Below are 56,233 nucleotides of genomic sequence, written 5' to 3' on the forward strand. Positions count from 1 at the left end.
TAGATATCGCATGACCGGGACCACCGCGAACCGGCTGGGCTGGCCGCCCGCCGACCGGTGAACACCCGGGCAGCGTACGGAGTGAAGCGAGGGCGCCATGGATCTGCGGCTGTCCCCGGTGCAGGTTCGCAACCGACTGATCCTGGCGGCTCGGCGGATCGTCACCGATCACACTCCCGATGCCGAGGGCATCTGCCCGGTCTGCGGCGTACTGCACTGCGAGGCGCTCGCCGTGGCCTTCGGCTACCTGGCCCGGGTGGACCGGCCGGAGCCACCGGCGGCCGTCGAGATCCACCGTCGCGCCGCCGTACCGCCGCCGGGGATCACGGCCGCCGAGCTGCGGATCGCCGCCGACTTGGCGCCGCACGGAATGGGACGGTGGGACGTCGGGATCCGTAACCGCGACGGGTGGCGGGCGGACGACGACGAGTGCGCGGACTCCGATCACCAGAGCCGGCAACCCTGACCCGACGGGGGAGTCCGGCGGCCGGGGCGGGGTACTCCGGGTGGGGTGAGGTCCCGGGGGTGGCGACGCGCGGAGCGGGTAGAAAGGGCACGGCGGCTTCCACTGCGACGCCAGCCCACCTGTTGCGCTGAAAGGATCTCTTGATGGCTCTTGACCGACCGATCCCACCCGACCCGTACGAGGTGCTGCCGGCCGTACCGTCGTTCACGCTGACCAGCAACGACGTCCAGAACGGCGAGCCGCTGGCCACCGAGTTCGCGCACCCGAGCGTGGGTGGCGGGAACCAGTCGCCGCACCTCGCCTGGACGGGCTTCCCCGCGGAGACCCGGAGCTTCACGGTGACCTGCTACGACCCGGACGCGCCCACCGGCAGCGGATTCTGGCACTGGGTACTGGTCAACGTTCCGGCCGAGGTGACCGAGCTGCCCCGGGGCGCCGGCGGTACACCGTCGGCCGGGGCCTCGGGCGCGTTCAGCGTCCGCAACGACTACGGCGAGCAGTCGTACGGGGGTGCCGCGCCGCCGGCCGGTGACCGTCCACACCGGTACGTCTTCGCCGTACACGCCCTCGACGTGGAGCAGTTGGAGCTGACCCCGGAGGCCAGTCCGGCGTACGTCGGCTTCAACCTGACGTTCCACACCCTGGCCCGGGCGGTGGTCCGGCCGACGTACCAGGTCAAGGACTGACGACGGAGTCCGGGCCGGCATCGGGGTACGCCCGTCGGGCGCCGGTGCCGGCCCGTGGCCCGGAAAGCGTCAGGCGGGCACCCGGGCCACGGCGAAGACGGACTGGCCGAACGGCGGCCGTACGACCCGCTCGGCGGCCTTGGTCACCGGCAGTACGAGGGTGTCGTACACCTTGACCATCGGCCCTTCCTTCGGCATCAGCCGGAACACGTTGGTGGCCATGTAGTAGCCGATCAGGCCCAGCGCGTTCGCGTAGTGCAGGGTCTCCACCTGCAGACCGGCCTCGTCCAGCGCGGCCCGCATGGTCTTCTTGGTGTAGCGGCGTACGTGGCCGGTGGCGATGTCCGCCGGGCCCATCGCGAACTCGAACGCCGGCACGATGAGCACGATCGCCCCGCCCGGGCGTACCAGCCCGCGCATGCTGCGCAGCGCGCCGACGTGGTCCTCGATGTGCTCCAGCACGTTGTACGAGACGGCGGCGCTGTAGTCGCCCTGCTCGTTGGTCGGCAGCAACATCTGCCGTACCTCGATCGAGGGCTCGTCCGAGAGCCGTTCCTTGAGGGCGATCAGCCGGTCCGGGTCCGCCTCGGTGGCGGTGAACCGATCCAGGAACGGCGCCCACTCGATGGCGTAGTCGCCCAGGCCGCTGCCGATCTCGATCGGGTTGTCGCCGAGGTACGGCAGGGCCAGCTCGACGAACCAGCGCCGGTGGTTGACGGCGGTGGCGAGGCCCTCGAGCACCTCTTCCTGAACCCGCTGATCTCCAGTTATTTCTGCCATGCGTCGATTCCTCACGCTCTGACTCGACCTGCACTGGACCGACAGAGTGAACCATCTACGACGACCGTAGGGAAATTGGGGCACTCATGCGAGCCGAACTCATGCATCGCACATCGGTTGTGACCAGTTCGGGGGTGTTTTGTTACATAGCACCCGAAGATTATCTTGATCACATTCGCCAGGCGTGTCGACTCGATAACAGTCGGGTGTCAACCCGGTGGAGGCCCCCGCCGACCGTCCCGCCGGGGCTGCCGTGGAACGCCTCAGGGCCACGCTCAGGGGGTGCGGATGCAGCAGCCCGCGCAGACCTTGGGCTGCGGCAGGGTGAAGGCCAGGCAGCACGTCTTGCGCTGCACGGTCAGCTCGCCCGACGGGCCGGGCACCAGGTCGACCAGGTCCGCCACGCCGAGGGCGTCGAGCAACGCGCCGATCGTCTCGGCGGACCCACCGGGCAGCGAGTCGGCGGCGCGCAGTACGCCGTGCGCGACCCCCGAGGCGACCGAGCCGAGCAGTGTACGGGCGCCGACCCGGACCTGTGCGTGCAGCGAGTCCAGCATCGGGGTCAGGTGTGCGTCGAGCAGGGACGCGCGCAACACGTCGAGGAGTTCGGCCTCGCCCAGCACGATCCGGACCTCGGGCAGCCCGGACAGGGCCAGTGGGTCCGACGGGAGCACCGCGATCGTGGTGGAGCGGCGGAGGCCGAGCTTGACCAGCGGCCGGTGCTCCTCCAGTTGCACCAGTACGTCCGAGGGGTGCAGCAGCGGCACCCGCCGGGCGGAGGCCCAGCCCAGCACCACCGGCAGCGCCAGCCAGTAGGTGTAGGCCTTCCAGGCAAGTGCGGCGGCGGCGTGCGGCTGGGCGCCCCAACGCTGCCGGGTGGCGTCGAGGAGCTCGGGCAGTCGGGTGCCGTCCACCAGTTCGGTGGCGGGGATCCAGCCCGTCTCGTCGGTGACCAGTAGGCCGGTGGCGAGGCCGGGCAGCTCGTCGGTGCCGAAGGTGGCCCGCAGCGTCGCGGTCACCGGGGCGAGAGGTGCGGCGGCCCGGTCACCGATCAGGACGGTCACGCTCGGTCGCCGATCCGCGGCGTTCCGGCGCGCCGGCAGTCGCCCGGTACGGTCGTCGTAACCGTACTGGTCTGCTTCGATGCCAGCAGTGCCACCAGGATCTACCCCCCACTTTGCGCCAACCGAACGTCACCCTAGCCTACTAAGGCAAGGCTAACCAGAGTCGGCGATCACGGGGTCCCTTCGACAATGTTTCCCCCGACACGTCGTCCAATTGACATGACCGGGGAGATCCGGCCGGGAAGGATCGACCAGGGTGGCCGGAATGTCAAGCCATTGTCGTTAACGCGCCAGTTCTGTCAGACTGGCCGGCTCGGCCAGCAAACTGAGATTCCCGGCCAGAGGAACCTGATGACCACCTCGCCTATCGAGCGGGCTGCCGACTCGTTCGCGGCCGAGCTTTCCCGTCGGCGGGTCGAGCGGGGAATGACGAAGAAGCAGCTCGCGGCCCGGATGGGGTTCGACCCCTCCTACGTCAGTCACGTGGAGGGTCGACGACACCGTCCGACGGAGGACTTCGCGCGCCGCGCCGAGGCCGTACTGGGCGCGGCCGGAGCGATCTGGCAGCGTTTCCAGGAGTACGACGAACTCCGGCAGGCCCGCTCCGCCATCGTCGCGCACCGCGATCCGCCCGTACCGGAGCAGTGGATGCCGCCCGGCACCGGGCTGATCGTGGAGCAGGAGACGGCCACCCTCGCCTACCACGACGACGCCTACCGCTGTGTGATCCGCCGGGCCCTCTACAACGCCGGCACCGAGCCGGTGACCCGTTACCTGGTCCGGGTGGCGGTCGACCGCTACCCCAACGATCCGGGGCGGTCCAACCGGCACCACCGGGAGAACCCGCTGACCTTCGCGGAACTGGACCTCCAGGCGTTCTGTGACGACCAGGGCACCCGCGAGCCGATGGAGTGGCGCAAGAAGCACGACCGGGACGCCTTCAAGGAGGTGTGGCTGCTCTTCGAGAACTCCGACGGACGATTCCCGCTCTATCCCGGGGAACGGGTCACCACCGAGTACTCGTACCGGGTGAACCAGGACAAGTGGGGCCAGTGGTTCCAGCGCGCGGTACGGCTGCCCACCCGCCGGCTCGCGCTCCGGCTCGACCTGCCGCTCGACCTGGACCCACAGGTCTGGGGGGTGGAGACGTCGCTGTCGGCGGAGGAGGGGCCGCTGCGTACCCCGCTGGTCCGGCACGACGAGGACGGCCGGGCCTTCTTCGAGTGGTCGACCGACGATCCGCCGCTGAACGCCCGGTACCGCCTGGAGTGGCGCTACCGCGCCGCGCCCATCGCGCCGGCCGCCCCACCGCCCGAGTCGGAGACCCGGGCCAGCGACCGGATGCGCGCCGCCGGCATCGTCCAACTCGGCGCGGACCTGCTCCGGCAGCCGGCCCGGCAGTTCGACCTGCCCCGGGACGAGGCCAACGCCCGCGACGTGGTGACCCGGCTACGGGCCGCGCTGGAACGACTCGACGAGCTGCACCCGTTCAGCAAGGGGGTCGGCCTCGCCGCGCCGCAGATCGGGCTGCCCTGGGCCGCCGCCGTGGTCCGGCCACCGGACCGGGACGCCGAGCCGGTCGTGCTGCTCAACCCCAGGGTCGTCGACGCGGCCCTGGAGACCGACGAACAGTACGAGGGCTGCCTCTCCCTGTTCGACCTGCGGGGACTGGTGGCCCGGCCGCTCCGGCTCGACATCGAACACGCCCGCTGGGACGGCGGACGCGTGATCACCTCGTTCGAACTCGCCATGGCCCGGCTGGTGGCCCACGAGGTCGATCACCTGGAGGGCCGGCTGTACGTCGACCGAATGGACCCGGACGTGCCGCTGGTCCCGATCGAGGAGTACCGGGACACCGGCAACCCCTGGCGCTACTGAGCGCGACCGCGGCCGATCCAGGGGTACGACCCTCGCCCTGCCGAGCGCGCCGTCCTCGCCCACCCGAACGGGAGCCGGGTCTCGTGCCCTGCGGGACAGGACACGAGACCCGGCTTGGGGGGAGTGGGGGTCTAGATTTCGCCGAACGCGTCGTACCGGATGTTCTCCGGCGGTACGTCGTCGGCGGCGAGCGTCCGCAGCGCGGAGCGGACCAGGGAGGCTGATCCGGAGACGTAACAGTCGTGCGTGGTCCACGGGCCGTACCTGGCGAAGACGTCGGCGATCTCGCCCCGTTCACCGGTGAAGCCGGGATCGGCGCTGCACGCCGGGATGATCGACAACCAGGGGTGCCCGGCGGCGAGTTGGTACAGCTCGGTCAGCCCGTACAGGTCGTCGCGGGACGTCGCGCCCACGAAGACGTGCATCCACCGGGTGCGGTTGTGGACCGCCAGTTCCTCGGCAAGTGCCTTGATCGGGGCGAGCCCGACGCCGCCGGCCACGCAGAGGACGTCCCGGGTGGATCCCGGGTTCAACGTCATGGAACCCATCGGCGCGGCCACCCGCAGCAGGTCGCCGACCCTGACCCGGCGGACCAGGGCACTGGAGACCCAGCCGGCGCCGACCGCCCGGACGTGGAACTCCAGGACGTTGTCCTCCCTCGGGGCGTTGGCGATCGAGTACGTCCGCCAGAGCCGGGGCTGGTAGCGCGGCGCCTCGACGCTGACGTACTGACCCGCCCGGTACGGCAGCGGATGCTGGAGGGGCCGGCAGGTCAGTACGGCGACGTCGGGACCCCGGCGCTCGTGGCTGAGCACCTCGGCGTGCCAGAACGGCGGGTTCGGATCGCCGGCCGCTCCGGCCTGCATCCGCTCCCCGATCGCCTGGTACGCGTCCCGCCACGCCTGGTCGTACTCGACGGTCCACTGCTCGCCGGCGGTCCGCCGCAACGCCTCCGTCAGCGCGTCGCCCATAGTGTCGTAGTGCTCGGCCCGTACGTGGTACTTGCGGTGGTCGCGACCGAGCGAGCGGAGATAGTCGTCGAAGTTCTCCGGATCGTCCATGGTCTGGACGGAGGTGACGATCGCCTCCAGCAGCCGGTCCCGCTGCCCGTCCATCTGGACCGGGAACAGCGTGCGCAGCGCGGGGTCGGTCAGGAACATCCGGGCGTAGAAGTATCCCGCGACCTTGTCCCGCTGCTCTTCGACCAGGGTCCAACTCTCCTTCAAGAGCTGCGCCAGGTTGTCCATTGACACCCTTCTCGGTCGGGGCTACTGCGTGAGTAAGAATGAATACCGAGAGTCGATGTTGGTCGCACAGATTGTGCGATTGGGCCCGAACATCGCCTGCCAGGGGTACTGCACCGGCGGCGACCCGGTGCGGGAGACCACGGCGGCCCGTCGGATCGGGCACAGTTGTCGGGTGACGGTTGATCTCGCCCGACCACTTGCCCGCCGGGTGCTGGGCATCGAGGTGCTGTTGGTCCTCGGGCTGTCCCTCGGCCAGTCCGCGGTCTACTCGGCGGTGACGATCATCGCCCGGTTGACCGCCGACCAGCCGCTGTCCCAGCAGACCGCCACGCTGAACGCCTCCCAGTCGACACGTCACTGGCTCGACCTCACCTACCAGCTCCTGGGCATCTTCTTCGCCCTCGTGCCGGTGCTGCTCGCCGTACACCTGCTCAACCGGGACCGGTCGCTCGACCGGGACGGGCTGCTGCGCCGGGACGGAGTGCTCGACCAGGGCCGGGGCGGTGCGCGGTGGGTACTCGGGCTGGACGGGCGGCGGCCCGGCCGGGATCTCGCCTGGGGGGCGGCCCTCGCCGCCTCGATCGGGCTACCCGGCCTCGGCCTGTTCTGGATCGCCGCACACCTGGGCGTCAACGCCACCGTGGTCCCGGCGAACCTGCCCGATCTCTGGTGGGCGGTGCCGGTGCTCGTCCTCTCCGCCGCGCAGAACGCCATCCTCGAAGAGGTCGTGGTGGTCGGCTACCTGATGACACGGCTGCGGGAGCTGAACTGGCGGATCGGCGCCGTGATCGCGACCAGTGCCCTGCTGCGCGGCTCGTACCACCTCTACCAGGGCTTCGGCGCGTTCCTCGGCAACGCGGTGATGGGGGTCGTCTTCGCGCTGTTCTTCCTGCGTACCAAGCGGGTGCTTCCGTTGGTGGTGGCGCACACCCTGCTGGACGTGGTCGCCTTCGTCGGTTACGCGCTGCTGCCGCCCAGCTGGTTCGACTGGTTGTAGGGCAGCGCTGGCGGACCGGCCGTACCCGCACCAGCGGCGGGCGGATCGGCGGAGCGCGGACCGGTGGCGGTGGTTCGGTAGTGCGCCGTGGCCCGGGCGGCGACCCGCTCGGTGGCGGCCGAACTCGCCAGCGCGGTGACCAGCGTCGTCGCCCCCGGCAGTCGCCGTACGGCCAGCCGTAGCGCCAGCCAGTTCACGCTCCGGGCGACGATCGGCGCACCGAGCCGCCAGCCGGCCTCCGCCAACCGCGGCGACGACCCGTCCGGCCCGCCGCGCAGTGCCGCAGCGGCCGCGTCCAGGGCAGCTCGGGCGCTTTCCCCGTCCGGATGGACCCGAGTCAGCACCAGCAGCTCGGCGGCCCGGTCCGGAGCGGTCGGATCATGACCGTGCGCGGCGGCCAGGTGCAGCACCAGGCCGGCCTGTGCCCAGGTGACGACCGCCAGCTCCGCGAACGGGGCGAGCAGCCCGGTCGCCATCGACAGGGCGCCGCCGGCGGCGGCGAGTCGGACGTACCGCTGGGTGGCCAGCCGGGCGAGACCGTCGGGGGTGGCGCTCGGATAGGCCGTCCGGACCCGCGCCGCCCAGGACAGGGCCGCCGGCCCCAACTCGCGTACGGCGGCCAGGGCGAGCAACTCCGGCGCGTACCCGGGGTGGTCGAGAACGTGCCGCACCGTCGAGCGCGGCGACCCTGACGAAGGGGTACGGCCGCCAGCCGCTCGATCCGGCAGCTCGGCGTCCACCCGAAGGACGTCAACCTCGTCGGGTACACGGGTGCCGTCGACCGCACCGGTCGGCTCGTCGACGACCTCGGTCTCGACCGCCTCGCGGGCGGTGGTGTGGACGGGGGGCGTGGAGTCGGCTGCCGGCGTACCCGATGATTCGCTTGTCGGGAAGTCGGCGTTGGCGGGTCCGGGCGAGGTTTCGGCCGGAGGGGTGGCAGGGCCGCCGACCGACTCTGCCGGCCCCGGCGTCGGATCGTCCGGTGAAGTCGTCGGCGCCGCCGACGGTGCCGGTGGCGGCGCCGCGACCCTGGTCGTTGCGGAGGTGGTCGTGGCCTTCCTCACAGCGGGCGCCTTGGCGGCGGTCTTCTTCGCGGCGGTGGTCTTCTCGGCGGTGGTGGCCTTCTTCGCGACCGCGGTCCTGGCTGCGGTGGCCTTCTTGGCGGTGGTCTTCTTCTCGGCGCCGGCCCTCTGGGCGGGCTTGGCCGCCTTCTTGGCGGCGGTCGTCTTCCGGGGAGCCGGTGCCGTTGCCTGGCTGGAAGGGGTCGGCTCGTCCTGGCCACTCGGAGTGGAGTCCTCAGCCTGCGAAGATTCCGGCGCTGGCGTGGTCGGCTGATCGCCCCGTTCGGCACCGGGCTCCGGCGAGTTCTCCCCGGTGAAGCCCGACCCGAGCGGGGGGAACACGGGCGGCCGAACGGTGGAACCGGTGGACGGCGGCGGCAGTTCGGGCTCGGTCGGCGGCTGGAAGAGCACCGCCGGCGGTGTCTGCCGGGTACGCGGCCGGGGCGGCTTGGGCGGCTCGCCCGTTGACTCCGGGTCCGGCTCCGGCGGGGACGTGAAGGCGGCCCTGGTCCGGCCGGAGCCACGCGTCGACTTCGGTTCCGGGCGGCGGCGTGGGGGTTCGGTGGACGGCTGCTCCTCCATATCACGCGAGCCTAGTCGTGTCCGTGGATCGGCACCGAACAGAAATCGGCCGAGGTTGCGGCCGGGATGATCAGGGCGGCGGGTGCCGTCGCGGGCCCGACGGGGAAGTCGTTTTGCCCCTCCGGGTGGCTGCCCTGTATCCTCGACCGACGTGGTCTGCTGACCACGCAGGGAGACTTCGCCTAGTCTGGTCTATGGCGCCGCACTGCTAATGCGGTTGGGGTCTTAAAGCCCCTCCCGGGTTCGAATCCCGGAGTCTCCGCGCTATGGCCGGTGTGTAGACTGGCCCGGCACCTGCGCCCGTAGCTCAACGGATAGAGCATCTGACTACGGATCAGAAGGTTAGGGGTTCGAATCCCTTCGGGCGCGCCTTCTTGAACAGGGAAGATAGCCGACCAGCTATCTTCCCTGAGGCCATGTGAGTCACGTCTGCGACCCACGCGCAAGGCTCCGTTTGGCCCCGCTGAGCTGGTCGATCGCGCCAGCGCGCAGCGGTTCGAAGAGGGTGCGTGCGAAGAGCCCGATTCCCTAGCTTTTGGTCGTAGTTAGATGCATGTCTATCTTGTTGGGGATAGATTTTGCAGCTTGACTATGGAATCAGGAACTATGAGCGCAATGTTCGATTCTGGGACCGGGTTGTAGAAGACCGATCAACCCGAGGGGCCGGGGACGCCTCTTTTCGTGCACGCGAATGGCCGCCCGGTTAGCCCGGACTGGCTGACCCGCCGGTTCGCGAAGCTGGTCAAGCAACTGGGCTGCCACCGGTGCGGTTGCATGACCTGCGGCACGCCGCTGCGGGACTGGCCTCGGCGGCTGGGGTGGACCTGAAGATGATCCAGCACGACATGGGGCACGCCAGCCCGGCGACCACAGCGGAAACCTACATCTACATATTCAAGAAGATGGCTAAGGAGGCGGTGCGCGCCAGCGCCGCGTTGCTGCTGTCCCACGCGAGGGTCCGTATGTCGCTGGAGGGCACCTCTCAGGCGTGACTCGGCTGGCTAGCAGCCTTCAGCGTCCCCCAATGGGCGCTCTGTCAGCTGAGGTTGAGAAGGGCGCTCTGGTCGACGACGATGGCGTGCGCGACGTCGGTGAGCTTTTTGTTGTTGCCTCGGGCGTAGGTGCGGATGCGGGTGAACGCCTCATCGACGCTGATTTGGTGGGCTTGGGCGACGGCACCTTTGGCTTGTTCGATCACGATCCGGCTGTTCAGGGCGCCCTGTAGTTGCTCGGTCAGGACTTCGCTGCGGTGGATGGCGCGTTCCTGCAGCAACGCGATCGCGGCGATGTCCGCGAGGGACTGCACGATTGGCACGTCCGCACCGTCGAAGTCACCGCCTTCAGTGTCGCCAAACACGTTCAACGCCCCGATGGTCTGGCTGCGTAGCCGCATCGGGAAGGCGTGTACGGATTGGAATCCGGTGGCGGTGGCGCGGGGGGCGAAGCGGGGCCACCGGGGGGCGGCTTCGCCGAGGTTCACGTTGATGACAGGCTGCCCGGTGCGGAACGCTTCCAGGCAGGGCCCCTCGCGGGTTTGCAGTTGGAACAGTTCGAGGAGTTTGACGTTCTCGTTGGAGCCTGCCATGAACTCGAGGCGGCCGTCCTTGTCGGCCAGGACCAGTCCGACGGCGGCGGCGCCGACCAGGTCGGCGGTCCGGTCGGTGAGCATGTGCAGGAACTCCAGCAGGTCGAACTCGTCGACCAGGGTGTCGGCGACCTCGACGAAGATCGTCGCGAGCCGTTCGGCGGAAACGGTGGTCATGCCTGCCTCCCGGCATCGATGCGTGGATACCACACGGTCATCGGTGGTCTCGGTCGAACTGCAACCTGCGGGCTACCACGTCATGGGCGACATCACCCAGGCCACGACTCTCGGCGTACGCGTAGGCCCGCATCCTTGCCATGGCCTCACTGAGTGTCCCTCCGATCTGCACCATGACCATGCCTTGGGCCTGGAACAGTTCCGCCCGGTAGCCGACCGCGTCGGCCACACCATCGTCGGTGTCGACGTCGCTGGTGGCTTCGTGCTGGTCGAGCAGGGCCTCCAGAGTGAGGTCGGCGAAGGTCATCGCGTCGCTGAGCTGGGCACCCGACAGTGCCCCGGGGTGTTCGCGGAAGACGTCCAGGACACCCAGACGGGCGGCGCCCATCTGGAGCGGGAACGCGAACACGGCTCGGACGCCGCTGTCGTGAGCGGCGGGACCGTACATCGGCCAGCGGGCGGCCGCGTCGTGGGCGAGGTCTGGGATCAGGACCGGGCGGCGGGAGTCGAAAGCATCGATGCAGGGACCTTCACCGAGGACGAACTGAAGTTCCTCGATCCGCTCGCTGTGTGGGTCGGAGGCCGCACATACCCCGCGTACACCGTTGTCGGTCAACACGCTGATCCCGGTCCCGGACGCCGACAACGTTCGGGCGGCGGTCTGACACACCCGCTGGAGGTAGTCGTTGGTGCTGTGGGACTGGCCCGGCTGCGCCGCGATGAGGTTCCTGATCGCGGTGACCCGGTCAGCCACCACGTACACCGGAGCAGAACAGCGGCTCGGTTCGGCGGCACAGCGTCGCCGTGGGAATACCGGAAATGGGAGCTGGCACGGCTACACCTCTGCGGCGGATGAAGTGACCGCCGGGGCTCGGGCAGTAGGACCGGATGGTCCGATCCTGCTGAAATCATACTCGCCCTGACGAATCTTGCAGATGCGTGCACCAGAAGCGTCGGCCGGCTTGCCGGTAATCACACCCCGGGGCATGATGCTTGATGCGGCTCCAGGTGGTGGGCCGTTGCCCCGGACCCGGCATGTCACACGCCACGCAAGGCGGGACCATGCCTCAGAACTCCGACGGCTTCTACCAGGAATCCGATCACGGTCTGACCGTCACCGCTCGCACTCTGCCCGGCGGCGATCGCCGTACCTACCTGTGCCTGGCCGGCGAGATCGACATTGCGTCATCTGCGGTCCTGTCCAAGACCGTCGACTGGCTGACCGCGTTGGCGCCGGTCAGCGTGCTGGTGGACCTCGCCGAGCTCACCTTCGCCTGCTCGACGCTACCCAACTTCGTCGTACGAGTCCGCCAAGCGGTGCCGGACGACGCCGAGCTCATTCTGTGGCGGGCCAGGCCGGCGACCGAATGGATGTTACGGGTCACCGACATGGCAACCATCGCCACTATCCGCGACGAGCCCCACTGATGCCCCACCACGCTCGTCTTGAGTCCATGCCTGCCAAGTACGGAATGAACCCATCCTTTGATATGCGTCGGTGCTCACCGAGCATGCGCGAGCGTCGGTCCGCGGAAGTGATGCCCGCAGTTGATCTTTACCTGACTCTTGGCGGACATCATTAGCTTGATCAGCCCTTTGCTCGCTGTCAGCAGCTCGGCCACGTCGTCGTTCGGCTCGGCGTCGTCGAGCACGCATCTGGCCTACGGCGACGAGAGCGCCTACTGGCAGGTGTTGCGACGGGAGTGGTAGGTGCGTCGTTCTGATATGGACAACAACTGGTGACGCTACTGCCCACTGTTGCGCCACGAGTGAATGACCGGGAGGAAGAATCATGACAACCGTCGGTTCGGTCATCGACCGGCCTGCCAGCGCGGCGCGCGGTAGCGACTACGGGCAGCTTCTGAAACGCGTCAAGGACGCTGGCCTATTGGACAGGAGGGCGGGCTACTACACGTTCAAGATCATGACGACCGTGCTGGCGTTCGCCGGCGCGTGGGTGGCGTTCGTGGTGATCGGTCCGTCCTGGTGGCAACTGGGTACGGCCGCGTTGTTGGCGGTGCTGTACACCCAGGTCGCCTTCATCGGCCACGACGCTGGCCACAAGCAGATCTTCCGGACCCGGCGCGCGAACTACCTGCTCGGCGTGGCAGTGGGCAACCTGGGCGTCGGGCTGAGCTACGGGTGGTGGATCGACAAGCACAACCGACACCATGCCCACCCCAACGAAGTCGGCAGCGATCCCGACATCGAACCAGGTGTGCTGGTCTTCACCGGGTGGCACGCCCCACTCCGCAGCAGGGCGCTCCGGCTCTGGCGGCGGCTACAGGCGTACATGTTCTTCCCGCTGCTGTTGCTCGAAGGACTGAACCTGCACGTCGCCAGCGTGCGGGCACTCGCTGGACCGACGGTCAGATCCCGCGCCTACCGGGCGTTGGAGATCACCCTGTTCGCCGTGCACACCGTGGGCTACCTGACCATGGTGTTCCTGGTGCTCCCACCCTGGCAGGCGATCGCGTTCATCGCAGTCCACCAGGCCCTGTTCGGCCTCTACATGGGCTGCTCGTTCGCACCCAACCACAAGGGCATGCCCGTGCTGACCGCCGACGACGACCTGGACTACCTACGTCGACAGGTGCTCACCTCCCGCAACATCCGAGGCGGCCGGCTGGTGGACTTCCTCCTCGGCGGGCTGAACTACCAGATCGAACACCACCTGTTCCCGAACATGCCGCGGCCCAACCTGCGCCGCTCGCAGCAACTGATCCGACGGTTCTGCGCCGAGCACGACGTCAGCTACACCGAGACCGGCCCGTTCGCCTCGTACCGGCAGGTCCTGCGCCACCTACACCAGGTCGGACGCCCAGACGCCGACCCCACACCCCTCACACAGGACGGCTGACCATGCTTACCGCCACGCCACAGGCCACCATGATCCCGTCGTCACCGCCTCGCAACCTCGACTGGTACTCGCCCCTGTCCGAGCCAGCCGGGCCGTCCTGGACGGTGGATGATGGCCCCGCTCCTGGGACCCGGTGGCCGAACTCCCCGGACTCCTCCTAATCCGGTCCAGCCGCTACGGACGGATCCGGAACGTGATACTCAACAACAGCGCCTGGGACAGCGCTTCCGCCGACTCGCAGTCGGCACGCACGTGGTCCGGGTGGCTGGTTCGACTTGCCCGCGACGGGGTGTCGCGCGGCGAGCGGCGCCGGCCGTGTCTTCTGGCGCTCATCTGTCAGCCGCACCGCCGCCGACCGGTGCCCCCGGATCGGGCTTGACGGAGGTCGCGACCGGTGGTGGGTCATCCTGGTCAACGGGGGTCTCGCCTTGTGCGGTCTGCTCGGCCTCGGCCTGCTCGTCGTCGGCGGGTCGGGTGCCGGGCGGTTCGCGGTCGGGGGTGGGCTCGCCCTGCGGATGTGCGCTCAGGTAGCGCACGGCGGTGTTGGCCACAGCCAACACCGGTACGGCCACGAGCGCGCCGACGATGCCGGCGACGACGAGGCCGGTGGCGATCGCGAGGATGACGGCGAGTGGATGCAGGGCCACGGCGCGGCCCATGATGAGCGGCTGCAGCACGTGGCCTTCCAGTTGTTGCACGCCGATGACGACGGCAAGGACGATGAGCGCGGTGACCGGGCCCTGGGTAACCAGCGCGACCAGGATGGCGACCGTGCCGGACAGGGTGGCGCCAATGACCGGGATGAAGGCGCCCAGGAACACCAGCGCGGCCAGCGGCAGCGCGAGGGGGACACGCAGCACGGCAAGCCCGATGCCAATGCCAACGGCGTCGACGATCGCCACCAGCACCGTGGCGCGGACGTACGAGCCCAGGGTGTGCCAGGAGTAGTGACCGGCGCGGGCCACCGGGACGCGGGCCGGGCGCGGCAGCAGGCGGCAGAGGAACCGCCAGATCTGTGCCCCGTCGCGCAGAAAGAAGAACAGGGTGAACAGCACGAGGAAGAACCCGGCGACGACCTCGCCGACCGTCGTGGCCGTGCTCAACGCGCCGGACGTGATCTCGCCCTGGTTCTCGGATACCTGCTGCTGCAGCCGTTCGAACCCCTGGGTGAGTTGCGCCTGCGACAGGTGCAAAGGACCGCGTGTGAGCCATGTCTGTACTTCGTTCACGCCGTCGCGGACCTGGGCCGACAGGTCGTCGAACTGCGAGATGACCGTCCCGACGATCAGCCCGAGGCCGCCGAACACGGCCGCCAGCCCACTGATGAGCACCGCGCCGGCCGCCAGGGAGCGGTTGACTCCCCGGTTGCGCAGCCCTCGGACGGCCGGCTCGAACAGGGCGGCGAGCAGCAGCGCCACCACCACCGGGATGACCACGATGCGCAGGATCGCAATCACTCTGATCAGCAGATAGGCGGCGGCAATAAACAAGATCAGCCGCCACGCCCACGCCCCGGCAATCCGCACGCCACGGGGGATACCATCGTCCACGGTCGGTGCCGGCTCGGCGACCGCCCGCCCGGTGGTAGCGCCTAACGTGCTGTCGATCTGGAAGGGCGGCAGCGAGCCGCCTTGCCGGGCAGTCGTCAACCGGGTACGCGCCCGCTCACGAACCGAACCGAACCACCTCATGGCAGCCCCCTTCCGACCCTCCCGTGAGCAGTACCCAAAACATGGCTGATCGTCACGTCACGGCTCGACCGTCTCAGGCGAGCGCAGCACTTCCCGAAGCGGACGGACGGGTGGCGACCGCAACCACGTGCGACATGGGCGACCGGTGTCACGAAAGGCGGCGAGGTCGCAGAGATGGCCCGGGATCGGCCGCGACTGCTTGGCTGCGGTGTCGGTCAACGGCGGGTGGGCCTGGCTCGCCACCGGCGCCCGCATCGACGTGCCGAGGCCCGCCGCTGCCCGCCCCTCGCCCCAGGCGCTGAAAGACATTCCGATCACAGCTCCAGCGCAGGCTCATCGGCCACACCGTGTGCCATCGCGAAGTAGGTCCAGCTCGGAGAGGCCGAGCCGGCGGAACCGGTCGAGGATCACGCTGACGGCGACGGCGGTGTCGAGCATGTGGTCGTAGTAGGAAAACGTGTTGGACGGCGATGGCGTCCAGCCGGGCGTTACGCGGCGTCTGCCACACCTCGGCCCGCAGACCCGCCGCCGTCTGTCGTTCCCTCGAAGCGTCTGGCGGGCAGTGGCGGGGGGAAGGTTGGGCACGGTGAGGCGCCGGCTTGCGCCCTGACCCTCCGGAGGTGCGGCCGAAGGCGCACACCGGCGGTGTGCGCGGTGTGGGCAGGTCTTCGGACTCGGAGGCGTGTCCATGTACTTGGCGGCGATCGTCGGGCTGAGCGCTATGGTCCGTTGGCGCTGGTTCATCCGGGTTACTTAGGCTCTGTCGAGCTAGGTGGGTTTGCGTCCCTAGGTGCAGGGTATCCATATGCATCGACGTAGCCGTCTACGTGAGCTACATGTGGCTGTTCGCCGCCCAGACTCCTGCGGCGCGCCTGGTACATCGCCACGCCGCAGATCATGCGGTGTGGTCCATGCACGACGCCTATAGGAGTTGCACATGTCCAGTGTCACCGCCGATACCGACCGCCGTGACGCCGTACTCGACGGGCAGCCTCGCCGCCGCTCCGCCGAGACCAAGGCCGCGTTCAAGACGACGGAGTTTGTCGCCTACCTCGTCGCCTTCGTTGGCGTGCTCATCGCCTCCATCATGGTTGATGGCAACGGCAACGGGGACAACGGCGCTGCCGGTGACTACTTCCGTGCCGACCGTGCTTGGTTGTACATCGTGCTGCTGACCATCGGATACATGGTCAGCAGAGGGCTCGCGAAGGCCGGCAGCCGCGATTCTTCTAACGTCTGACCTCTACTCGCCAGATCTCGGCGTGATGTGTTTGTCGGGAGACACCGGGGCACCCACCCGAGCGGCGACGCGTCCATGCGTCGCCGCTCGGGCGTTTCCCTGAACGTATCCGCTGCGCCAGCCGAGCGACCGGCCTTGGCGGGTCGGCCGGTCGACATGACGGCTTCCGCCAGGACCAGTCGCCGAAGCTCTGCGGGACTCACGACCTGCGCTGGCCGACCAGTGCGACTCGTCGCCAGACGCAACGACGGCTCCATCGGCGTTGTGCACTGGATAGCCCTGACGACCGGCGAGCACATCGGGACGGACCTCGAGGCAAACCATCCTGATGCGCTCGGCACGTGCGGACGCTTTTGCCCGTTGTGTCCTACCCTTGCAGGGCACCCTGTGCACCACTCCGGCCCAGATGCGGGCGAGGAGAGTTCGCCCCCCGTCAACAGGGGTGAAAGAGGAACCGGCTTGCCGCGCGGAATTGGCTGCCAGCTCCTGCCCGGCGCGGGAGCGGTCTGGGCATCGGGCCGGGCAACTGAACCGGATTCACTACCAGAACACGCACCGGCCAAGCCTGAACCCGCATGACCGCCGACGCCCGTCAACGCCGAGCCAGCAGTCCGCACTGGACACCATGTCCCAATGAACTCTCTTCGTACACGGAGGCCCCCCATCACCCCTGTCAGCGCTGAGCGCCTTCGCCACAGCCCGCCCGGACGACTGACCGCGGCGGAACGCCGGGCGGCACTCGCGGCACCTGCGCCAGTCGGAGGATTCCTCAGCCGCTGGGTACAGGTAGCCGGCCGGCGGATGCATGTCCGGCAACGGATCACTGCGGACGCCGCCACGCCATGTGTGCTCCTACACGGTCTCGCGGTCTCGCATCGTTACCTGATGCCCACCGCGCTGCGCCTCGGTGGCCGCGCTGTCTACGTTCCCGACCTTCCCGGCTTCGGACTGTCCGACAAACCGCCCGCCGTCCTCGACGTCGGCCAACACGCCGAGGCGATCGCCGCACTCACGGACACCCTCGGCATCGCATCCGCCGCGATACTCGGCAACTCGTTCGGCTGTCAGGTGGCCGTCGAACTCGTGGCGCGCCGCCCGGACCTCGTCGCGGCACTCATCCTCGTCAGTCCTACCACCGATCCGGCAGCAGCCACGATGACCGGACAACTACGCCGGCTGCTGCGCGACCTTCCGCGCGAGGACTGGCGGCAGATGCCGATTCTCGCCAGGGATCTGCGCGACGCGGGACCACGCCGCATCATCGCCACCCTGCGACACGCTGTCGAAGACCACATCGACGCCAAACTCCCCGCGATCAGCGTGCCGACCCTGCTGGTACGTGGCGACCGCGACCCGATCGCACCAGCGCGCTGGGTGGACCACGCCGTCGCTCTCACACCGAATGGCCACACCCTTACCATCGCCGCCGCCCACAACGTCGTCACCACAGCGGGGCCGCAACTTGCCGCAGCCGTCGACACCTTCCTGCACTCCACCGCAGATCTCGGCGGACATCGGGAGTAACGGGCGTCGGCGGAGAGGTCGAGCACCGGCGACTCGCCGACTACGACCGGTTGTTCGGCTTGGATGAGGTGGCGCTGTGATGGCGACCAAGACCAACCGCAACATCGGCTCGAAGGTCGCCTCCCACCCGCGCTCGCGCCTGCCGGGCCACGGCTTACCAGATCACTGAGATCACCAGGATGAAAATCGCGGTGAGCACTAGTGATACCAGTAGGGAGCCAATGCACCCCAGGCGGTTGAAAAGAACACGAACACAGCTGCTCCTACCTCCGACTCGATCTGCGCTTCGGAACGCGATACCCGCCGTCCGCGGCCTGACGGGGGTCGCGAGCGGGCGCGCAGGGGCGGATTCGCCACCCTGGCTGAGGCAGAGCGGGCCTGCTGGGAGCTGGCTCAGTTGCCGGGGCCGGAGGCTTTGGCGCGGACGTGGACGGTGCGGCGCTGGCAGCGCTACTGGTTGTCCGGGCTGGAGGGTCAATCCCACCCGTCCTGGTGGCCGCTGGCCGGTCTGGCTCCACCGCCCGAGGAGTGCAGCCTGCTGCACCTGGACTGACTCGTTGGCTGGATCGTGCACCGGGGCAGCGACTCATAGGTTTGAGGCATCCAAGCAGCCCGACCCACAAGGAGCACGCCGTGAATGACATGTACCGAATCTCCGAGGCGCCGCAGACCGCGAGTACGGCGACGGACCGGGTCGGCGCCGTACGCCCGCTGCTGTGGCTGTTCGCGGTGCTGGGCGCCGCCGCCAACGTGGTGTCCTCCGCCGCCGGCGTCAACATGTTCATCGGCGCCGGGTTCGGGCTGGTCACCCTGGCCTGCGCCGCCGCGCTGATCGTGGACCACTACCGGCATCGGAGTCGATGAGACCTGCCGACCGAGCAGCACCACTCCCGCGCACGCGTTCACCCAGGACTAAACCGGCGGTACGGCGCCGATACAGCGGATTCAGCGCTGTATCGGCGCCGTTTTGCTGTCCAACACCGCGCGATTCTCGTACTCCGAAAATGGCGCCGCCCTGGATGTGCTGGCGGTGGTCCAGCGGTACCCCTGGCTATACCCCCGTTCGGGTGTCCACGGTAGAGACCCGACGGGCGGCGACTGATGAACTTTCTCCACGAAAGCAAACGCGCTTCCTGGAGGACATCATGGTTGTAATCGATAATCGGGCGGTTACCGACAGCGGGTCCTGTGATACCGGGATTCCTGGTTTTATCCGCCGCCGTCCCCTGCTCAGCTTCTTCGCGATGGCCAATTTGTTGAGCTGGATCGCCTGGCTTCCGTACATCCTTTCCAGCACCGGCCTCGGCCTCCTCGATTTCCGGTTCCCGTCGGTTCTCGGCACCACCCAGTTCGCCGGCGTCCTGCCCGGCGCCTACCTGGGCCCGATCACGGCGGCGTTCGTGGTGACCGCGGTCACCGACGGCCGGGCCGGGCTTCGTCGCTGGGTCGGCCGGATGTTGAGGTGGCGGATCGGCTGGCGCTGGTACCTGCTGGTCCTCACCGGCGTTCCCGGTGCGCTCATCCTCGTCTCCATCGCGTGGTCCGGCGGAGCCATCGAGATGCCTCCCGTCACGGCGCTCGTGGCCTACCTGCCGCTCCTGCTCATCCAGATGGTCACCACCGGCATCGCGGAAGAGCCCGGCTGGCGTGACTTCGCCACCCCGCGCCTGCAACGGCGGTACGGCGCGCTCGTCGGCTCGATGATCCTCGGACCGCTGTGGGGAGCCTGGCACCTGCCGCTGTTCCTCAGCGAGTGGGGCGGCTGGCCGGACGTGACCTGGCTGATGGTCGCCGAGTTCGTCGCCGGGGCCTGCGCCCTCAGCGTCGTCCTGACCTGGGCGTTCAACCGGAGCGGCGAGAGCCTGCCGCTGGTCATGCTGCTGCACGTCAGCGTCAACACCTTCCTCTCGGTCGGCTGGTCGGCGATGTTCCCGTCGATCGCCACCGCTCAGAACGCGTCGCACGTTATCTTGCTCACCTCCTCGGCGGCGGCGCTGGTAGTCCTCGTCGCGACTCGTGGCCGGCTCGGCTACCAACCGGTCATCGAGCCCAAGACGCCGGTCACCGGGCCCCGTCCGCCGGCCACCGGGCCCCGTCCGCCGGCCGCCGGGCCCGAGACGGTGGAAGCCGAGCCTGAGACGTTGTTCTTCAGCAGGAATGGGCTGGGTGAGGTGTAGGCGAAGGCGTACCAGATGTCCTATGGTCTCCGGGCCATAGGGCATCTCCGATTCACCCGAGGATTTCCGAAGACTGGAGATACGGATGCCGAGTCCCGGCGCGTACGACATTCACGACGTCCCGCCCTCCGCTAAGCCTCCGGGTTGGCAACGGGCGGCTACTGCCCGCGCCCGCGCCACTCTGGACGCGCTCGAACACCTCGTTGGCGGACTGGGCACCGGAATTCTGGCCGCGACGGCGCTGCTCTTCCTGGTCTTTGCCGCACTTACCTGTCTCATCGGTGTCGGCCTACTCCTCATGCCGATCGCACTGCGAGTGCTGCGCGTCGTCGCCGATCGAGAACGCGCCCGGCTCTCCCGTTGGGGCCCGGAAATCGTCGGCGCGGAGCCGGTACCGGCCCGGCTGGGCGACGCCCTGCGGGATCCCGCGGTCCGCAGGGAGGTGCTGTGGCTGGCGTGCCATGGGACGCTCGGCTTCTTCCTCGGCGCGGCCGGGGTGACCCTGCCCCTCTACGTGGTGACCAACGGCAGCAACCCGTTGTGGTGGTACCTCCTGCCACCGGGCGAAGCCTCCGATACGTTGCAGCTCATCTCGGTGAACGACCTACAGACCGCGCTCCTGGTAAGCCTGACGGGCCTGGGCTGGCTCATCGTTCTGGTGACCGTCACTCCACACATGGCCTGGTTGCAGGCGTGGCCCGGTCGCCGCCTGCTGTCGCCGGACGCCGGCACCGACCTCAACATGCGGGTCGCGCAACTGACCGCGACCCGGGCCGCCGCGCTGGACGCGCACGCCGCCGAACTGCGGCGAATCGAGCGGTCGCTGCACGACGGCACCCAGAACCGGCTGGTCGCCGTGAACGTCCTGCTCGGCGCGGCACGTCGGGCACTGGGGCGTAACCCGGCCGACGCCGAGGCGATCATCGACCGCGCCCAGGACGCCGCCGAACAGGCGCTCGCCGAACTGCGCGCCGTCGTACGCAGCATCCTGCCGCCGGTGCTGATCGATCGCAGCCTCGCCGACGCGCTCAGCGCCCTCGTCGCGGACTGCCCGGTGAACTGCAATATCGACGCGGACGCGTCGGAACGGTGCGCCGCGTCCGTCGAGGCGACGGCCTACTTCGTGGTGGCCGAGGCGCTCACCAACGTGGCCCGGCACAGCGGGGCTGGGCGCGCCACCGTTAAGCTTCGCCGACGTGAGGATCGATTGACCATCGAGATCACCGATGACGGCCACGGTGGGGCGGACGTGGACGGCGGCTCGGGACTCGTCGGTATCCGTCGCCGCGTCGAAGCACACGACGGAACATTCGCGCTGGTCAGCCCGGTCGGCGGACCTACTACCCTTACGGTGAGCCTGCCATGCGGATCGTGATCGCCGAGGACGACCCGCTGCTGCGCGAGGGTCTGGCGCTGCTGCTGCGGGCCGAGTCCCTCGACGTGGTGGCCACCACCGGCAACCCGGACGAGTTCCTGGTCGCCATTGACGTACACAAACCCGATGTGGCCATCGTTGACGTCCGGATGCCACCGACGCACACCGACGAGGGGATCGTCGCGGCCGTCGAGGCGCGACGCCGGCAGCCCGGGCTGGCCGTACTGGTGCTATCGGCCTACGTCGAGCAGGCGTTCGCCACCGAACTGCTCGCCCAGGGCAGCTCTCGGCTCGGCTACATGCTCAAGGAGCGGGTCGGGCGGGTGCAGGAGTTCCTGGACGCGCTGCACCGGGTGGTGGGCGGGGGCACCGCGATCGACCCCGACATCGTCGCCCAGCTGCTGGCCCGGACCCTGCCAGCCACGCCGTTGGAGCGCCTGACTCCACGGGAACGCGACGTACTGGCGCTGATGGCCGAAGGGCTCGGGAACGGCGCCATCGCCGAGCGGCTCGTCGTCACCGACGGCGCCGTACACAAGAACATCCGGAGCATCTTCGCCAAGCTCGACCTGGCGCCCACCGACCGCGCCGACCGCCGGGTCACCGCCGTGCTGCGCTACCTCGAAGACGCGCACCGTCGCCACTGACGGTTGGCTGGTCGCGTCCGCGACCATCATCGCCGTCACCAGCTGGATCATTGGCCTGGGGCGGGGCCAGGCGAATGATCATCCATGATGCCTCAGGGGGAGATGCCGCTGACTGCCCTGATCACCGCCCGATGATGCTGAGCCCAACCGCCGTGCATTCCGGCGGCAGGGCGGACGATGAGCAGGTTCTCCCGAACGCTGCTCCTGCGTCGCCGCCGGTCGACTCCTGTCCAACCCGTCTACCAGGGGCTGGTCTCGTCAATGCGCGCCCGTCGGGGCGGAGTTCACCGAAGTGCGGCTTGACCTTGACCTTAGGGTCAGGGTCGATGCTGGTGGCGTGACGAACTCGAACGCGATTTCCTCGGTCTGGACTGGCATGTTGCCGGTGGAAGACACCGCGCTGGCCGTGACAGACACTGGCGGGACAGGTATCCCCGTGGTGTACCTGAACGGTTCCTACGCCAGCCAGCGGCACTGGCGGCCCGTCATCAAGGACCTGGGGTCGGGGTGGCGACACATCACCTACGACGAGCGGGCTCGCGGCAGGTCGAAGAAGTCGGCGGACTACTCCTTCGAGGCGTGCGTCCGCGACCTCGACGCCGTCCTGAAAGCCAGGGAGGTGGAGAAGCCGCTCTTGGTGGGCTGGTCCTACGGCGCGTTGCTCGGGGTGGTGTGGGCCGCTCGGAATCCGGGTCGTGTCGCGGGCGTGGTCGGAGTCGACGGCCCTTTCCCGTTCGGCTGGACCGACGATGCCGGCCATGAATACATTCGTCGGGGATTCCGTAAGGCCCGGTGGTTGTTGCCGATGGTGCGCCTCGTCGGCAACGCCGCGCGGATGAGTGCCGAACAGCATGCCGACATCAACATCGAGGCCCACATAATCCACGCCGCCCTCGAACCGGTCCTGGACAGCCTGACCGTCCCGGTCCGGTACGTGGTCGCCTCCGGGGAGGCACTGGGGAGCAAGGAGGATTGGCAGGAAAAGATGCGTACTACCCTTGACCCGGTGCTCGCCCGCAACCCGAACCTCGCGATAAGTGCGAAGGTCGCCAGCAACCACGGCACGATCGTGCGCAAGGACTTCCGCGCCATCGCCGGGGCCACCCGCGAGCTCGCCGCCCTCACCCGCGAAAGTCGCTGACGAGCATGGCCAGCGGCGTCACGATCGGCCAGGCGGCGGGCTTCGTCGGCGTCACGATCAAGACCATTCGCCACTACCACCGGCTCGGTCTGGTCGACGAACCGCGCCGCGACGGTTCTGGTTACCGCCGCTACTCCTCGTCCGACCTGCTGCGGCTCGTCCAGGTCCGGACGCTGTCCGAGTCCGGCGTACCGCTGTCCGAGATCGGCGCCCTGCTCAGCGCCGATCCGCAGCGGTTCGCCGCCAACCTGGCCGAGGTCAAACGGCGGCTGACCGAGCGGATCGAGGGACTGGCCGCGCGCCGCGACTCGCTGGACCGGCTGGCCAACAGTGACCAGGCCCTGTTGCCCGACCGGGCCTGCGCGTTGTTGGACCGGGCCGCCGAACTCGGCTTCACCCCGGACGAGGTGGCCGCCAACCGCGAGGGCATGGTGCTGGCCAGGGCCCTGGTTCCCGACGGCTTCGACGACTTTCTCACCGGGGGCGAGCACGCCCTCGACGACACCCGGTTCGTCGCCTTGAACAAGCAATGCTGGGCCGCCAAGGACTGGGAACCCGACGATCCCCGTATCGAGGAACTCGCGACCGCCGTGGCCGACCGCTTCCTCGCCAACCCCGCGTTGCTCGCGATCCCGAATGGCCTCCAGGCCCGCACTGACGCCGTTCGATACGGTTTGCTCAACCACCATGGTGAAGACCATGCACCCGCCATGGCCCGACTGACCACGCTGGTCGAGACGAAACTGCGCTGCGCCGGCGTAGACATCCCACACCAATAACCGCAGCCCCGGAGTCTCCGCAGCCGAATCCGAACGGCGGCTCACGGCCGTAGGCTCCGAACTGACGAGGGCCGAGGACGGCTCCGGCAGCCTGTCCTCGACCCTCGTGGGTAACGCGCCTGATCTTGCTGCCCTGTGCCTGACGTCAGCGGCGGGCGTCGTCGTGGCCTACTTGCAGAGGGCGGTATCCAGGGCGGCCTCGATGTGCTGAGCGGCGGCAAGTGACGTGGGGAGCCCGGTGACGGCGATGGCGGCGGCCCGCCCGTCGCTGGTCGCGGCGTTGCTGGTGATGTAGCCAGGCGAGCTGCCGCCGTGCGTCCAGGCGAAGCCTCCGCAGCTCAGCTTGAAGGTGGCGAGGCCGAGTCCGTAGCGGGACTCTCCGGTGAGGTCGAATTCGGGCGCCTCGACGGTCGTCTGCATCTGCTGGAGCTGCTCCGGCTCGAGCAGCTCGCCGTCGAGCAGTGCGGCGAGGAAGCGGTTGAGGTCGCTGGGAGTGCCGACAAGCTGTCCGGCCGCCCACGCCATGGACGGGTCGTTCTCGGTGACGTTGACCCAGGAACCGTCGGCGGCCGGCCAGTAGCCCTGGGGGTGGCGTTCCTGGATCGTCTGGTCGCCCAGCGCCGGCCAGTACGTGTGGCGCAGGCCGATCCGGTCGATGATCCGCTTGGTGATCTCCTCGCCGATCGGGCGGCCAGTGACCTTCTGCACGATGAGGCCGGCCAGTATGTAGTTGGTGTTGCTGTAGCTCCAGCTGGTGCCGGGGGCGAAGAGGGCCTTCTTCGCCAGTCCGACGTCGAGCAGCTGCCGCGGCTCGAAATAGGTGTGCTGCACCTTGAAGTAGTCCTGTGCCAGCACGTCGTCGTAGTCGGCCAGGCCGCTGGTGTGTTGCAGGATCTGCCGGACGGTGATGTCTCGGCCGTCGATGCCGTCGCCGCGGACCAGATTCGGCAGATAGGTCTCGACCGGCGCATCGAGGTCGATCTTGCCTTCGCCGACCAGTTGCAGCACCACTGTGGCGGTGTACATCTTGGTGTTGCTGGCGATTCGCACCTGTCCGTCAACGGGCACCTTCGCCCCCGTTTTCAGGTTGCCCACCCCGGCCGTGTAGTTGCGCATCCGCCCGTCGGGGCCGCGGACCGACGCCAACGCGCCGGGGAAGTTGTCGTCCCGGACCAGTCCGTCCAGGCTCTGTTGGACCACGTTGTCCCGGCGCGGGGTGCTGGCCTCGGAGGCGCTGGCTTGAACCGCGGTCAGCCCGGTGGCCAGGGCAAGGGCGGTCAGCGTGGCGGCGGCCCGACGACGGTTGAACAGCAGATGGGACATGGCGACACCTTCGATTTGTTGGGATCGTTTTCGACGTGTTCAGCATGTCGGGGCGGCGACGGCCTATCGATCCACTGCACTGGAAACCGTTGGTATAGCCAGCACTACGAACGCTCACGAACCGCAGTCGAATGCGGACAGCCGCGATCAACGAGTGATCAAGGCCGGATCCGAGGGTCAGGCTCGGCGTTGGGCGTCTTCGAGGTGGCGCAGGACGGCGGTGACCCGCCGGTCCGCCCGGTCGGTGGGCGGGAGGTCGAGCTTGGCGAAGATGCTCCGGATGTGCTTGTGTACGGCGCCGTCGGTGACGAAGAGCCGTTCGGCGATCGCCGCGTTGCCCAGCCCTTCGGCCATCAGTGCCAGCACGTCGCGTTCCCGGGGACTCAGGCGTTCCAGCGCTGTGTTCGGCCGCGTCCGGGCGAACAGTTGGGCGACGACGTCGGGATCGATTGCCGTACCCCCGTTGGCCACCCGGTGCAGGGCCTCCAGGAACTCCTGGACCCGTCCGACCCGTTCCTTGAGCAGATAGCCCAGGTGGGAGCTGCCCTGGGCGAGCAGTTCGGTGGCGAACGCCTGCTCGACGTACGCCGAAAGCACGAGTACGGCCAGCCCAGGCTGGCGCCGCCTGGCCTCGACGGCCGCCACGATGCCCTCGTCGGTGTTCGTCGGCGGCATCCGCACGTCCACGATGGCGACATCGGGCTCGTGTGCGTCGATGGCGGCCAGGAACTCGTCAGCGTCGCCGGCGGTGGCCACCACGTCGAGGGCCTCCGCGCGTAGCAGCAGCGCGAGGCCCTCGCGCAGGATGAAGTCGTCCTCGGCGATCACAATCCGCATGGCAGGCTCACGGTGACAGTGGTGGACCCGCCCGCAGGACTGGCCAACTCGAATGTTCCGTCGTGCGCGTCGACCCGACGGCGGATCCCTGCGAGGCCCGACCCGCTAGCGGGTGATGAGACGTCGTGGCTGTCGTAGTCAGCGGGACTCAGCATCCGCACCTCCTTCGACCGAAGGTCGCAGTTCCAACGCATCGGAAAGCTCCTATGGTTTGGAGACGATAGGACACCAGCCGGGCCCGGTGGATGCCGGGGGTGTGGTGGTGCCTGCGCTACCCCCGACCGGCAGCGGCCTTCATTGAGGCGGATCTCTGATCTTCCTACCGTCAGGGAGTCCCGAATGAGACTCTCTCCGGAAGGCACCCACCATGTCAGTGACCTCGGCCGACGACGCCGTCAGTGTCGAACGTGTCAGCAAGACGTACGGCGGTGAGCAGCCTGTCGTGGCGCTGGCCGACGTCGACGCCCGGTTTCTCCGGGGGACGATGACGGCGGTGATGGGACCGTCCGGCTCCGGCAAGAGCACGCTGCTGCACTGCGCGGCGGGCCTGGACCGGCCCACGTCGGGCGTGATCCGGATCGGCGGTACCGACCTGTCGTCCATGTCCGAGAAGCAGTTGACCAAGCTGCGTCGCAGCCGGATCGGCTTCGTGTTCCAGGCGTTCAACCTGGTGGGCGCGCTGACCGTGGAGCAGAACATCCTGCTGCCGTCGCGACTCTCGCGCAGCCGCCCGGATCGGGCCTGGCTCACCGAGGTGGTCGAACGGGTGGACCTGGGCAACCGGCTGCGGCACCGGCCGTCGGAGCTCTCCGGTGGCCAGCAGCAGCGGGTGGCCATCGCCCGCGCGCTCGTCACCCGGCCCGAGGTGATCTTCTGTGACGAACCGACCGGCGCGCTCGACACGCAGACTGCGGCGGAGGTCCTGGGGTTGCTGCGATCGGTGGTCGACGAGGCCGGGCAGACCGTCATCATGGTGACCCACGACCCGGTCGCCGCGTCCTACGCCGACCGGGTCATGGTGCTCGCCGACGGCCGGATCGTGCAGGACATGCCGCAGCCCGGAGCCGAGCGGATCGCCGAACAGTTGGCGCTGCTCGGCCGCCGGCAGCCCGTCGCGAGCCGGGAGGGCTGAGCCATGCTCGGACTGGCCGCGCAGATGCTGCGCTTCCGCAAGCGCAGTTTCGTGGCGACGTTCGTCGCGCTCGCCGCCGGCGTCATGATCCTGATGGCGTGCGGGCTTCTGGTGGAATCGGGGCTGCGCTACCACGGCCTGCCGCAGCGGTACGCCGAGACGGTCGCCGTCGTCGCCAACCGCGACCTCACGGTGGTCGGACCGAAGACGTTCGGCGAGGAGGAACCCACCTCCACCACGGTGGCGCTGCCCGAACGCGGCAGCGTCCCGGACTCGCTGGTCGCGGCGATCGCCGAGGTGCCCGGCGTGGCCAGCGCCGTAGGTGATCATTCGATCGTGGCGACGGTGGCAGCGTCGCCGGGGTTGCCGACCACGGGCCACGGCTGGGGCAGCGCCGCCCTCGCACCGTACCGGGTGGCCTCCGGCACGCCACCGCGGTCCGACGGTGAGATCGCCGTCGACGCCCGGCTCGCCGCGGGCGGGCGGCTGAGTCCCGGCGACATTACAGCGATCATCACCGGGGGGACCGCCCACGAGTACCGGGTGAGCGGTGTCGTCGAGGCGGCTGGCGCGGACGGCCCGACAGCGGCACTGTTCTTCACCGATGCGCGGGCGGCTCGGCTGAACGCGCACCAGGGCAACGTCGACGCGATTGGCGTGCTCGCCGAGCCGGGTGCCGACCGGTCGGCTGTAGTGGCGGCGGTGCGCCGGGTGGCGGCCGAGGCGGGAGCCAAGACGTACACGGACGCCGAGCGGGGACTGGTCGAGCAGCCCGAGGCGGCGGGCGCGCGGGGGTTGATCGTCGGGGCCGGCACCGCGTTCGGCGGCTACGCCGCGATGATCATCATCTTCGTGGTCGCCGGGACGGTCGGCCTGTCGGTCCGGCACCGCCGCCGCGACCTCGCCCTGCTGCGGGCGATCGCGGCGACCCCGGGCCAGGTGCGGCTGATGATCCTCGGCGAGGTGGGCCTGCTCAGCCTGCTCGCCGCCGTGGTGGGCATCCCGGCCAGCCTGGCCGCCACCGCCTGGACCCGGGACGAACTGGTAACCCGAGGGTTCGTCCCCGAGACCTTCACCCTGGGCGGCGGCATCCTGTCGGCGCTGGCGGTGACCGTGGCGGTGGCCGCCATCGCGCTGGCCTCCGCCTGGATCGCCGCGCTGCGTACCACCCGGATCCGCCCCACCGAGGCGCTGGGCGAGGCGGCCGTCGAGCCGACACTCGGCGGCAGGACCCGGGTCGTGTTCGGCCTGGTGTTCCTGGCCAGCGCGGTGTCCCTGATCGGCCTTACCGGCTTCGCCACCGGCCAGACCGCGATGGGCGCCGCGGTGGGCATGCTGTACACGTTCGTGCTGGCGATCGCACTCCTCGCCCCGTGGATCAACCAGGCCGCCGCCCGGCTGCTCGGGCCGGTCCTGCGGATCGTCTGGGGGAACAGCGGATACCTGGCCGCCGCGAACATGCGGGCGAACGCCCGCGGCATGGTCGCCGTGCTGACCGCGCTGGTGCTCTCCGTCGGTTTCGGCGGCTCGGTCTGGTTCCTACAGGACAACCTGGCACGCCAGACGGTGGTCCAGAGCCAGGACGGCTCGCTCGCCCAACAGGCGCTGATCGGCGGCGCCGGCCTGCCCGCGTCGGCCACCGCCAAAGCCCGCCAGATCCCGGGGGTCCTCGCCGCAACCGGAGTGCGCCGCACGTCGGTGATCGTGCCCAACATGTTCGAAGCCCAGGCGGTGGTCGCGCAGGGCATCGACCCGCAGGGTGCGGACCAGACGATGGATCTCCGGGTACGGTCGGGAAGTCTCGGCGATCTGCGTGGCGACACCGTGGCGGTGTCCAGTTCGCAGGCGGAGTCGTCGGACTGGCGGCTCGGCGGCGACGCGCGACTGTGGCTCGGCGACGGCACGCCGGTCACCCTGCGGGTCGTCGCGATCTACGACCGGGGCTGGGGATTCGGTGACATCACCCTGAACAGCGAGACGCTCACCGGCCACACCGTGACCGGCCTCGACGACCGCGTCCTGATCCGTACCGCGCCCGGTGCCGACGTCGGCGCGGCCCTGGCGAAACTCGCGGCCGAGTATCCGGCGAGCACCGTGGTCGGCACGGACCAGCTCACCGGCGAGCTCGCCCAGGACCTGGCGATCAGCGCCTGGCTGAACAAGCTGCTGATCACCGTGCTGGTCGGGTACGCGGTGCTCGCGGCGGCCAACACGCTGAGCATGGCGGCCCTGGCCCGGACCCGGGAACTGTCCCTGCTGCGCCTGATCGGGGTGACCCGCGGCCAGGTGAAGCGGATGGTCTACGCCGAACAGGCCGGCCTGCTGGGTGTGGCAATCTCGATCGGTGCGACGATCGCGGCGGTCACCCTCTCCTCGATCGTCAACGCCGTGGCCGGACAGCGCATCCCGTACGTTCCAACCGCCGGCTGGATCACCATTGTCGGCGGTACCGTCGCGCTCGCGCTGGTCGCTACGATGCTGCCGATCGGCCGGCTGCTGCGCACCCCGCCGGTCGAGGGCGTCGGCATCCGCGAGTAGGCCCGCTCCGCTGCCTCAACCGGAAGCCCTGGTCGGACCTGGCGTCTGACCAGGGCTGTTCCACATCAGAGCCCGGCGCCTCGTCAGGCGGGGCGGCTTCACCCGACGGTCTCGCCCCCGAGGTCGACGCGGAATGAGCGCAGCAACGGCACCGAGTCGTGGGCCGCCCCGGCGGTATGGATCTCTAGCAGCGGCGGCCCAGCGCGATGCGGTTTTGGTTGGCGCGGCGGGCGGCCGGATGAGGACCAGGTGCATCTCGACGGCGTCGACTGGACGCTCCGCGAGGCGGCACCGGCAGCGCCACCATGAGCGCACCGAGCTGACCCCGCGGGGCCAGGCTGTCGTGCGCCGGTCTACAAGAAATGCGTGTACCGCGTCGCGATTTCCTCCGTTGGATTTATGAACGGTCGCCGAACTTGATCGACATACGTCCAGTAGCCGCCGGACGTTTCGGCGCCCCGGTCTTAGTAGCAGCGGGCTAACCCTGTGACGTGGGCGACCGTCCACTCACGGTAGTCGAGGATGTCGCCGCACCTCGCCAGGACGCGGCGTTTGGCCCACTGAGGAGCAGACACCCGGCGATCAACGGGATCTTGCGGATCGGGGTGCTAGGCGGCGGGTACCCCGGCTCATCACCGCAATCGCGGACGCGGCACGGGCTGAGCTGACGAGATCGCCGGGCCCGAGCTGCGCAGCATCCGCACCGCCGACGCGGTGGACTACCGGAACCAGCGCAGCGCCTGCGGCAAGGTGGCCGGCGAGTTGCTCGGTCCGCCAGAGAAGCCCATTGATCACGTGACGTTGATCGCGCCATCGGCTCCCCCGCTGGGGTGTCATGGAAGGCGGCAACGGTTCCAGTCGAGCGCACTCGTCATCACTAAGATCCCGGTCACGCCATACGCGACGACCGAGAAGATCCGTCAGATATCTCTAGAGTTCGCCACGTTTGCGCAGCCAGTCAAAGATCAGCTTGTCTACCGTGGACGACATCTCCCTACCGGAATAGTCGAGCCAGGACATCTCTTCGATCTCCGCGCCGGGCGTGAGTTCACCCTTGTATTCTGCCCGGTAGCAGGTCATCCGGACGATGACGCCCTCAGCCTTTCCGTGCGCCTGGGCCTCGAAGACCTCCATCGGCTCAATCGATCCGTCGATCAGTTCGACGCAGAGTTCTTCCCGGATCTCCCGCTTGAGGGCCTCGTGATCCGTCTCGCCCTCGTCCCGCTTGCCCCCCGGTATGTACCACGCGTCCTTGCCGTATGACCTGGTGCTCAGGACCTTGCCGTCCGTCACGTGCACCCACGCGAGCTTGTCAATGACCTTCATTATCACCCTCGGTTATTCAATCGATTATTGATTTGATACGGTCGCGGTGGGCACAGCATTGTGCAAGCAGAGTTGTCGAGTCAAGTGGGCGCGCGGTGGGCTGGGGCCCGCCCCGGCCGCCGCCATGATCGACTTCCACAATCGCGGGAAAGTCGTTCTTGACTCCGAGATGGTGCCGGATCAGTTTCGGCTCGGCGGCAAATTCATCGCATAGCTCGGTCCAGTAATCGAGCAGGCTGCGGAGGTGTTCGGCCGGGGAGAACCCGCGCAGGCCACCGTCGTAGACGACGCACCGTTCCAGCAGGGCGATCGGGTCGCGGGCGGACTCAGCCCGGAACTCCGGTGCGATCACACCGCCGCGCCGGACAAAGTCCGTCTGGTCGAGGTGGAAGGGCAGCCCGTATGCGCTGCGGTAAACGCCGAAGAGCCCTTCGAGCGCGACGACGGTCAGCATCGTCGCCGGGTTAGTCAGGGCCAGTCGGGCGGCCAGCTCATCGAGCCGCCGCACCGCGTCGGCGGTGCCGATGGTGACTACGACGATCCGGGGCGGCAGCAGCGCCGGATTGGCGGCGGCGAGGAGCGAGAGTGCGTTGGCGAGGGTACGGCCCGTGGCGGCGATGTCGCCGACGCAGAGCACGGCCGACCCGGCCAGGTTGAAGCGGCGGTAGTCGTCGCCCGTGACGACCGGTCGCCCCCGTGCGACGCTGCGCTGGCTGCTCAGGAAGCTCACCCGGCACGCGCGCCCGGACAGCTCCTCCAGCACGCCGTGCAGTCCGAAGTTCAGCCCGCCGCGTAGGATGTAGAGCACGTCCGCCGGTGTTGCGGCGAGGGTCCGGGCCAGGTCGGCATCGTGTCGCAGCAGCGCGCCGAGCGCCTCGGCGCAGCAGCGCCGCAGGAGGTCCTGGAAGGCCGAGCCGACCAGGGTCGAATCGCGCAGCAGCCGACGACCGGGCGGGCACGAAAAGACGTACGCCCCGAGCCGACCCGCCCACTCGAGCCGGTGTAGACCCGTCACCCCGGCCGGTGCGAGTCGCATCAGCGCGTCACCTCAGAACTTCCGGGCCGGCACACTCGGACGTACCCCGTACCGGAGGTCCAGCATCCGGCGGTACGCGTGTACCGCCTCGCGGCCGTTGTTAGTCCCGATCGGGGCCGGCAGCGGGGTCTCGTCGCGGACAACGAGCCGCACCACGCCGACCGGTGCGGAGGCCGCGAGCGCCGCTGCGACCTCGACGGGTCGGTACGCCTGCCCGAAGGGCAGACTGAACGCGCCGACCAGGGCTGGCCAGTCCAGCGGGAAGTGACGGGAGGGGAGGTTGCCGCCCGACTCGTACCGCTCGTTGTCGAGGACCACGGCGGTGAACCCGCCGAGCCGCCCGCGCAGGCTGGCCAGGGTGGCCAATCCGGCCAGCCCGAACAGTAGGGAACCGTCCCCCTCGACCGAGAGGACCCGGCCGGCCGGTCCGAGCCCGAGGGCGAGTCCCGACGCGACCGGGAGCACATCGCCGAGCGCGTCCAGGTGCAACGTCCGCTCCGGCCAGTACTGGCCAGCGGTCCAGCCGGCCCGGCCGACCCCGGCGACCACCGCCACGTCCCCGCCCACGGCCTCGCGCACCGCGCCAACGGCCTCAGCCGAGTTCACGCCGCAGCCCCTTCAGCAGCTCGGGGGCGGCCACCACGACGGCGGAGCGCATCCGGGTCGCGACCACGTCGAGCCCGCCGCGCAGTGCCCGGGTCAACTCGGTCGGAGTCGCGGCCACCGTGCCGACGAGGGCGAAGAGCGAGATCAGCCCGCGCATATGATCGGAATGGTACTGGGCCCACCAGTTCGGGTCGCCGTACCCGCCGCGGTCGGAGACGAGCGTCAGCAGCGGCAGTTGGTGCAGCACCACGAGCCGCGCGATGGTCTCACCGGCCGCCCGCAGACCCGAGTTCTCCATGCAGACCAGGGGACGGCGCCCGGCGAGGGCCAGTCCGACCGCCATGGCGACCGCCTGGGACTCGTGCACGGTCTGGAGGTAGTCCAGATCGGTCGTCTCGACCACCCGGCGGACGACCGGCGTCAACATCGAATCCGGAACGGTGACGACACAGTCGATCTCCGCAGGAAAGAGGCTCTCCCACTCGAAGCGCCTCACCGCGGCGCGCTTCCGACGGGAAGGTCACGCCACTGGCCGAGGCTGCCGCGGGCGTACGTCGTGGTGTTCCAGACCTCCTGCTTGTTCGGGCCGCGCCCGCAGACGCAGAGGTGCTGCGCAGTGGTGCGGACGAAGGCTCCTCTGGCGTGCACCGCGTCCATCAGGTCCTCGCAGAGATCGCGGGCTAGGAATTCCTGGATCTGAAACCGCCGCGCCCGCATCTCCACTAGGCGTGGCAGCTTGCCGATACCAAGGATCACGGCGCCGGGTTGGTAGGCCATCGCTACGTGGCCGAAGAACGGGAGCAGGTGGTGCGCGCAAAGCGACACGAAGGGAATGTCGTGGGCCGTCACGACGCCGTCGTACTCGACCGTGGGATCGAGTACGACGGTGACCTTGATGAGGTCGGCCCGGTTGATCCGGTAACCGGAGAGCAATTCCCGGTAGGCGTTGGAGATTCGTTCCGGCGCCTCCGCCTGGGAATCGACGATGGCGGCGGCGACCTCGGGGAGATCGGGGTGCAGCGACGCGATCCAGTCGTTGAGAGCCTGTTGCGGATCACCCATGAGGGTCAAGGAACTCTACGATGACGTTCTGATACACGGAGTCGCCGAGATTGACGAGCCGATGCGGTTCATTGTCAGATCGACGACAGGAGTCGCCGACCTTGTCGTCCTGGTATTCCAGCCGGCCATCCTGGTACTCCGTCGCCACCGGCCCGGCACGGGTCACGACGTAACGGTAGGGGGCGCGATGAGTGTGCCACGGAGAAGACGCCTGCGGCGGCAGGTCGAGTATCCACACCCGTAGGTTTTCGTCCTCGAAAACAACCTCGGTACCGACCTGGTCATTTGCAGGATCCACCGGTTCACCGCGCTTTCGTGATCCTCCGCCGCGAAACTTCGGCGGGTTCAGTTATTGCAACGCTAGATGAGCCTGAAACTACGTTTCTACATCGACGCCCGCCGCTCGGTCAAGTGCCCGCCGAAGCTCCTGGAATTCCCGGTACGGCAGATCTGGCGCAAGCCGGCTTAGCTGCCACACGAGGGCGTTGGCGGCATTTCGCTCACGAGCCGGACCGATCTGGTCGTCGAGGCTACCCAGAATCCAGAGATAGAGAATCGCCAGCGGATACGCGGTGTCGGCGATGTCGAACCGGAGGCCGAACACGTCCTGTACCGATTCCGGCAGGTCGAAGTTGCGGCCATCGGAGTGGCAGGAGTGCAGCTCGCGGGAGAGTGTGGCCAGGGAGCGCCGTTCGGCGCCGTCCGTGACCCGCCAGCCGATGTGCTGCCCGACTGACAGATCGACCCCGGCGCGGATGATGGTTCGGCACATCTCCTGGCCGATCCCCCCGATCACCAACGGCATCGAACTCTCCTCCCTGGCTGATCTCGGCTGCTGTGCCGGCCTTAACTGGCAACGAGAGCGATTGGGCCACTGTCTCAAACCACCGTCATGTCGACAATCTAGACGCACCATCCCAACCGCCGGATCAAGTCTTCATGCGCGGATCCCCCTCTGATAGAGCGAACGTTCCAGGTGCATCAGCAGCAGGTACGGCCGCAGTTCCTGGGCGATGCGCCGCCAACGAAACGCCTTGGTGCCATACTTCAGCACGATGCTGGCGGGGACGGTGGCGCCGAGTACGTCCCAGATGATCTCGCCGCTGATCTCGGGGCCCAGCTGGGGCAGCGCGTACTCCGCCGAGATGGCCCGGTACCGGTTCGTGATCTCTCGGGCGGTGGCTTCGGGGGTCAGCACCGGGTCCACACCCCGGGCGACCGCAAGCAGCGACTCGTCGAGCAATAGACGGAAGTCGCGGCTGAACCGGCGGCACTCCTCGACCTGGTCGGCCGTGAGTCGCGTCAGCGAGCCGAGCTGCATCTGGGCGATGACGTCCCGCACCACCGCAGTCTGGAAACTTCCCCCAGAGCTGCCGCGGAAACTCCTGGTCAGCGCGGTACGCACCGCCGGGTTGGTCAACATGCCGTCCTGGTTGAGCTCGCTCGAGATCACGAGCGACGCGAGGTGGTTCCGCAGACCCACTATCTCGGCCGTTCCTTGCCGCAGCTTCATCGGTGCACCCGACTCACCGCCATAAGCCAGTTCCCGCACCGAACGCATCACCTCGTCCATCTCGCCCAGTCCGGCGCCGAGGGTCGCGGTGGGCAGGACCAGATCGCTGGGGCGCCGCGTTCCGTCGGCGGCGGTCGGCGTATGGACCTCCCCCGAGTCGTCCACCTCGTACTCGTGCGCCCAGAGCTTCACGAAACCCTGGTCCCGCAGCTCCAGGACGCGGTGTTCGATCAGCGCGGCGTCGGCCCGGTCCGTCGGGGCCACCTCGTACGACGACCGGATCGCGATCGAGTCGGCGAAGAAAACGACCGCCTGCAGGACCCGGTCCAGCGTGTCGTACCCGACGAGCCCGCTGTCCAGCATCGTGAGCGATCGTTCCATCACTGCCTCGTGAGATAGGTCAGGAAGTCAACCTCGTAAAGATGGGCGCTCCAGCACTGGTACGACACCGTGCTGCGCCGCACGCCGAGGTCAAGCGCGAATTCGGTGGCGAGTTGCGCGAAGGCGAGTAGTTCCGGCACGAAGCCGACCCAGACGTCGACGCTCCGCGCGGTCACGAAGAGGTGGAGCGTGTCGGAGACCACCCGCACCGCACCACCGACCGGCGAGACGGGAAAGGCCGCCTCCAGGTCGGCCGGGGGCAGCCAGGTGGAGAAGACCGCGGAGCGGCTGCTGGGTTCCCGGCGCAACAGGTCGGTGATGTGTTCGAGCTGGTCGAACGCGTCGAGGTCGTCCTCGCGCCACCGGCGCATGCGCTGGAACAACAGCGATTTGTCGCGCTGCGTACCGAAGAGCCGGTCCCGGTAGTCCTTGATGAGTTCCGGGTACCGATAGTCGGCCGGAGCGGTGAGATCGTTCGGATTGTCTAGCCACACCGTAAGACCGGGCAGGTCGAACGAGATTCCGTGCCGGGTGGCGACCCGGGTCGGTCCACCGCTCCGGAACAGATCCAATACCTGTGGCCAGCCGGTTTCTACGGTCTCAATCGTGACTTCCACGCATAAGCCCCCAGCCGCTACGATCTTTCGTCACCGGCACACCAGGTCCGGTACGTCCGGTGTGGGCGACGTTACCGGATGATGCCGATCGATCAAAGGATCCGACCGGACGATGCGCGGTACCTCCCCTCGGTCTTTCCATCGCGCCGACCGGTTTCCACAGGTCGGAAAGCGGTGCCACCAGCGGGCGGGCTCTACCGTCCCAAACTCGTTTGATGGCCGTGACCCGGGCTTTCGAAGATCACGTCGGTCTGCCTCGGTGCTACTCGTTGATCAAGCGTGCTTGAAATGGTCTACGTAATGACCGACCACGGCCAGCGCGTGCCGCTTGCTTCAGATCAGAACGTGATCGGTGCACTTGCCGTGGGCGCTGCGCCCCAGCGTTCGATGAAGCAGTTCGCCCGCAGGGTGCGGGGCGGGCCTTGGTCACCATGATGCCCTCGGTAGCGGGAATCTCGCCTAGAAGGCGAAGAGGATTGCGCACAGCACCTTGCGGTCGGCCAAAGGCTTCCGGCCGGGAACCGGTCGCGATCCACGTATGGCGCACCTTCGAGCAGCTCAGGGGGTTCTTTCCCGGCAGTCGCACCCCTCTCGGTGATGCGACGACGGTGTTCCACGCCGAACTCCAGATCTGACGGGGAGGCCGTGCCGGGGGCACACTCGCGAGGATCGCGGGACGCCAGCCGTCGGGCGCGAAGGGGAGCACGGTCATCGGGCGTAGAGGGGTGTCGGACACATGACGCTCCCTGGAGGACAACTATCCATGACCGGACCCCCTCTCGTGACCGCGCCACCCGTGTGTGCGGTCGACCCCGGCTCCCTGGCCGGCACCGACCCGCCCGACGACGTCGCAGCGGTGGCCGACGCCGTCCTGATCAGGCAGTCGCGCACCGAGCCGGAAAGGTTTGCGCTGCTCTTCGATCGGTACTACCCGGAGATCCACCGGTTCGCCGCGAACCGGCTCGGCCCGACCGCCGCCGACGACCTGGCGGCGGAGACCTTTCTGATCGCCTTCGTCAAACGGGCCCGCTTCGATACCGGTGATCCCGCCGACGACGACGGTGCCCCGGCCGACCGTGCCGGTGACGCCGGCACCGGTCGCGAAGCCAGGGAATCAACCGGGGAGTGCGTACCGGGCGGGCACGTCCGGGCGTGGCTGTACGGCATCGCCACGAACCTCGTCCGCCGCCAGCGGCGTAGCGAGCAGCGACGCTACCGGGCACTGGCCCGGGCGCCGCGGGACTCCTCCGTCGTCGGTCACGACGAGCGGATAGCCGCGATGGTCAGCGCGCAGAGCGTGCAGCGTGATCTGGCCGGGGCACTGGCCTCACTCTCGGCCCGGGACCGGGACGTACTCCTGCTCGTCGCGCTCGGCGAACTCACCTACCACGAGGTCGCGGCAGCCCTGGAAATTCCGTACGGCACGGTCTGTTCCCGGCTCAGTCGGGCGCGTCGCAAGGTGCGCAAGGCGCTCGGCGACACCGATCCGACCGGCCACGATCGAGACCTGGGGGACCTGTGATGGACGAAGTGCGGATGATTCGCGACGTACTGGGGAAGGCTCCGGCACCGTCCGCCGAGGCGGTGGCCCGGGCCCGGGCGGCCCTGTTGGTGCAGGCTCGGACCGACTCCGCAGCGACCCGGACGGGCGACGTGGCGACCCGGACGGGCGACGTGGTGGCGCAGGGGCGCCGCCGTGCCGCAGCGGTGCGTACCCGGCCGGCGGGCCGGAGTCACCGGCTCGGCGCCCGGTGGTGGCACTGGTCGCTCGGCGGGCTCGGCATCTCGGCTGCGGTTGCTGCGGCGCTGGTCGTACCGGCGATCCTCGGTCCGTCGACGGGTCCCGGCGACCCGGACCGGGGTGGGGTGGCCAGTCTCCCGATCGGCGACGGCGACGACGCCGGGACGGTGCTGCGGCTGGCCGCCGCGAACGCCCGGCTCGACCCGGCCGTCGAGGTCCGGCCGGGGCAGTTCATCTACCGGGTGATCGCCGAGGGGTCCCTGTCGGTGATCGGCGACGTCAAGGCTGACGGGCCGGTGGCCAGGATCTGGGTGGTCCGCCGGCACGAGATGTGGTACACCGTCGAGGGCCTGCGGTCTGCACAGCTCCGGATCACCGAGGGGGCCAGCCGCACCCCGCTGACCCCGGCGGACGCCGAGGCGGCCCGCAAACTCGGGTACGACCTGACCGCCCCACCGAGGGTCGAGGAGCACGGTCCGGCGCCCGACTACCAACCGCCCGCCGACTGCGAGAGCTGTCCGGCGGTCCGAGACCCGGGCGAGCTGTACCGGCCGACGCCGGCATACCTGGCGAGCCTGCCGACCGATCCGGCCCGGCTACTCGACACCCTGCGGCAGGCGGTCGGCGACCAGAACAAGCACTCTGCCGACCAGCAGGTCTTCACCGCGGTCCTGGACCTGCTCCAGGAGGCCGCTCCGATCATGCCTCCGAAGGTTCGGGCGGCCCTCTACCAGGCGGTCGCACTGATTCCCGGAGTCGAGCGGGTCGATGGCCGGGTCGATCTGGCTGGTCGGCAGGGTGTCGCGATCGGCCGGGACGGTGAGTCGACCGGGGACGAGACCAAGCGGGAGGAACTGGTCTTCGACACCGCCGGACGTGAACTCCTCGGCTTCCGTACGGTGCAGATCCGGACGGCACGCGGCATACCGGCCGGGACCGTGGCGGCAGAGGCCGTGCCCACGTTCACCATCGTCGACCGGGTCGGTGAGGTCCGATGACCGCCGGAAAGAAGCGTTTTCGGGTCGGCGGACGGAGACTACTGGCCGTCGGACTGTCCGTGGCGGCGCTGCTCACGGTCGTGCCGTCGTACGGGGCGGCCAAAGCCCCTTCCGTCGGATCGACGGGGAACTCCGGCGACGGCGGGACGTCTGGTGCCGGGCGGGGCGTGCCGAGGACCGCCGGCACGGTGACGCTGATCACCGGGGACGTGGTCCGGCTCGATGGGGACGGCGAACCCTCGGTTACGCCGGGTACCGGGCGGGACGTGTCCGGCCCGGTCCGGCCCCGGACCGTCTCGTACGCCCGCTACCAGCGCGACGGCGCCTGGTACGTGGTCCCCACCGACGCCGTACCCCTGCTCCGGGCGGACCTGCTCGACGAGCGGCTGTTCGACGTCACGGGCCTGCTGGCGCAGGGGTACGACGACAGTGCCAGCCGGGTACTGCCGCTGCTGGTCCAGTACGTCGACACCGGCCAGGCCCGGCGGGCGGTCCCGTTGGCGGGAACCAGGGCTCGCCGGGTGCTGCCGGGGCTGAACCTGACCGCGAACGACCAGCCGAAGGCGACGGCAGCCCGGTTCTGGGCGGACCTGGTCCGGCAGGCGAATCCGGGGGCACGGAGCATCCCCGGCGGCGTCCGGAAGGTGTGGCTGAACGCCCGTTACCGGGCGACCCTGCAACGGAGCGTGCCGCAGATCGGCGCACCCGCGGCCTGGCAGGCGGGCTACACCGGTGCCGGCGTCACGGTCGCGGTCCTCGACTCCGGGTACGACACCGACCATCCGGATCTGGCCGGTCGGGTGTCGGCGGCGGAGGACTTCACCGGGACGGGGAGCGTCGAGGACCAGTTCGGCCACGGCACGCACGTGGCGGCGACCGTCGCGGGCTCGGGGGCGGGCGGTCGGCATCGCGGCGTCGCCCCGGACGCGAAGCTGGCGGTGGGCAAGGTCCTCGACGACTCCGGTCATGGACCCGAGGAGTGGATTCTCGCCGGCATGGAATGGGCGGTCACCAAGGCCGGTGCGAAGGTGGTGAACCTGAGTCTCGGCGGCGCCCCGAGCGATGGCACCGACCCGGTCAGCCAGGCGGTCGACCGGCTCAGCGCCGAACACGGCACGCTTTTCGTGGCCGCCGCCGGCAACAGAGGAGCGTACGCGCCGGTGTCGGCTCCGGCCAGCGCCGACGCGGCGCTCGCCGTCTCCAGTGTGGACTCGGCCGACCGGATCAGCGAGTTCTCCAGCCGGGGACCCCGGGTCGGGGACGGGGCAGTGAAACCGGAGCTGGCCGCGCCGGGGGAGGCGATCCTGGCCGCCCGGGCGACCGGGGCGTACCCGGGGATCGCCGGTGATCCGGACCACGTGCCGCTCTCCGGCACCTCGATGGCCGCGCCGCATGTCGCCGGAGCGGCGGCGATCCTCGCACAGCGGCACCCCGACTGGTCCGGTACGCAGCTCAAGGCGGCCCTGGTCGGCACCGCGACGCCGGCCCGGGAGTCCCGGGTCTTCGACGTCGGCGCCGGCCGGCTCGACGTGGCCCGGGCCGTCATCCAGCCGGTACGGGCCGAGGTGGCCAGCCTCAACATGGATCTGGCCTGGGGGGCGCCGGGCGGCACCCGGGAACTGACCTACCGCAACGACGGGTCGATGCCGGTCACGCTGCGGCTGACGCTGAGCCTGGCCGATGCCGCCGGTCGGCCGGCCCCGCCGGGACTGGCCACGCTCGGCGCGACGACCCTCACCGTGCCGGCCCGGGGCAGTGCCTCCGTTCCGGTGCGGATCGCAAGTCAGCGAAGGGTCGGGACGTACGGCGGGGTCGTGGTCGCCACCGCCGCCGACACCAGCGTCCGCACCCCGGTCGGGGTGCGGCAGGCCCCCGAGACGCACGAGGTCACCGTCCGGCCGCTGGACCAGCATGGCAAGCCCACCGAGGCCACCACCACGATGGTGGTCGGCACCGACGCCCAGAACACCGGGTTCCGGGAGATCACGTACGGCACGGAGCCGGTGTCGGTGCCCGCCGGGCGGTACGCCCTGCTGGCCAGCACGGATCTGCCTCCACTGTTGAACGGAGGGACTCGGAACGCCGCGCTCGGCCATCCGGGCCTGACGATCGCCGACGACACCACGGTGACCCTGGACGCCCGGTGGGCCCGCGCCGTACCGCTCGGCGTGGCCGACCAGCCGGCGGCAACCGACGGGATGCGGCAGATCGTCATGGCTGCGCGGTTCGCCGGCAGCCCGCTCGACGCCAGCATGGCAAACCTGACCAATGCAGGCTTCGGTGAGGTGTTGGTGGGCACCGCACCCGGGGTGAGCGCCGAGGAGTTCAGCCTCAGCGACGCGGCCGTCCTGGAACGGCCGATGCTGGAGCTGTCGGCGACCGCACCGGAGCAGTTTCCGGTTTGGGCTGGCTGGCTCTGGCGACCCGGATCGACGCCACCCTTCGAAGGGACCGCGCGACTTCCGGCCGTCCGGGTCGGAGTCGGTCCGGCCGGGAAACTGCCCGACGTGGACGTCAGCGGCGCGCTCGCCGTGCTCACCTCCACGGACGACGTGGTGGAACCGTTCGCGCTGGCCCCGGTGGTACGGCAGCTCAAGGAGCGGGGCGCCCGGATGGTGCTGACGGCGACCAGAGAGTTCGATTGGGACGACGAGCCGCTCGCGCTGCCAACCATCGAGTCGGGACCCGGCGTTCCGGGGCTCGACCGATTCGTCGAGCTCGCCGATGCCGGGGGGCTCTTCGCGACCGTGACCGGGCAGCCGGTCAGTCCCTATCGTTACCAGCTCGTCAACCATGTTCGGGGCGCGGTCCCGGCTAACCTGGCGTACCGGCCGACGACCGCGGAACTGGCCGCCGTCCCGACCAGCTACCACGACGCGGGCGAGGGGGTCCGGTACAGCCGTGCGTACCTCCAGCTCGGCGACGGATCTCACGGGGTGAACATGACGGTGCCGGTGTTCGCGCCGCTGCGGCGTACCGAGTACTACACCCCGGGCAACTGGGCCATGCTGCTCGACAACAACGTCCTGTTCGACGGGGCGAGGGCGATGCTGAACCTGCGGCCGGGAGACAACCCTGCGGTCAGTTGGGACAACTCCGTGGTAGGCCCGGCGTTGACCGGACCGACCTGGGACAACCAGGGCAACCCGTGGGTGAGCCGGCACGGGGACATCGTCGACGTGACGTTGCCGATGTTCACCGACGGCAGCGGCCATCCGAGAGCCGTCGCGGCAGACGACGACAGCCCCACGGGCAGCACCAGCCTGTACCGGAACGGGCAGCTTCTCGGCACCGTCGCCGAGCCGGGGCGGGGGCAGTTCGCCGTACCGGCCGGAGCGGCGACGTACCGGCTCACCGCCTCGGCGACGCACAACTCGCCGACCTGGCGGTCGAGCACGATGGTCAGCGGGTCGTGGACCTTCCGGTCCGGTACGTCATCGGCCCGGCAGCCACTGCCACTGCTGGGAGTGCTCCTCGACGCACCGGTCGACCTGCACAACACCGTGCCGGTCGGTGACCGCCGCCCGGTGCGGATGTCGGTGCACCGGCAGGACGGGGTGGCAGAGCGACCGGTGGTGACGGTGACCGTCGCCGCCTCGTACGACGACGGCCGGAGCTGGCACGCGGTGCCGGTCAGCCGGGACGGTGCCGGTTGGCTGGCGTTGGTGCCACACGGCCGGGCCGGTCACGTGTCGCTGCGGGCGAACGTCGCCGACGCGGACGGCAACACGGTGGAGCAGACGGTGATCCGGGCGTACCGGGTCGGCGGATAGCGCGGTGGGTGGGGATTCCGTTGGTCGGCGGTGACCGCGGGATCCCCACCGTCTTCGGCGCGATATCCAGGCGTGGGCATCGGGCCGGTGGCGGCCGGCGGCCCTCATCGAACCTCTTCGAGAAGCTTGACCAGGTCGGCCGCGGTGACCGGGCGTCCCGGGGCGGTGAACATGCCGATCGGGTCGAGATGGGCCAGTTGGGCGGGGGTACCCGGCGCGGCGACTGACACGCACGAGGGTGCCAGCCATGATCGAGTGTGGCGGGGACCGACGTAAGAGGTACGGCGCGCCTGACGGCTACGGCGCGGCGTTGGCAGTCGAGCGGAGAGGCTGGGTCCGTGCAGGAGGGTCGGATCGATTGCGACGAGCGGTTCGCGGTTGGTACGGATACCAATGGTGAACGGTCCTCGATCGAACGTACGTGGCTTTCGTTGCCGACCGGTCGGATAGTCGCTACGGATCCGCTCGGGGCGTGGCGAGATCACCTGCTTCGTCACCGACTTCCTGTCGCAGGACGAATAGGCTGCTCCCCGGGCCGAGCGTCCGCTGGGCGTACCACGCGCTGGAAGGTGTCATCGGTTTCCCTGGCACCGGCACCGGGTATCGGGTCAATTGACCAGGACAATTCGCCCACTGTGGAGGTGGATGTCGTGCACTCGTCCCGAGCGCTCGCCACCGGAGTCGCCCTTGCCGCCGTGACGTTGACGACGCAGGGGTGCACCGCGTCCAGCGACACCACGTCATCCGGCACATCGTCGCCGGTTGCGGCCGAGACATCCGCCACGGCACCGTCCGGCGGATCGCCGTCGGGCGACACCGACCACTACGACGAGATCCTGGCCGGCGATCGCAAGGTCCTCATCCACATCGCCGAGGACGACAAGGACTGGAGCGCCACCTACGAGGGCCCGATCGCCATCGGCGACGGCACCGACGACGGCGCGCTGTTCCGCATCGTCCCGGCCGCCGGCGGCAGGCACCTACTCGAAGCGCTGCGCGCGCGTGAGGAAGGCGGCCGCTGGTGCGTCTACGGCGACACCCGCACCGAGCCAGTCAGTCTCGGCACCAAGGCATGCGCGGAGGACGAGACCACCCTTTTCAAGGTCACCAAGGCTGACGGGAGGGACGATCAGGGCCGCGTCACGCACCACCTGGCGAATGAGAAGTTCGGCGCGATCCAGGTGAAGAACGACGGCTCGGCGCTCTACATCCAGGAGGTCGGAGACGGCGGTACCCGCGGCACGTACAGCTTCGTCGACCGTGGCCCGATTGGATGAGCCCCTGATCACATAGGAGTACGTCGCTGTAAGTGACTGACCGCCCGTCCTGTCGTACGTCGAAGGTCTATGGCTGGGAAACGTGCAGCAGTCGGAAGCGCTGTGTGCGACCGGCGTCGAGGAAGTGGAGCCAGACACCCGCAGGCGGGCAGTGCAGGGGCTTGTCGGGCGGATTCAGGAATTCGGTCTCCCACACGGAGACATCGCTACCGGCCACGACGTTGGTCAGGCGGTACCGTACGCCGTCCTCGTGATTGGCGCTGATCATGCGCGCCAACCGGCCGTACCCGTGCTCGAGAGTCCCGTCAGGCAGCGCCACCTCGGCCGATGGAGACCAGGTTTCGGCAAGCGTCGCGGCGGCCGAACCGGCACGCATCGCGGCCAGGCTCTCCTCGGCCTCCCGATGCGACCGCAGCGTGCGTGCGGCGGCATCGGGATGGGCCACCGCGGCGGTCGCCCGCAACTGTTCGGCAAGCTTCCTGCGTGCCTCGCTGAGCCGGCTACGCACCGTACCCACGGGTACGCCACACAGTTCGGCGATTTGCGGGTACGTGTTGGCCTCGGTGAAGTAGCGCAGCATCGACACCACCCGCAGGTTCGGCGTCAGCTGTTCCAAGGCGTGCCACACCCAGTCCCGCAGCGCCTGCCGGTCGAGCAACTCGGCCGGGTCGGCGGCAGCGGCGGCCACGTCCACCCCGAGGTCTGCGACGAGGATCGGGCTGCGCGCGCGGAGGGAAGCCAGGCAGACCTTGCGGACGATGCCTCGCAGCCAGGGGCCGACGGCCTCCGGGTCCCGCAGGGTAGCCAGGCGGGACAGGGCGACGACGAAAGCCTCCTGCACGGCGTCCTGCGCGTTGGGCCCGTAGCCGAGAAGGGCGTACGCGGTGGCGAGCATCCGCGCCTCGTGACGGTGCAGCAGCGCGCCGAAGCCGGCCGCGTCGCCGGCCCGGGCGAGACGCACCAGATCCGGGTCCGATACAGCGTCGATCACCGTTCAGGATTGTAGCGGCCGATATTCGCCGGCCGATCGGTCGAACTTTCGGCGCCAGGCGCGCACCTGAGGATATGAACCTCATCGCAACGACACGGGCCGGCAAGGTGCGCGGTCGGCCGACGGCCTCCGGCATGGCCTTCTTGGGAATCCCGTACGCGGCGGCGCCGTTCGGGCCGAACCGGATGCGGCCGCCGCAGCCCGTCGCCCCGTGGGAGGGCATCCGGTCTGCCACCGAGTACGGGCCGACTGTCCCCAAGGGACGCTATCCGGCGCCGTATCGCCCGTTCTTTCCCGAGATCACGGATCCGGGCCCGGAGTGCCTGAATCTGAACGTGTGGACGCCCGACCCTGCTGCCGGCGGGCTGCCGGTGCTGGTCTGGATACACGGTGGTTCCTTCACCAACGGCTCCGGATCGGTCGGTGAGTACGACGGCAGCGCCTTCGCCGCAGCCGGGGTCGTCTGCGTGACGATCAACTACCGGTTGGCCGCCGAGGGTTTCCTGTACCTGCGAGACGGACACCCCAACCTGGGGCTGCTCGACCAGATGGCGGCCCTGCTCTGGGTACAGGACAACATCACCGCCTTCGGTGGGGATCCCAGCCGGGTCACCGTGGCGGGCGGATCTGCGGGCGCGATCAGCGCCGTCACGCTGATGTCGATGCCTGCGGCCAAGGGCCTGTTCAGCCGCGTGATCGCGCAGAGCGGCGCGGCCGCCAACACGCTCACCATCGCGCAAGGGCTGCTGGTCGCCGGTCACCTCGCCGATGCGCTCGGCGTGGAACCCACCCGTACGGCCATCGAGAACGTTCCCCTGCAAACGCTGGTCGCTGCCGCTTCAGACCTGGTCACCGAGGTCCAGACCGCCCCCGATCCCGCGAAGTGGGGCGCGATCGCGGTGAGCCAACTGGCGTTCGCGCCGGTCGTCGACGGCGATGTGCTCGTGGACACCCCGTTGGAGTCCCTTCGGCGTGGTACGGCCGCGGACGTGCCGCTGCTTATCGGCTCCAATCGTGACGAGGCACGGCTCTTCCTGGTCGCCCCCGGCCTCTGGGACCATATCGACGCCGACGCGGTGGCGGCGACCGCAGCGAGGTACGGCCTGACATCCGCTCAAGCGGCGGCCTACCGAGCCAACCGGCCGGAGGCGAGCCACGCAGAAATCCTCTCGGCCATCGCCACCGACTGGACCTTCGGCATTCCGGTCGTACGAGTCGCCGAAGCTCGGCGGGAGGCCACCTGGGTCTACCGTTTCGACCACCCGGAGCCCGCCGCGAACAACGGGCTCGGCGCCTGCCACGGCATCGATCTTCCGTACATCTTCGACACCATCGACAGGCCGGACGTCCGCCCACGCATCGGCGACACTCCATCACGAGCGGTGGCCGAGACCATGCATGGCCTCTGGGTCTCTTTCATAACCGGCAACGCACCAGGCTGGGCCCCCTACCGCATCGCCGACCGAGCTGTCGCGCTGATCACCAGCCAGATCGAAGAGGTGACCGACCCCGCCGCGGACGAGAGGCAAATCTGGGAGGGCATTCGGTGACGGAGGTGAGCATCATCAGCTCGTCACTGGGTCGACGCCTCCTACCGCAGTAGGAGCCGACGCCGCATCGCCCACCCGTGGGAGGGACCGGATCGACACCCCACTCCGAGGACACCGGGGGCCGTCGACTCCAGACTGTCATCCAAGCTCCTCGAAGACGAGTCCGGCGCCGGCACCGCCAACATCCTGCTCGTCGTCACCGCCACAGGTGGTGACATCAAATAGCTCGAAGACTGACGACACAGAAAGGCAGTTACATGCAGCAGACGGTCGAGGCGATCAGCGCCATCCCGGCCCGGATGAACGAGGCCTGGAACCGTGGTGACGCCACCGCCTTCTTCGCCGACTTCGCGGACGACGCTGAGTTCGCGGACTTCGAGGGAACCATTTACCGGGGACGCGAGCAGATGATCGCCACCCATCAACCCCTCTTCGACACGGTGCTGAAGGGGTCTCGGCTACTGCACGGCGAGGTGCCGTTCGCCCGGATCATCGGGTCGAGCTGCGGCGTCGTACACCACCGTGTCGGGATCGCGATGCCAGGCGAAGAGGAGCCGCCGCCGAGCCGTTACTCCATGCAACTGTTCGTCATGGGCTGGCAGGACGACCACTGGGAGGTTGTCGCCCTGCAGAACTCACGGCTGATCTCGCTGGAGGCCGTGGCGGCCTTGGAATCAGCCAATTCTTAACGGCCGCAAGGATCGCAAACCATCTAGGCCGCGCTTCATGAGTTGGGCCGGCCGCCCTTCGACCCCTTCTCTCAGAGGCTCGGGGGATCGGGGCGTGGCTCTGGTTCGGCGGCCTGCTGATCGGCTGGGGCTTCGGGCATGTCGTCGGCCGGCAGTTCGCGCTGATCGACGAGTTGGAACGTACCCGCACCAGGCTGGCCGAGACCGCCGTGGCCGAGGACCGGCAACGCATCGCCCGGGACCTGCACGACCTGGTGGGGCACAGCTTCAGCGTCGTCCTGCTCCACCTCTCCGGGGCGCGGATGCTCCTCACCTCCTCGCCGACGGAGGTCGCCGAGGCCGCGGCGGCCCTGCGGCAGGCGGAACTCGTGGGTCGCAAGGGCATGGACGAGCTGCGCCAGGCCCTGATGCTCATGCACCAGGGCTCTTCCTCGCTCGCCCCACTCGATCCGGACGAACTCGAACATCTGCTGGGCACGTACCGCGACGCCGGGATGCGGATCGATCTCGACGTCGCCGGGGACATGGAGGGCGTGTCGGCGGCACCCCGTACCGTCCTCGTCGGCTCCCTCTTCAAAAAACTCGGCGCCCGCGACCGGGCCGCGGCCATCGTCTTCGCCTACGACGCAGGACTCGTCAAACCAGGGGGATGAGCGAGTGCCGACGAAGCCACCGGGTCGACCGGTCGACGTCCAGCCGCTGATGCCAGATTTTGGTCAAGGGGGTGTCTGAACAATGCTTAGAACCGGGCAGCCTGCCATGAGGGCCTTGGACACCGGAGCTACCGGTTTCCTCGCCGGAACTGCATCGAAGAGCTTCTGACACACCTTCAGTCAGGGAAGCACCTGCGGTCGCCGAGGAAGTCCCGCAGGTGGGCGGTGAGGACGGCGGGCTGGTCTTCAGGGATGAGGGTGTAGCTGTCGGCGATCTCGACGAGCTTGGCCTGCGGCAATAGCTCGGCCAGGCGGCGGCCGTGGGAGGGAGGCATCACGCGGTCCTCGGCGGCCCAGGCGACAAGGGCGGGGCGGTCGAAGGTCCGAAGTGCCTCGGACCAGGCGAGCAGCTCGGCCTTCGGCGGGGTGCTGAGGACGTATTTGCGCAGGTCGCGGCGTACCTCGGCGGAGGTGACCACGGGCCGGAACCAAGCGTCCATGATCTCGGATGGCACTGGCCGCTTGGTCATCCAGCCCCAGGTCACCGGAAGTCGGCGCATGGGCTTGAGGCGGAGCAGGTTGAAGGCCAGGGCCAGGCCGCCGGGCAGCCTGGCGGAGGTGACCAGGTTGCTGCCGGGCAGGCCGGGTGGGTAGTTGTCGAAGGCCTCGCAGGAGGTGATGACGAGCCGGCCGATGCGGGCCGTACGGCCGTCCGCGACCAGGCTCTGTGCGCCACCCCAGTCGTTGAGCACCCGCGTGACGTCGCTCAGGTCAAGCCGTTCGAGAAACTCGTCCACCAGCCGGGCGACGCCGAGGATCGACAGGTCGGCATCCGGGTGCATCGGCCGGCGGTGGCCGCCGAGCGGAAGGGTGGGGACGACGCAGCGGTAGTCGTCCCGGAGCCCGGCGACGACGTGGCGCCAGAGCGAGCCGTCCATGGCGACGCCGTGCAGCAGGACGACCACGGGGCCCTCACCGCCGGTGTCCTGGTAGTCGATGGTCCCCGCGGAGAGTTCCAGCTCGGGCATGAAGGTCCCCTCTTACGCTCGTGACGTTGGACCAGCCGCGCCGAATGGGCGGCGCTTCGGCGCTGAGTGAGACCCAACGCCCAGCACCATAGCGACCCGGTTTGGCCCTAGACCCCCGGCAGGGTGCACTGGGTGATCGTGCGTTATTTGGCGGGGCCGACCCCGATGGCATGCCGGACGGTCGCCGGGTCGTTCACGATGTCGAGCATCGCCTGGGCCAGGTCTGCCCGCGCCATGCTGCCGTTGGGCACGCTGGCCTCGATAGCGCTGCGATATCGACCGGTCGCCGGCCGGTCGGTCAGGTACGGAGGCCGCAACACGGTCCAGTCCGCCGCGCTCGCGGCCAGTACCCGTTCCATCCGCTCCAGGTCGGCATAGACGTTGCGGTACACCGCCCGGATGAGCGGCCTGACCGTTGTACGGAACCACAGCGGCTCGCCCGCGCCACCTCGCAGCACCGGTTGGGCGCTAACGGCGACCACCCGACGCACACCGGAGCGGTCCATCGCTTCCAGGATGCTTCCGGTCGCGGCCGAACACACCCGCGTGGTGTCGTTCCGCCCGTGCGGACCCAGCGCCGACAGGGCGGCGACGCTGCCGGTCAGGGCCGCCGTGAGGGACGCAGGGTCGAAGACGTCCGCAACGACGATCTCCAGGGACGGGTGGTCGATCGCGGGCACGGTCGGCTTTCGCACGACGGCCGTGACCTCGTGTCCGGCCGCCAGTGCCTGTCGCACCAGCAGTCGGCCGGTGCCGCCGGTGGCGCCGAACACGGTCAGTCTCACGGGAGCCTCCGCGAGCGCCGAAGGCCGACAAGCGCGAGTCCAGCGAAGGTCATGACCCACAGCGCGCCGGCGACCATGAAGGCGATCCCCAGTCCGGTGAGCGGCACCACGTCGGTGACGGCGAGCGGCAGGATCACCGCGCCGGACAACGCATTGCCCGCGATGGCCGACCAGGCCAGCCGCGACGAGATCCTTGGCTGCCTGGCGATGAGGCCGAGGGCGGCGGCCCCGCCAAGCATGGCGATCCCAACCGGGACGAACCAGCCGCTCGGCAGGCCGAGAGTGCCGCCGAGCCGCCTGCCACCGAGGAGCATGACGACGCCGAAGGCGGCGGTGCCCCAGCCGTCGATCCGCAGGCTGCGGCGGAGCAGGTCCGCGGGGCTGTCCCGTGAGCCCGCCCCGCGCTCGGCTGTCATGGTCAGGGTTCCCATCCGGTCTCTCCTCGTCCGTCGGCTGGGGCCTGGTCGCCCCCGGTCCTGGGAACGGTGGCACGCGAGGGGCATGGACTCAATGACCTTGCAGGTCATGGCACCCGCGACCTGCGGCCGGGTAACGTCCGGCAGATGGATGCGCAGCGGCCGGCCCGGGCGGGTGTCCTGCTACGCCAATGGCGGCAGCGTCGCCGGCTCAGCCAGCTCGACCTCGCCCTTCTGGCGGACACCTCCGCGCGTCACCTCTCCTGCCTGGAGACCGGGCGCGCCCGCCCGAGCCGGACGATGGTGCTGCGCCTGTCTGCCGCCCTCGATGTCCCCCTGCGCGACCGCAACACCATGCTGCTGGCCGCCGACTACGCACCGGAGTACCGAGAGAGCAGCCTGGACGACGACACCATGACGTCGATCCGCGCAGCCCTCGACACCATGCTGGCGGCGCACGAGCCGTTTCCGGCCGTCGTCGTCGATCGCTGCTGGAACGTACTGGCCGGCAACCGGGCCATGGCCATCCTGATGAACGGCATACCACCGAACCTGCTCGAGCCACAGCCCAACGTGTTTCGCCTGGCCCTGCACCCCGACGGGCTGGCTGGCCGGTTGGCCAACCTCGGCCAGGTCCGAGCGCTCTTCCTCGAACGCCTGCTCCGCCAGGTCAACGCCACCGGCGACGCCGATCTGCGCTCGCTGTACGAGGAGGTGTGTCGGTATCCGGTGCCCGCAGGCGAAATCACGGATGGGGACGACAACCTCGGACACCCGCCGAGCCCGATCCAGGTGCCATTGAGGATTCGTACCCCACAGGGCGAACTGTCGATGTTCAGCACCATGGCCACGTTCGGCGCTCCGGCCGACGTGACGCTGTCGGAGCTGGCGATCGAGTTGTTCTATCCCCTCGATGACTTCACAAGGGACGCTCTTCGGGCGTTCGCAGTTTGCCGGCCGGTTACGTAGACAAGATCCGCAGCTTAAAGCCGGCACTGTGTTATTGCCAAACTTTTGCAACTCTGCCACCGTGGTCAGCCATGGGTGTTGGTGACCTGGCACCGCGTGAGCCAGCCATCTCGCATCAGGTCATCAACTCCTGTCTCCAGGCCGTCCGGCTCCGAGGTTGACCGCCCCGGAGTGGGCGGCTGTCTCCGTCCATACCTGACCTCTGCGGGAGACTTCCGTGACCCGGATGCGTCCGACCCCCCGACGACTCGTGGCGATGGCCGCCGCCGGTGGCCTGCTCGCCGTCGCGGCCTGCTCGTCACCGGCCACGCCCGACGCCTCGGCCGCTGGTGACACGTTCGTGGTGGCCACCGCCGGCGAACCGGAGACGTTGAATCCAGTGCTCAACTACGGTGTCGACGGCGCGTCGCTGATTTTCGACGGCCTGGTCTCCCGGGATGGACAGAACCGGCTCGTGCCGGGCCTCGCGGCCGAGCTGCCGACGGTGTCGCCGGATGGCAGGACAGTGACCGCGAAGCTGCGCGACGGAGTGCAGTTCCACGACGGCAGCCCGCTCACCTCGGCTGATGTCGTCTTCACGTACCGGACGGTGTTGGACCCGAAGGTGGACTCGACGCTCCGGTCCGATCTGGAGATGCTGGAGTCGGTGGAGGCACCGGACGCCTCGACGGTGGTGTTCCGGCTCCGGTACGCCTACGCGCCGTTCCTGCAACGCCTGACCCTCGGCGTCGTACCGGCCAAGGCGCTGACCGGCCAGGACGTCAACAAGGCGGAGTTCAACCGCAGGCCGGTGGGCACCGGCCCGTACCAGGTGGAGTCCTGGACCCCCGGCGACCGGCTGGTGCTCACGGCCAACGACCGGTACTTCGCCGGCAAGCCGACCAACCGCCGGCTGGTGGTGGCGTTCGTCGCCGACGACAACATCCGCGCCCAGCGGATGCGGGCCGGCGAGTTCGATGCCGCCGAACTAGCCCCGAAACTCGCCAGTGGCTTCGACAGCGTCGCCGGCTACCGGGTGGAGCGGGTGCCGACGGCCGACTACCGGGGCGTGATGCTGCCGATGGGCAACCCGGTCACCGCCGACCCGGCGATCCGCCGCGCACTCAACCTCGCCGTCGACCGGACCGCGATGGTCAACGGCGTCCTCGGCGGCGCGGGCGAGCCGGGGTACGGGCCGGTCCCGCCCAGCTCCGAGTTTGTCGAGCCCGCCGTCGCGGGCAAGCCGACGGCCGACCCGGCCGCCGCGACCGCACTGCTGGACGGGGCAGGATGGATACCCGGAGCGGGCGGCACGCGGGTCAGGGACGGCCGGCCGGCCCGGTTCACCCTGATGTACCCGGCCAGCGACAGCCTGCGCAAGGAACTCGCGCTGGCGGTGACCGCCGACGCCAAGAAGATCGGCATCGAGATCACTCCCGAGGGCCTGACCTGGGACGCGATCGACCCCCGACTCAACACGGATCCGCTGATCATGGGCTACGGCACCCCGTACGACCCGGACTTCGTCTCCTACAAGCTGTTCGGGTCGCGGTTCGCCGGGCAGGGCTACTTCAACCCGGGCCACTACACGTCGACGGTCGTGGACCAGGCGTTGCAGGAGGGCCGGGACCAGGCAGACCCGGGCCGGCGCAAGGCCGCGTACTCGACGTTCCAGAAGCAGCTCGCCACGGACGTGCCGTGGGTCTACCTCACCTATCTGAAGCACACCTACGTGCTGCGGGACTCGATCGACGGCGTGACGCCCCGGGTCGAGGCGCACGAGCACGACGTGGCGAACAGCCTCTGGTGGAACATCCACACCTGGACCCGCAGGTGACAGAGCGACCGAACCCAACCCAGGCGTCCGAACACCCGGCCACGAACCGCCGCCGGAGCCGGCTGGCGGGCGCGGGGACGGTGGTCCGGCGCCGGCTGGCGGTCGCCGTGCCGGTGCTCGTCGCCACCAGCATCGGGATGTTCGCCCTCGGTGCGGCCTCCCCGGTCGACCCGGCGAAGCAGTACGCCGGCGCGGCGGCGTTCACCACCACCGAGGAGAACCTGGCGCAGATCCGGGCCAACTGGGGCGTTGACGACCCGCTGCCGGTGCAGTACCTGCGCTGGATCGGCAACCTGCTCCGTGGTGACCTGGGCTGGTCGACCAGCCGGCACGAACCGGTCGCGTCGGTGATCGCCGCCCGTGCCGGCTGGACACTGCTACTGGTCAGCGCCGCGCTCGCCGTCGTCCTGGTGGCGAGCCTGCTGCTCGGGGCGCTGGCCGCGTACCGGCGCGGGGGGCTCTTCGACCGAGGGCTGCGGGCGGCGGCGTACGCGGTCGAATCGATGCCGGTGTTCTGGCTCAGCCTGGCCGCGATCGCCGTGTTCGCCCTGGCGCTGGGCTGGCTGCCTGCCGGCGGGCTGACCGACGTGACCGCCACCAGCACCTCGTGGACCGACGTGGCGCACCACCTGATTCTGCCGATCGGCGTCCTCGCGGTGTCCCAGGCTCCGTGGTTCGTCCTCTTCGTCCGGGACGCGGTCGCCGACAGTCTCCGCGACGACCACGTACTCGCCGCCCGGGCCCGGGGGCTGCCCGGCCGGACGGTGCTGTTCGGGCACGCGTTGCGTACCGCGCTGCTGCCCTTCCTCACCCTGATCGGCACCCACCTGCCCGAACTCGTCGGCGGGGCGGTGCTGGTCGAGACCGTCTTCTCCCTACCCGGACTGGGCGCGGTCACCGTGCAGGCCGCACTGGGCAGCGACTTCCCGCTGCTGGCCGCGATCACCCTGCTCACCACGGCGGTAGTACTGACCGCGAACCTCGCCGCCGACCTCGGCTACGCCGCCGCCGACCCCCGGGTACGCCTCAATGACTGACCTGACCCGCCCCCGACCCGCCGCCCTGTGGCGGATCCGTCTGCGGCTACGCCCCGGGCAGACTGGTTCCGTCGTCGCCGGCACCGTGCTGGTGGCAACGATCGCCGCCTGCCTGCTCGCGCCGCTGCTCTGGCCGCTGGACCAGAGCGCCGTCGCCCTCGACCAGACCCGACTGCCCCCGTCGTGGGCACATCCGGCCGGCACCGACGACCTCGGCCGGGACGTCGCCCACCGGGCCCTCTACGGGCTGCGGGTCTCGCTGCTCGTCGGCGCGGTCGCGGCGCTGGTCGCCACCGTCATCGGCGGCATCGTGGGCGGGATCGCCGGCACGATCGGTGGCCGACTCGACCGGGCCCTGATGCGGATCGTGGACACCGTCGCCGCCCTGCCACACCTGCTGCTGGGCATCTTCATCGTCGCCATGCTGCGCCCCAGCCTCGGGGCCGTCATCGCCTCGATCGGGCTCACCCACTGGCTCTCCACCGCCCGCATCGTCCGGTCCGAGCTGCTGAGCCTGCGTACCCGGCCGTTCATCGACGCGGCCATCACCGGCGGTGCGAGCCGGGTCCGGGTACTGACCCGGCACCTGCTGCCACACGTACTGCCCCGACTGGCCCTGGCCACCACGCTGATGATCCCGCACGCCGTCTGGCACGAGACCGCGCTCTCTTTCCTCGGGCTGGGCCTGCCACCGCACCTCGCCTCGCTCGGAAACATGATCAACGACGCCCAGGGGTCACTGCTCACCGGCGCGTGGTGGGCCAGCCTCGCCCCCGGGTTGGCCATCGTCGTGGTCACCCTGTCGATCGCCGTCCTCGCGGCCCGCTGGCGGGACCGGCTCGACCCCCGCGTCCGAGCGGAGCTGCACCTGTGAACACCAGCCGACCCACCAGCGCAGCCACCACCGATCGGCACGACTCCGGCACGCCGGTGCTCACCGTCGACGGCCTCACCGTCCAGTTCCGGCTCCGCGACGCGACCGTGCAGGCCGTCACCGACCTCACCCTCACCGTCCACCCCGGAGAACTGGTCGCCATCGTCGGCGAGTCCGGCTGCGGCAAGTCCGTCCTCGCCCACGCCCTGCTCGGCCTGCTGCCCCGCAACGCCACGGTCACCGGCCGCGCCGTACTCCATGTGCCGGACAGCGGCCCGGTCGACCTGATCGGCTGCGGCGAAAGGCAACTCGCCACCCGGGTACGGGGCCGCCGGGTCGGACTGGTGCCGCAGAGTCCGGCCACCGCGCTCAATCCGGTCCGTACCGGCCGACGACTGGTCGAGGAGACCCTGCGCGCCCACGGGCACACCCGGGCCGAGGCCGGCGCCGGAGCCGAACGGGTCGCCGCCGATGTCGGTCTCGACCCCGTAGACCTGGACCGCTATCCACACGAACTCTCCGGCGGGATGGCGCAACGACTGGTCACCGCCCTCGCGCTCGCCCCGGATCCGGCCCTGCTGATCGCCGACGAACCCACCTCCGGCCTGGACCGGCCACTGGTCGACCACACCCTCGACCTGCTCCGCGGCAGATGCGACAGCGGGAACGCGGTGGTCCTCATCACCCACGACCTCGCCGCCGCCGAACGGGTCGCCGACCGCATCGCCGTCATGTACGCCAGCCGCATCGTCGAACACCAACCCGCCGACCGGTTCTTCAGCGCACCCGTCCACCCGTACAGCGCTGCCCTGCTCGACGCGCTGCCGGATCGGGCCTTCCGCCCGGTCCCGGGCCATCCGCCGATGCTCACCGCCCTGCCGACCGGTTGCGCCTTCGCGCCCCGCTGCCCGTACGTCACCGACACCTGCCAACGCCAACCCCCGCTGACGTCGTACGACACCGGCGCGGTCGCCTGCCACCAACCGTTGAACTCCGGAGCACCGTCGTGACCGCAGCACCAGCACACCTCACCGCCCACGAGGTCACCGCCGGCTACGGCCGCCAGGTGGTACTGGACCGGGTCAGCCTGCGGATCGCGCGCGGCGAGACGGTGGGGCTACGCGGACCATCGGGCGGTGGCAAATCCACCCTCGTCCGGGTCCTCGCCCTGCTACACCGCCCGATCCATGGGCAGGTCAGCATCGACGGCACCCCGGTCACCGGTACGCGTTACGCAGTACCGGTCGCCGTCCGTACCCGGATCGCCGTCCTGTTCCAGAGCCCCCGCGCCGCCGCCGACCCACGATT

53 protein-coding genes, 2 tRNA genes and 3 pseudogenes (1 of these 58 cut by a window edge) are annotated in these 56,233 nt (G+C 69.4%); 34 read left to right on the plus strand and 24 right to left on the minus strand.

Annotation, left to right across the window (positions count from 1 at the left end):
- Positions 1-97 precede the first annotated feature (97 nt).
- Both H4W31_RS09505 and H4W31_RS09510 read left to right on the plus strand, forming a co-directional pair.
- Complete coding sequence (locus H4W31_RS09505; protein WP_192766324.1) at positions 98-466, plus strand: hypothetical protein; 369 nt, start codon at positions 98-100, stop codon at positions 464-466.
- 143 nt (positions 467-609) lie between these two features.
- Entirely contained in the window at positions 610-1,152 is a 543-nt protein-coding gene (locus tag H4W31_RS09510; RefSeq protein WP_192766325.1) for a YbhB/YbcL family Raf kinase inhibitor-like protein, read from the plus strand.
- 69 nt (positions 1,153-1,221) lie between these two features.
- On the opposite strand, the gene H4W31_RS09515 is transcribed toward H4W31_RS09510, so the two are convergent.
- Both H4W31_RS09515 and H4W31_RS09520 read right to left on the minus strand, forming a co-directional pair.
- Positions 1,222-1,932: a class I SAM-dependent methyltransferase gene (locus H4W31_RS09515; RefSeq protein ID WP_192766326.1), complete on the minus strand. Its 711-nt coding sequence runs from the start codon at positions 1,930-1,932 to the stop codon at positions 1,222-1,224.
- A 275-nt stretch (positions 1,933-2,207) separates the two neighbouring features.
- Positions 2,208-2,987 (minus strand): ferric iron reductase, encoded by a 780-nt coding sequence (locus tag H4W31_RS09520; protein ID WP_192771966.1) that lies wholly within the window; start codon positions 2,985-2,987, stop codon positions 2,208-2,210.
- A 360-nt stretch (positions 2,988-3,347) separates the two neighbouring features.
- Between H4W31_RS09520 and H4W31_RS09525 the strand changes: the two genes are divergently transcribed.
- On the plus strand, positions 3,348-4,874 hold the full coding sequence (locus tag H4W31_RS09525) for a peptide deformylase (protein WP_192766327.1): 1,527 nt from the start codon (positions 3,348-3,350) through the stop codon (positions 4,872-4,874).
- 131 nt (positions 4,875-5,005) lie between these two features.
- On the opposite strand, the gene H4W31_RS09530 is transcribed toward H4W31_RS09525, so the two are convergent.
- A complete protein-coding gene (locus H4W31_RS09530) occupies positions 5,006-6,121 on the minus strand; it encodes a globin domain-containing protein (RefSeq protein ID WP_192766328.1) in 1,116 nt (371 codons plus the stop codon).
- A gap of 172 nt (positions 6,122-6,293) precedes the next feature.
- On the opposite strand from H4W31_RS09530, the pseudogene H4W31_RS44720 reads away from it, so the two are divergent.
- Both H4W31_RS44720 and H4W31_RS44725 read left to right on the plus strand, forming a co-directional pair.
- Positions 6,294-6,561: pseudogene (locus H4W31_RS44720) on the plus strand (CPBP family intramembrane glutamate endopeptidase); the annotation flags it as partial.
- A gap of 74 nt (positions 6,562-6,635) precedes the next feature.
- A pseudogene (locus H4W31_RS44725) lies at positions 6,636-7,118 on the plus strand (CPBP family intramembrane glutamic endopeptidase); the annotation flags it as partial.
- On the opposite strand, the gene H4W31_RS09540 reads toward H4W31_RS44725, so the two are convergent.
- Complete coding sequence (locus H4W31_RS09540) at positions 7,079-8,761, minus strand: hypothetical protein (RefSeq protein ID WP_192766329.1); 1,683 nt, start codon at positions 8,759-8,761, stop codon at positions 7,079-7,081. The pseudogene H4W31_RS44725 and the gene H4W31_RS09540 sit on opposite strands and share 40 nt — an antisense overlap.
- Positions 8,762-8,932: 171 nt before the next feature.
- On the opposite strand from H4W31_RS09540, the gene H4W31_RS09545 reads away from it, so the two are divergent.
- The 3 genes from H4W31_RS09545 to H4W31_RS09555 all read left to right on the plus strand — a co-directional run bounded on the left by H4W31_RS09545 (position 8,933) and on the right by H4W31_RS09555 (position 9,753).
- Positions 8,933-9,023: transfer RNA gene (locus tag H4W31_RS09545), tRNA-Ser, on the plus strand.
- A 34-nt stretch (positions 9,024-9,057) separates the two neighbouring features.
- A tRNA-Arg gene (locus H4W31_RS09550) sits at positions 9,058-9,130 on the plus strand.
- 395 nt (positions 9,131-9,525) lie between these two features.
- Positions 9,526-9,753, plus strand: a complete 228-nt coding sequence (locus H4W31_RS09555; RefSeq protein ID WP_318783110.1) for a tyrosine-type recombinase/integrase — start codon at positions 9,526-9,528, stop codon at positions 9,751-9,753.
- 44 nt (positions 9,754-9,797) lie between these two features.
- On the opposite strand, the gene H4W31_RS09560 is transcribed toward H4W31_RS09555, so the two are convergent.
- Together H4W31_RS09560 and H4W31_RS09565 are read right to left on the minus strand one after the other, a co-directional pair.
- Positions 9,798-10,523 (minus strand): GAF and ANTAR domain-containing protein, encoded by a 726-nt coding sequence (locus H4W31_RS09560; protein WP_192766330.1) that lies wholly within the window; start codon positions 10,521-10,523, stop codon positions 9,798-9,800.
- A 37-nt stretch (positions 10,524-10,560) separates the two neighbouring features.
- Entirely contained in the window at positions 10,561-11,277 is a 717-nt protein-coding gene (locus H4W31_RS09565) for a GAF and ANTAR domain-containing protein (protein ID WP_318783111.1), read from the minus strand.
- A 242-nt stretch (positions 11,278-11,519) separates the two neighbouring features.
- Between H4W31_RS09565 and H4W31_RS09570 the strand changes: the two genes are divergently transcribed.
- A complete protein-coding gene (locus tag H4W31_RS09570; RefSeq protein ID WP_192766331.1) occupies positions 11,520-11,951 on the plus strand; it encodes an STAS domain-containing protein in 432 nt (143 codons plus the stop codon).
- A gap of 74 nt (positions 11,952-12,025) precedes the next feature.
- Here H4W31_RS09570 and H4W31_RS09575 read toward each other — a convergent pair whose 3' ends face one another.
- Positions 12,026-12,175 (minus strand): hypothetical protein, encoded by a 150-nt coding sequence (locus H4W31_RS09575; protein ID WP_192766332.1) that lies wholly within the window; start codon positions 12,173-12,175, stop codon positions 12,026-12,028.
- Positions 12,176-12,315: 140 nt separating this feature from the next.
- Between H4W31_RS09575 and H4W31_RS09580 the strand changes: the two genes are divergently transcribed.
- Both H4W31_RS09580 and H4W31_RS44730 read left to right on the plus strand, forming a co-directional pair.
- On the plus strand, positions 12,316-13,383 hold the full coding sequence (locus H4W31_RS09580; protein ID WP_192766333.1) for a fatty acid desaturase family protein: 1,068 nt from the start codon (positions 12,316-12,318) through the stop codon (positions 13,381-13,383).
- A gap of 124 nt (positions 13,384-13,507) precedes the next feature.
- Positions 13,508-13,762: pseudogene (locus tag H4W31_RS44730) on the plus strand (hypothetical protein); the annotation flags it as partial.
- Here the strand turns inward: H4W31_RS44730 and H4W31_RS09585 are convergent.
- Entirely contained in the window at positions 13,713-15,074 is a 1,362-nt protein-coding gene (locus tag H4W31_RS09585; RefSeq protein ID WP_192766334.1) for an AI-2E family transporter, read from the minus strand. The pseudogene H4W31_RS44730 and the gene H4W31_RS09585 sit on opposite strands and share 50 nt — an antisense overlap.
- 937 nt (positions 15,075-16,011) lie before the next feature.
- On the opposite strand from H4W31_RS09585, the gene H4W31_RS09595 reads away from it, so the two are divergent.
- The 8 genes from H4W31_RS09595 to H4W31_RS09630 all read left to right on the plus strand — a co-directional run bounded on the left by H4W31_RS09595 (position 16,012) and on the right by H4W31_RS09630 (position 23,957).
- Positions 16,012-16,314 (plus strand): hypothetical protein, encoded by a 303-nt coding sequence (locus H4W31_RS09595; protein ID WP_192766335.1) that lies wholly within the window; start codon positions 16,012-16,014, stop codon positions 16,312-16,314.
- 801 nt (positions 16,315-17,115) lie between these two features.
- Complete coding sequence (locus tag H4W31_RS09600; RefSeq protein WP_225945459.1) at positions 17,116-17,838, plus strand: alpha/beta fold hydrolase; 723 nt, start codon at positions 17,116-17,118, stop codon at positions 17,836-17,838.
- A 633-nt stretch (positions 17,839-18,471) separates the two neighbouring features.
- Complete coding sequence (locus tag H4W31_RS09605; RefSeq protein WP_450091420.1) at positions 18,472-18,702, plus strand: hypothetical protein; 231 nt, start codon at positions 18,472-18,474, stop codon at positions 18,700-18,702.
- Between the two features lie 380 nt (positions 18,703-19,082).
- Entirely contained in the window at positions 19,083-20,015 is a 933-nt protein-coding gene (locus tag H4W31_RS09610; RefSeq protein ID WP_225945460.1) for a CPBP family intramembrane glutamic endopeptidase, read from the plus strand.
- Positions 20,016-20,100: 85 nt separating this feature from the next.
- Complete coding sequence (locus H4W31_RS09615; RefSeq protein ID WP_192766338.1) at positions 20,101-21,390, plus strand: sensor histidine kinase; 1,290 nt, start codon at positions 20,101-20,103, stop codon at positions 21,388-21,390.
- Positions 21,378-22,037 (plus strand): response regulator transcription factor, encoded by a 660-nt coding sequence (locus H4W31_RS09620; RefSeq protein WP_192766339.1) that lies wholly within the window; start codon positions 21,378-21,380, stop codon positions 22,035-22,037. The genes H4W31_RS09615 and H4W31_RS09620 overlap by 13 nt, the downstream gene beginning before the upstream one ends.
- Before the next feature lie 337 nt (positions 22,038-22,374).
- Entirely contained in the window at positions 22,375-23,178 is an 804-nt protein-coding gene (locus H4W31_RS09625) for an alpha/beta fold hydrolase (protein ID WP_318783113.1), read from the plus strand.
- 5 nt (positions 23,179-23,183) lie between these two features.
- Positions 23,184-23,957, plus strand: a complete 774-nt coding sequence (locus tag H4W31_RS09630; RefSeq protein WP_192766340.1) for a MerR family transcriptional regulator — start codon at positions 23,184-23,186, stop codon at positions 23,955-23,957.
- Positions 23,958-24,125: 168 nt separating this feature from the next.
- On the opposite strand, the gene H4W31_RS09635 is transcribed toward H4W31_RS09630, so the two are convergent.
- Both H4W31_RS09635 and H4W31_RS09640 read right to left on the minus strand, forming a co-directional pair.
- Entirely contained in the window at positions 24,126-25,280 is a 1,155-nt protein-coding gene (locus H4W31_RS09635) for a serine hydrolase domain-containing protein (protein ID WP_225945461.1), read from the minus strand.
- 177 nt (positions 25,281-25,457) lie between these two features.
- Positions 25,458-26,117 carry a response regulator transcription factor gene (locus H4W31_RS09640; RefSeq protein ID WP_192766341.1) on the minus strand — a complete coding sequence of 220 codons (660 nt, stop codon included), beginning with the start codon at positions 26,115-26,117 and terminating at the stop codon, positions 25,458-25,460.
- A 367-nt stretch (positions 26,118-26,484) separates the two neighbouring features.
- Here H4W31_RS09640 and H4W31_RS09645 point away from each other — a divergent pair, with 367 nt between their 5' ends.
- Together H4W31_RS09645 and H4W31_RS09650 are read left to right on the plus strand one after the other, a co-directional pair.
- Positions 26,485-27,249: an ABC transporter ATP-binding protein gene (locus H4W31_RS09645; RefSeq protein WP_192766342.1), complete on the plus strand. Its 765-nt coding sequence runs from the start codon at positions 26,485-26,487 to the stop codon at positions 27,247-27,249.
- 3 nt (positions 27,250-27,252) lie between these two features.
- Complete coding sequence (locus H4W31_RS09650) at positions 27,253-29,787, plus strand: FtsX-like permease family protein (protein WP_192766343.1); 2,535 nt, start codon at positions 27,253-27,255, stop codon at positions 29,785-29,787.
- Positions 29,788-30,717: 930 nt separating this feature from the next.
- On the opposite strand, the gene H4W31_RS09655 is transcribed toward H4W31_RS09650, so the two are convergent.
- The 9 genes from H4W31_RS09655 to H4W31_RS44165 all read right to left on the minus strand — a co-directional run bounded on the left by H4W31_RS09655 (position 30,718) and on the right by H4W31_RS44165 (position 36,328).
- A complete protein-coding gene (locus H4W31_RS09655; RefSeq protein ID WP_192766344.1) occupies positions 30,718-31,113 on the minus strand; it encodes an NUDIX hydrolase in 396 nt (131 codons plus the stop codon).
- 16 nt (positions 31,114-31,129) lie between these two features.
- Entirely contained in the window at positions 31,130-32,149 is a 1,020-nt protein-coding gene (locus H4W31_RS09660; RefSeq protein ID WP_192766345.1) for a hypothetical protein, read from the minus strand.
- Between the two features lie 12 nt (positions 32,150-32,161).
- Positions 32,162-32,755, minus strand: a complete 594-nt coding sequence (locus H4W31_RS09665; protein ID WP_192766346.1) for a thiamine pyrophosphate-dependent enzyme — start codon at positions 32,753-32,755, stop codon at positions 32,162-32,164.
- Entirely contained in the window at positions 32,742-33,251 is a 510-nt protein-coding gene (locus H4W31_RS09670) for a thiamine pyrophosphate-binding protein (RefSeq protein WP_192766347.1), read from the minus strand. Before H4W31_RS09670 ends, H4W31_RS09665 begins: the two co-directional genes overlap by 14 nt.
- A complete protein-coding gene (gene folE, locus H4W31_RS09675) occupies positions 33,248-33,817 on the minus strand; it encodes a GTP cyclohydrolase I (RefSeq protein WP_192766348.1) in 570 nt (189 codons plus the stop codon). Before folE ends, H4W31_RS09670 begins: the two co-directional genes overlap by 4 nt.
- Positions 33,810-34,115 (minus strand): cupin domain-containing protein, encoded by a 306-nt coding sequence (locus tag H4W31_RS09680; protein ID WP_192766349.1) that lies wholly within the window; start codon positions 34,113-34,115, stop codon positions 33,810-33,812. Before H4W31_RS09680 ends, folE begins: the two co-directional genes overlap by 8 nt.
- A gap of 78 nt (positions 34,116-34,193) precedes the next feature.
- Positions 34,194-34,622 carry a hypothetical protein gene (locus H4W31_RS09685; RefSeq protein WP_192766350.1) on the minus strand — a complete coding sequence of 143 codons (429 nt, stop codon included), beginning with the start codon at positions 34,620-34,622 and terminating at the stop codon, positions 34,194-34,196.
- A gap of 132 nt (positions 34,623-34,754) precedes the next feature.
- Entirely contained in the window at positions 34,755-35,711 is a 957-nt protein-coding gene (locus H4W31_RS09690) for a hypothetical protein (RefSeq protein WP_192766351.1), read from the minus strand.
- The gene (locus H4W31_RS44165; RefSeq protein WP_192766352.1) at positions 35,711-36,328 is read right to left on the minus strand and encodes a thymidylate synthase; all 618 of its coding nucleotides are present in this window, start codon (positions 36,326-36,328) and stop codon (positions 35,711-35,713) included. Before H4W31_RS44165 ends, H4W31_RS09690 begins: the two co-directional genes overlap by 1 nt.
- Positions 36,329-37,091: 763 nt before the next feature.
- Here H4W31_RS44165 and H4W31_RS09700 point away from each other — a divergent pair.
- The 3 genes from H4W31_RS09700 to H4W31_RS09710 are packed head-to-tail and all read left to right on the plus strand — an operon-like array spanning position 37,092 to position 42,840.
- A complete protein-coding gene (locus tag H4W31_RS09700; RefSeq protein WP_192766353.1) occupies positions 37,092-37,850 on the plus strand; it encodes an RNA polymerase sigma factor in 759 nt (252 codons plus the stop codon).
- The gene (locus H4W31_RS09705; RefSeq protein ID WP_192766354.1) at positions 37,850-39,067 is read left to right on the plus strand and encodes a CU044_5270 family protein; all 1,218 of its coding nucleotides are present in this window, start codon (positions 37,850-37,852) and stop codon (positions 39,065-39,067) included. The genes H4W31_RS09700 and H4W31_RS09705 overlap by 1 nt, the downstream gene beginning before the upstream one ends.
- The gene (locus H4W31_RS09710) at positions 39,064-42,840 is read left to right on the plus strand and encodes a S8 family serine peptidase (protein ID WP_192766355.1); all 3,777 of its coding nucleotides are present in this window, start codon (positions 39,064-39,066) and stop codon (positions 42,838-42,840) included. The genes H4W31_RS09705 and H4W31_RS09710 overlap by 4 nt, the downstream gene beginning before the upstream one ends.
- Positions 42,841-42,944: 104 nt before the next feature.
- Here H4W31_RS09710 and H4W31_RS43690 read toward each other — a convergent pair whose 3' ends face one another.
- Positions 42,945-43,070, minus strand: coding sequence for a hypothetical protein (locus tag H4W31_RS43690; RefSeq protein WP_264084064.1), 126 nt, complete (start codon positions 43,068-43,070; stop codon positions 42,945-42,947).
- Between the two features lie 411 nt (positions 43,071-43,481).
- On the opposite strand from H4W31_RS43690, the gene H4W31_RS09720 reads away from it, so the two are divergent.
- On the plus strand, positions 43,482-44,117 hold the full coding sequence (locus tag H4W31_RS09720; protein WP_192766356.1) for a hypothetical protein: 636 nt from the start codon (positions 43,482-43,484) through the stop codon (positions 44,115-44,117).
- A 67-nt stretch (positions 44,118-44,184) separates the two neighbouring features.
- On the opposite strand, the gene H4W31_RS09725 is transcribed toward H4W31_RS09720, so the two are convergent.
- Complete coding sequence (locus H4W31_RS09725; protein ID WP_318783114.1) at positions 44,185-45,108, minus strand: RNA polymerase sigma factor; 924 nt, start codon at positions 45,106-45,108, stop codon at positions 44,185-44,187.
- A 74-nt stretch (positions 45,109-45,182) separates the two neighbouring features.
- Here H4W31_RS09725 and H4W31_RS09730 point away from each other — a divergent pair, with 74 nt between their 5' ends.
- From H4W31_RS09730 to H4W31_RS09740, 3 genes are all read left to right on the plus strand, one after another.
- A complete protein-coding gene (locus tag H4W31_RS09730; protein ID WP_192766357.1) occupies positions 45,183-46,658 on the plus strand; it encodes a carboxylesterase/lipase family protein in 1,476 nt (491 codons plus the stop codon).
- A 257-nt stretch (positions 46,659-46,915) separates the two neighbouring features.
- Positions 46,916-47,347, plus strand: a complete 432-nt coding sequence (locus H4W31_RS09735; protein WP_192766358.1) for an SgcJ/EcaC family oxidoreductase — start codon at positions 46,916-46,918, stop codon at positions 47,345-47,347.
- Positions 47,348-47,520: 173 nt separating this feature from the next.
- The gene (locus H4W31_RS09740) at positions 47,521-48,000 is read left to right on the plus strand and encodes a histidine kinase dimerization/phosphoacceptor domain-containing protein (RefSeq protein ID WP_192766359.1); all 480 of its coding nucleotides are present in this window, start codon (positions 47,521-47,523) and stop codon (positions 47,998-48,000) included.
- Between the two features lie 176 nt (positions 48,001-48,176).
- Here the strand turns inward: H4W31_RS09740 and H4W31_RS09745 are convergent, their stop codons facing one another.
- The 3 genes from H4W31_RS09745 to H4W31_RS09755 form a co-directional block, all read right to left on the minus strand.
- Positions 48,177-49,028 carry an alpha/beta fold hydrolase gene (locus H4W31_RS09745; RefSeq protein ID WP_192766360.1) on the minus strand — a complete coding sequence of 284 codons (852 nt, stop codon included), beginning with the start codon at positions 49,026-49,028 and terminating at the stop codon, positions 48,177-48,179.
- A 143-nt stretch (positions 49,029-49,171) separates the two neighbouring features.
- Positions 49,172-49,813, minus strand: coding sequence for an NAD(P)-dependent oxidoreductase (locus H4W31_RS09750; protein ID WP_192766361.1), 642 nt, complete (start codon positions 49,811-49,813; stop codon positions 49,172-49,174).
- Positions 49,810-50,244: a hypothetical protein gene (locus tag H4W31_RS09755; protein ID WP_225945462.1), complete on the minus strand. Its 435-nt coding sequence runs from the start codon at positions 50,242-50,244 to the stop codon at positions 49,810-49,812. The genes H4W31_RS09750 and H4W31_RS09755 overlap by 4 nt, the downstream gene beginning before the upstream one ends.
- A gap of 132 nt (positions 50,245-50,376) precedes the next feature.
- On the opposite strand from H4W31_RS09755, the gene H4W31_RS09760 reads away from it, so the two are divergent.
- The 6 genes from H4W31_RS09760 to H4W31_RS09785 all read left to right on the plus strand — a co-directional run.
- Positions 50,377-51,198 (plus strand): MmyB family transcriptional regulator, encoded by an 822-nt coding sequence (locus H4W31_RS09760; protein WP_192771974.1) that lies wholly within the window; start codon positions 50,377-50,379, stop codon positions 51,196-51,198.
- 226 nt (positions 51,199-51,424) lie between these two features.
- Positions 51,425-53,014: an ABC transporter substrate-binding protein gene (locus H4W31_RS09765; RefSeq protein WP_225946364.1), complete on the plus strand. Its 1,590-nt coding sequence runs from the start codon at positions 51,425-51,427 to the stop codon at positions 53,012-53,014.
- Positions 53,011-54,051, plus strand: a complete 1,041-nt coding sequence (locus H4W31_RS09770) for an ABC transporter permease (RefSeq protein WP_318783115.1) — start codon at positions 53,011-53,013, stop codon at positions 54,049-54,051. The genes H4W31_RS09765 and H4W31_RS09770 overlap by 4 nt, the downstream gene beginning before the upstream one ends.
- Positions 54,044-54,925 carry an ABC transporter permease gene (locus H4W31_RS09775; protein WP_192766363.1) on the plus strand — a complete coding sequence of 294 codons (882 nt, stop codon included), beginning with the start codon at positions 54,044-54,046 and terminating at the stop codon, positions 54,923-54,925. The genes H4W31_RS09770 and H4W31_RS09775 overlap by 8 nt, the downstream gene beginning before the upstream one ends.
- Positions 54,922-55,935: an ABC transporter ATP-binding protein gene (locus H4W31_RS43695; protein ID WP_192766364.1), complete on the plus strand. Its 1,014-nt coding sequence runs from the start codon at positions 54,922-54,924 to the stop codon at positions 55,933-55,935. Before H4W31_RS09775 ends, H4W31_RS43695 begins: the two co-directional genes overlap by 4 nt.
- Positions 55,932-56,233, plus strand: partial view of an ABC transporter ATP-binding protein gene (locus H4W31_RS09785; RefSeq protein WP_318783116.1) — the start only. It continues 388 nt past the right edge of the window; the window shows 302 of its 690 coding nt (coding positions 1-302); the start codon lies at positions 55,932-55,934; its stop codon lies beyond the right edge, outside the window. Before H4W31_RS43695 ends, H4W31_RS09785 begins: the two co-directional genes overlap by 4 nt.

The sequence above is a fragment of the Plantactinospora soyae genome (assembly GCF_014874095.1).
Taxonomy (GTDB): Bacteria; Actinomycetota; Actinomycetes; order Mycobacteriales; family Micromonosporaceae; genus Plantactinospora; species Plantactinospora soyae.

Excerpts from the sequence above, each read along its gene's own strand:
- H4W31_RS09505 (WP_192766324.1), top strand. The coding sequence starts at position 98 with ATGGATCTGCGGCTGTCCCCGGTGCAGGTTCGCAACCGACTGATCCTG.
- H4W31_RS09510 (WP_192766325.1), top strand. The coding sequence starts at position 610 with ATGGCTCTTGACCGACCGATCCCACCCGACCCGTACGAGGTGCTGCCG.
- H4W31_RS09515 (WP_192766326.1), bottom strand. The coding sequence starts at position 1,932 with ATGGCAGAAATAACTGGAGATCAGCGGGTTCAGGAAGAGGTGCTCGAG.
- H4W31_RS09525 (WP_192766327.1), top strand. The coding sequence starts at position 3,348 with ATGACCACCTCGCCTATCGAGCGGGCTGCCGACTCGTTCGCGGCCGAG.
- H4W31_RS09530 (WP_192766328.1), bottom strand. The coding sequence starts at position 6,121 with ATGGACAACCTGGCGCAGCTCTTGAAGGAGAGTTGGACCCTGGTCGAA.
- H4W31_RS09540 (WP_192766329.1), bottom strand. The coding sequence starts at position 8,761 with ATGGAGGAGCAGCCGTCCACCGAACCCCCACGCCGCCGCCCGGAACCG.
- H4W31_RS09560 (WP_192766330.1), bottom strand. The coding sequence starts at position 10,523 with ATGACCACCGTTTCCGCCGAACGGCTCGCGACGATCTTCGTCGAGGTC.
- H4W31_RS09570 (WP_192766331.1), top strand. The coding sequence starts at position 11,520 with ATGCGGCTCCAGGTGGTGGGCCGTTGCCCCGGACCCGGCATGTCACAC.
- H4W31_RS09580 (WP_192766333.1), top strand. The coding sequence starts at position 12,316 with ATGACAACCGTCGGTTCGGTCATCGACCGGCCTGCCAGCGCGGCGCGC.
- H4W31_RS09585 (WP_192766334.1), bottom strand. The coding sequence starts at position 15,074 with ATGAGGTGGTTCGGTTCGGTTCGTGAGCGGGCGCGTACCCGGTTGACG.
- H4W31_RS09595 (WP_192766335.1), top strand. The coding sequence starts at position 16,012 with ATGTCCAGTGTCACCGCCGATACCGACCGCCGTGACGCCGTACTCGAC.
- H4W31_RS09600 (WP_225945459.1), top strand. The coding sequence starts at position 17,116 with ATGCATGTCCGGCAACGGATCACTGCGGACGCCGCCACGCCATGTGTG.
- H4W31_RS09610 (WP_225945460.1), top strand. The coding sequence starts at position 19,083 with ATGGCCAATTTGTTGAGCTGGATCGCCTGGCTTCCGTACATCCTTTCC.
- H4W31_RS09615 (WP_192766338.1), top strand. The coding sequence starts at position 20,101 with ATGCCGAGTCCCGGCGCGTACGACATTCACGACGTCCCGCCCTCCGCT.
- H4W31_RS09620 (WP_192766339.1), top strand. The coding sequence starts at position 21,378 with ATGCGGATCGTGATCGCCGAGGACGACCCGCTGCTGCGCGAGGGTCTG.
- H4W31_RS09630 (WP_192766340.1), top strand. The coding sequence starts at position 23,184 with ATGGCCAGCGGCGTCACGATCGGCCAGGCGGCGGGCTTCGTCGGCGTC.
- H4W31_RS09635 (WP_225945461.1), bottom strand. The coding sequence starts at position 25,280 with ATGTCCCATCTGCTGTTCAACCGTCGTCGGGCCGCCGCCACGCTGACC.
- H4W31_RS09640 (WP_192766341.1), bottom strand. The coding sequence starts at position 26,117 with ATGCGGATTGTGATCGCCGAGGACGACTTCATCCTGCGCGAGGGCCTC.
- H4W31_RS09645 (WP_192766342.1), top strand. The coding sequence starts at position 26,485 with ATGTCAGTGACCTCGGCCGACGACGCCGTCAGTGTCGAACGTGTCAGC.
- H4W31_RS09650 (WP_192766343.1), top strand. The coding sequence starts at position 27,253 with ATGCTCGGACTGGCCGCGCAGATGCTGCGCTTCCGCAAGCGCAGTTTC.
- H4W31_RS09655 (WP_192766344.1), bottom strand. The coding sequence starts at position 31,113 with ATGAAGGTCATTGACAAGCTCGCGTGGGTGCACGTGACGGACGGCAAG.
- H4W31_RS09660 (WP_192766345.1), bottom strand. The coding sequence starts at position 32,149 with ATGCGACTCGCACCGGCCGGGGTGACGGGTCTACACCGGCTCGAGTGG.
- folE (WP_192766348.1), bottom strand. The coding sequence starts at position 33,817 with ATGGGTGATCCGCAACAGGCTCTCAACGACTGGATCGCGTCGCTGCAC.
- H4W31_RS09685 (WP_192766350.1), bottom strand. The coding sequence starts at position 34,622 with ATGCCGTTGGTGATCGGGGGGATCGGCCAGGAGATGTGCCGAACCATC.
- H4W31_RS09690 (WP_192766351.1), bottom strand. The coding sequence starts at position 35,711 with ATGGAACGATCGCTCACGATGCTGGACAGCGGGCTCGTCGGGTACGAC.
- H4W31_RS09700 (WP_192766353.1), top strand. The coding sequence starts at position 37,092 with ATGACCGGACCCCCTCTCGTGACCGCGCCACCCGTGTGTGCGGTCGAC.
- H4W31_RS09705 (WP_192766354.1), top strand. The coding sequence starts at position 37,850 with ATGGACGAAGTGCGGATGATTCGCGACGTACTGGGGAAGGCTCCGGCA.
- H4W31_RS09710 (WP_192766355.1), top strand. The coding sequence starts at position 39,064 with ATGACCGCCGGAAAGAAGCGTTTTCGGGTCGGCGGACGGAGACTACTG.
- H4W31_RS09730 (WP_192766357.1), top strand. The coding sequence starts at position 45,183 with ATGAACCTCATCGCAACGACACGGGCCGGCAAGGTGCGCGGTCGGCCG.
- H4W31_RS09735 (WP_192766358.1), top strand. The coding sequence starts at position 46,916 with ATGCAGCAGACGGTCGAGGCGATCAGCGCCATCCCGGCCCGGATGAAC.
- H4W31_RS09745 (WP_192766360.1), bottom strand. The coding sequence starts at position 49,028 with ATGCCCGAGCTGGAACTCTCCGCGGGGACCATCGACTACCAGGACACC.
- H4W31_RS09755 (WP_225945462.1), bottom strand. The coding sequence starts at position 50,244 with ATGGGAACCCTGACCATGACAGCCGAGCGCGGGGCGGGCTCACGGGAC.
- H4W31_RS09760 (WP_192771974.1), top strand. The coding sequence starts at position 50,377 with ATGGATGCGCAGCGGCCGGCCCGGGCGGGTGTCCTGCTACGCCAATGG.
- H4W31_RS09765 (WP_225946364.1), top strand. The coding sequence starts at position 51,425 with ATGCGTCCGACCCCCCGACGACTCGTGGCGATGGCCGCCGCCGGTGGC.
- H4W31_RS09775 (WP_192766363.1), top strand. The coding sequence starts at position 54,044 with ATGACTGACCTGACCCGCCCCCGACCCGCCGCCCTGTGGCGGATCCGT.